At 47.1% G+C, this 56,786-nt stretch carries 63 protein-coding genes (2 of these 63 cut by a window edge); 17 read left to right on the top strand and 46 right to left on the bottom strand.

Features of this window, described 5'->3' with window-relative positions; translation table 11 throughout:
- The 11 genes from M1E86_RS21075 to M1E86_RS21025 form a co-directional block, all read right to left on the bottom strand.
- On the bottom strand, positions 1-380 hold the 5' portion of the coding sequence (locus M1E86_RS21075) for a hypothetical protein (protein ID WP_042847230.1). Its footprint begins 106 nt before the window's first position; only the first 380 of its 486 coding nucleotides appear in the window; its start codon is at positions 378-380; the stop codon falls past the left edge of the window.
- Between the two features lie 98 nt (positions 381-478).
- On the bottom strand, positions 479-2,257 hold the full coding sequence (locus M1E86_RS21070; protein ID WP_166267788.1) for a VWA domain-containing protein: 1,779 nt from the start codon (positions 2,255-2,257) through the stop codon (positions 479-481).
- A 51-nt stretch (positions 2,258-2,308) separates the two neighbouring features.
- Positions 2,309-2,590 (bottom strand): hypothetical protein, encoded by a 282-nt coding sequence (locus M1E86_RS21065; protein ID WP_042847232.1) that lies wholly within the window; start codon positions 2,588-2,590, stop codon positions 2,309-2,311.
- Positions 2,591-2,642: 52 nt separating this feature from the next.
- The gene (locus tag M1E86_RS21060; RefSeq protein WP_052219376.1) at positions 2,643-3,908 is read right to left on the bottom strand and encodes a DUF3150 domain-containing protein; all 1,266 of its coding nucleotides are present in this window, start codon (positions 3,906-3,908) and stop codon (positions 2,643-2,645) included.
- A 99-nt stretch (positions 3,909-4,007) separates the two neighbouring features.
- A complete protein-coding gene (locus tag M1E86_RS21055) occupies positions 4,008-5,069 on the bottom strand; it encodes an AAA family ATPase (RefSeq protein WP_042847233.1) in 1,062 nt (353 codons plus the stop codon).
- A 66-nt stretch (positions 5,070-5,135) separates the two neighbouring features.
- The gene (locus M1E86_RS21050) at positions 5,136-5,510 is read right to left on the bottom strand and encodes a hypothetical protein (protein ID WP_042847234.1); all 375 of its coding nucleotides are present in this window, start codon (positions 5,508-5,510) and stop codon (positions 5,136-5,138) included.
- A gap of 367 nt (positions 5,511-5,877) precedes the next feature.
- Positions 5,878-6,993, bottom strand: coding sequence for a lambda-exonuclease family protein (locus M1E86_RS21045; RefSeq protein ID WP_052219377.1), 1,116 nt, complete (start codon positions 6,991-6,993; stop codon positions 5,878-5,880).
- 59 nt (positions 6,994-7,052) lie between these two features.
- Complete coding sequence (locus M1E86_RS21040; RefSeq protein ID WP_042847235.1) at positions 7,053-8,597, bottom strand: recombinase RecT; 1,545 nt, start codon at positions 8,595-8,597, stop codon at positions 7,053-7,055.
- Positions 8,598-8,682: 85 nt separating this feature from the next.
- Positions 8,683-9,372, bottom strand: coding sequence for a single-stranded DNA-binding protein (locus M1E86_RS21035; protein ID WP_052219378.1), 690 nt, complete (start codon positions 9,370-9,372; stop codon positions 8,683-8,685).
- Positions 9,373-9,839: 467 nt separating this feature from the next.
- Positions 9,840-10,277 (bottom strand): hypothetical protein, encoded by a 438-nt coding sequence (locus M1E86_RS21030; RefSeq protein ID WP_042847236.1) that lies wholly within the window; start codon positions 10,275-10,277, stop codon positions 9,840-9,842.
- A 78-nt stretch (positions 10,278-10,355) separates the two neighbouring features.
- Positions 10,356-10,826, bottom strand: coding sequence for a hypothetical protein (locus tag M1E86_RS21025; protein WP_162762202.1), 471 nt, complete (start codon positions 10,824-10,826; stop codon positions 10,356-10,358).
- A gap of 647 nt (positions 10,827-11,473) precedes the next feature.
- Between M1E86_RS21025 and M1E86_RS21020 the strand changes: the two genes are divergently transcribed.
- Both M1E86_RS21020 and M1E86_RS21015 read left to right on the top strand, forming a co-directional pair.
- Positions 11,474-12,223 (top strand): AcaB family transcriptional regulator, encoded by a 750-nt coding sequence (locus tag M1E86_RS21020; protein WP_052219379.1) that lies wholly within the window; start codon positions 11,474-11,476, stop codon positions 12,221-12,223.
- A 143-nt stretch (positions 12,224-12,366) separates the two neighbouring features.
- Entirely contained in the window at positions 12,367-12,897 is a 531-nt protein-coding gene (locus M1E86_RS21015) for a tetratricopeptide repeat protein (protein WP_042847238.1), read from the top strand.
- A 50-nt stretch (positions 12,898-12,947) separates the two neighbouring features.
- On the opposite strand, the gene M1E86_RS21010 is transcribed toward M1E86_RS21015, so the two are convergent.
- From M1E86_RS21010 to mobH, 17 genes are all read right to left on the bottom strand, one after another.
- Positions 12,948-14,033 carry a TraU family protein gene (locus M1E86_RS21010; protein ID WP_226617178.1) on the bottom strand — a complete coding sequence of 362 codons (1,086 nt, stop codon included), beginning with the start codon at positions 14,031-14,033 and terminating at the stop codon, positions 12,948-12,950.
- Positions 14,030-15,289: a TrbC family F-type conjugative pilus assembly protein gene (locus M1E86_RS21005; protein ID WP_191901260.1), complete on the bottom strand. Its 1,260-nt coding sequence runs from the start codon at positions 15,287-15,289 to the stop codon at positions 14,030-14,032. Before M1E86_RS21005 ends, M1E86_RS21010 begins: the two co-directional genes overlap by 4 nt.
- Entirely contained in the window at positions 15,283-15,693 is a 411-nt protein-coding gene (gene lepB / locus M1E86_RS21000) for a signal peptidase I (RefSeq protein ID WP_239955657.1), read from the bottom strand. The genes M1E86_RS21005 and lepB (M1E86_RS21000) overlap by 7 nt, the downstream gene beginning before the upstream one ends.
- A gap of 131 nt (positions 15,694-15,824) precedes the next feature.
- On the bottom strand, positions 15,825-16,100 hold the full coding sequence (locus tag M1E86_RS20995; RefSeq protein ID WP_042847240.1) for a hypothetical protein: 276 nt from the start codon (positions 16,098-16,100) through the stop codon (positions 15,825-15,827).
- Positions 16,097-18,586, bottom strand: coding sequence for a type IV secretion system protein TraC (gene traC, locus M1E86_RS20990; protein WP_042847241.1), 2,490 nt, complete (start codon positions 18,584-18,586; stop codon positions 16,097-16,099). Before traC ends, M1E86_RS20995 begins: the two co-directional genes overlap by 4 nt.
- A gap of 23 nt (positions 18,587-18,609) precedes the next feature.
- Positions 18,610-19,353: a DsbC family protein gene (locus M1E86_RS20985; protein ID WP_042847243.1), complete on the bottom strand. Its 744-nt coding sequence runs from the start codon at positions 19,351-19,353 to the stop codon at positions 18,610-18,612.
- A 407-nt stretch (positions 19,354-19,760) separates the two neighbouring features.
- Positions 19,761-20,294: a type IV conjugative transfer system lipoprotein TraV gene (gene traV / locus M1E86_RS20980; protein WP_042847246.1), complete on the bottom strand. Its 534-nt coding sequence runs from the start codon at positions 20,292-20,294 to the stop codon at positions 19,761-19,763.
- Positions 20,295-20,296: 2 nt separating this feature from the next.
- On the bottom strand, positions 20,297-21,685 hold the full coding sequence (locus M1E86_RS20975; protein ID WP_052219380.1) for a TrbI/VirB10 family protein: 1,389 nt from the start codon (positions 21,683-21,685) through the stop codon (positions 20,297-20,299).
- 7 nt (positions 21,686-21,692) lie between these two features.
- On the bottom strand, positions 21,693-22,820 hold the full coding sequence (locus tag M1E86_RS20970; RefSeq protein WP_426099534.1) for a TraK protein: 1,128 nt from the start codon (positions 22,818-22,820) through the stop codon (positions 21,693-21,695).
- A 135-nt stretch (positions 22,821-22,955) separates the two neighbouring features.
- The gene (locus M1E86_RS20965) at positions 22,956-23,546 is read right to left on the bottom strand and encodes a TraE/TraK family type IV conjugative transfer system protein (RefSeq protein ID WP_052219381.1); all 591 of its coding nucleotides are present in this window, start codon (positions 23,544-23,546) and stop codon (positions 22,956-22,958) included.
- A complete protein-coding gene (traL, locus tag M1E86_RS20960) occupies positions 23,543-23,830 on the bottom strand; it encodes a type IV conjugative transfer system protein TraL (RefSeq protein WP_042847251.1) in 288 nt (95 codons plus the stop codon). The genes M1E86_RS20965 and traL overlap by 4 nt, the downstream gene beginning before the upstream one ends.
- Before the next feature lie 69 nt (positions 23,831-23,899).
- Positions 23,900-24,727, bottom strand: coding sequence for a DsbA family protein (locus M1E86_RS20955; RefSeq protein WP_042847254.1), 828 nt, complete (start codon positions 24,725-24,727; stop codon positions 23,900-23,902).
- On the bottom strand, positions 24,727-25,017 hold the full coding sequence (locus M1E86_RS20950; RefSeq protein ID WP_191901258.1) for a hypothetical protein: 291 nt from the start codon (positions 25,015-25,017) through the stop codon (positions 24,727-24,729). The genes M1E86_RS20955 and M1E86_RS20950 overlap by 1 nt, the downstream gene beginning before the upstream one ends.
- An 88-nt stretch (positions 25,018-25,105) precedes the next feature.
- Positions 25,106-25,756 (bottom strand): DUF4400 domain-containing protein, encoded by a 651-nt coding sequence (locus M1E86_RS20945; RefSeq protein ID WP_042847258.1) that lies wholly within the window; start codon positions 25,754-25,756, stop codon positions 25,106-25,108.
- Positions 25,749-26,126, bottom strand: coding sequence for a hypothetical protein (locus M1E86_RS20940; protein ID WP_052219382.1), 378 nt, complete (start codon positions 26,124-26,126; stop codon positions 25,749-25,751). The genes M1E86_RS20945 and M1E86_RS20940 overlap by 8 nt, the downstream gene beginning before the upstream one ends.
- Positions 26,123-28,096, bottom strand: coding sequence for a conjugative transfer system coupling protein TraD (gene traD, locus M1E86_RS20935; protein WP_042847261.1), 1,974 nt, complete (start codon positions 28,094-28,096; stop codon positions 26,123-26,125). Before traD ends, M1E86_RS20940 begins: the two co-directional genes overlap by 4 nt.
- On the bottom strand, positions 28,089-30,749 hold the full coding sequence (mobH, locus tag M1E86_RS20930) for a MobH family relaxase (RefSeq protein WP_191901256.1): 2,661 nt from the start codon (positions 30,747-30,749) through the stop codon (positions 28,089-28,091). The genes traD and mobH overlap by 8 nt, the downstream gene beginning before the upstream one ends.
- Positions 30,750-30,896: 147 nt before the next feature.
- Between mobH and M1E86_RS20925 the strand changes: the two genes are divergently transcribed.
- From M1E86_RS20925 to M1E86_RS20915, 3 genes are all read left to right on the top strand, one after another.
- Positions 30,897-31,472, top strand: coding sequence for a hypothetical protein (locus tag M1E86_RS20925; RefSeq protein ID WP_042847265.1), 576 nt, complete (start codon positions 30,897-30,899; stop codon positions 31,470-31,472).
- A 35-nt stretch (positions 31,473-31,507) separates the two neighbouring features.
- Complete coding sequence (locus M1E86_RS20920) at positions 31,508-32,434, top strand: thioredoxin domain-containing protein (RefSeq protein ID WP_052219383.1); 927 nt, start codon at positions 31,508-31,510, stop codon at positions 32,432-32,434.
- Between the two features lie 156 nt (positions 32,435-32,590).
- Positions 32,591-33,598 (top strand): hypothetical protein, encoded by a 1,008-nt coding sequence (locus tag M1E86_RS20915; protein ID WP_052219384.1) that lies wholly within the window; start codon positions 32,591-32,593, stop codon positions 33,596-33,598.
- A 35-nt stretch (positions 33,599-33,633) separates the two neighbouring features.
- Here M1E86_RS20915 and M1E86_RS20910 read toward each other — a convergent pair whose 3' ends face one another.
- Complete coding sequence (locus M1E86_RS20910) at positions 33,634-35,109, bottom strand: 3'-5' exonuclease (RefSeq protein WP_042847267.1); 1,476 nt, start codon at positions 35,107-35,109, stop codon at positions 33,634-33,636.
- A 208-nt stretch (positions 35,110-35,317) separates the two neighbouring features.
- Here M1E86_RS20910 and M1E86_RS20905 point away from each other — a divergent pair, with 208 nt between their 5' ends.
- The 3 genes from M1E86_RS20905 to M1E86_RS20895 all read left to right on the top strand — a co-directional run bounded on the left by M1E86_RS20905 (position 35,318) and on the right by M1E86_RS20895 (position 37,025).
- A complete protein-coding gene (locus M1E86_RS20905) occupies positions 35,318-35,698 on the top strand; it encodes a hypothetical protein (protein WP_042847269.1) in 381 nt (126 codons plus the stop codon).
- Complete coding sequence (locus M1E86_RS20900) at positions 35,695-35,985, top strand: DUF1294 domain-containing protein (RefSeq protein WP_226617172.1); 291 nt, start codon at positions 35,695-35,697, stop codon at positions 35,983-35,985. Before M1E86_RS20905 ends, M1E86_RS20900 begins: the two co-directional genes overlap by 4 nt.
- A gap of 122 nt (positions 35,986-36,107) precedes the next feature.
- Positions 36,108-37,025, top strand: a complete 918-nt coding sequence (locus tag M1E86_RS20895; protein ID WP_042847272.1) for a LysR family transcriptional regulator — start codon at positions 36,108-36,110, stop codon at positions 37,023-37,025.
- 65 nt (positions 37,026-37,090) lie between these two features.
- Here the strand turns inward: M1E86_RS20895 and traA are convergent, their stop codons facing one another.
- Positions 37,091-37,426, bottom strand: coding sequence for a TraA family conjugative transfer protein (traA, locus tag M1E86_RS20890; protein ID WP_042847274.1), 336 nt, complete (start codon positions 37,424-37,426; stop codon positions 37,091-37,093).
- Positions 37,427-37,754: 328 nt separating this feature from the next.
- On the opposite strand from traA, the gene M1E86_RS20885 reads away from it, so the two are divergent.
- On the top strand, positions 37,755-38,390 hold the full coding sequence (locus tag M1E86_RS20885) for a phospholipase D family protein (protein WP_080750914.1): 636 nt from the start codon (positions 37,755-37,757) through the stop codon (positions 38,388-38,390).
- Between the two features lie 59 nt (positions 38,391-38,449).
- On the opposite strand, the gene M1E86_RS20880 is transcribed toward M1E86_RS20885, so the two are convergent.
- The 8 genes from M1E86_RS20880 to M1E86_RS20845 all read right to left on the bottom strand — a co-directional run bounded on the left by M1E86_RS20880 (position 38,450) and on the right by M1E86_RS20845 (position 44,322).
- Positions 38,450-39,142, bottom strand: a complete 693-nt coding sequence (locus tag M1E86_RS20880) for a hypothetical protein (RefSeq protein WP_052219385.1) — start codon at positions 39,140-39,142, stop codon at positions 38,450-38,452.
- A gap of 50 nt (positions 39,143-39,192) precedes the next feature.
- Positions 39,193-40,335 carry a hypothetical protein gene (locus M1E86_RS20875; protein WP_042847275.1) on the bottom strand — a complete coding sequence of 381 codons (1,143 nt, stop codon included), beginning with the start codon at positions 40,333-40,335 and terminating at the stop codon, positions 39,193-39,195.
- A gap of 287 nt (positions 40,336-40,622) precedes the next feature.
- Positions 40,623-41,693 (bottom strand): restriction endonuclease, encoded by a 1,071-nt coding sequence (locus M1E86_RS20870; protein WP_052219386.1) that lies wholly within the window; start codon positions 41,691-41,693, stop codon positions 40,623-40,625.
- A gap of 9 nt (positions 41,694-41,702) precedes the next feature.
- Positions 41,703-42,074 carry a hypothetical protein gene (locus M1E86_RS20865; protein WP_042847277.1) on the bottom strand — a complete coding sequence of 124 codons (372 nt, stop codon included), beginning with the start codon at positions 42,072-42,074 and terminating at the stop codon, positions 41,703-41,705.
- A 20-nt stretch (positions 42,075-42,094) separates the two neighbouring features.
- Positions 42,095-42,532, bottom strand: coding sequence for a hypothetical protein (locus M1E86_RS20860; RefSeq protein WP_042847279.1), 438 nt, complete (start codon positions 42,530-42,532; stop codon positions 42,095-42,097).
- Positions 42,533-42,536: 4 nt separating this feature from the next.
- On the bottom strand, positions 42,537-43,133 hold the full coding sequence (locus M1E86_RS20855; RefSeq protein WP_162762204.1) for a hypothetical protein: 597 nt from the start codon (positions 43,131-43,133) through the stop codon (positions 42,537-42,539).
- A 35-nt stretch (positions 43,134-43,168) separates the two neighbouring features.
- Positions 43,169-43,906, bottom strand: coding sequence for a signal peptidase I (gene lepB / locus M1E86_RS20850; protein ID WP_052219387.1), 738 nt, complete (start codon positions 43,904-43,906; stop codon positions 43,169-43,171).
- On the bottom strand, positions 43,903-44,322 hold the full coding sequence (locus tag M1E86_RS20845) for a hypothetical protein (protein ID WP_042847283.1): 420 nt from the start codon (positions 44,320-44,322) through the stop codon (positions 43,903-43,905). The genes lepB (M1E86_RS20850) and M1E86_RS20845 overlap by 4 nt, the downstream gene beginning before the upstream one ends.
- 186 nt (positions 44,323-44,508) lie before the next feature.
- On the opposite strand from M1E86_RS20845, the gene M1E86_RS20840 reads away from it, so the two are divergent.
- The 3 genes from M1E86_RS20840 to M1E86_RS20830 all read left to right on the top strand — a co-directional run bounded on the left by M1E86_RS20840 (position 44,509) and on the right by M1E86_RS20830 (position 47,457).
- Positions 44,509-45,294 carry a hypothetical protein gene (locus M1E86_RS20840; protein ID WP_042847286.1) on the top strand — a complete coding sequence of 262 codons (786 nt, stop codon included), beginning with the start codon at positions 44,509-44,511 and terminating at the stop codon, positions 45,292-45,294.
- A 1-nt stretch (position 45,295) separates the two neighbouring features.
- Positions 45,296-46,405: a toxic anion resistance protein gene (locus M1E86_RS20835; RefSeq protein WP_042847288.1), complete on the top strand. Its 1,110-nt coding sequence runs from the start codon at positions 45,296-45,298 to the stop codon at positions 46,403-46,405.
- Between the two features lie 68 nt (positions 46,406-46,473).
- Entirely contained in the window at positions 46,474-47,457 is a 984-nt protein-coding gene (locus M1E86_RS20830; protein WP_042847290.1) for a hypothetical protein, read from the top strand.
- A 48-nt stretch (positions 47,458-47,505) separates the two neighbouring features.
- Here the strand turns inward: M1E86_RS20830 and M1E86_RS20825 are convergent, their stop codons facing one another.
- Positions 47,506-47,697, bottom strand: a complete 192-nt coding sequence (locus tag M1E86_RS20825; RefSeq protein ID WP_042847293.1) for a hypothetical protein — start codon at positions 47,695-47,697, stop codon at positions 47,506-47,508.
- A 192-nt stretch (positions 47,698-47,889) separates the two neighbouring features.
- Between M1E86_RS20825 and M1E86_RS20820 the strand changes: the two genes are divergently transcribed.
- Complete coding sequence (locus tag M1E86_RS20820) at positions 47,890-48,195, top strand: hypothetical protein (RefSeq protein ID WP_042847295.1); 306 nt, start codon at positions 47,890-47,892, stop codon at positions 48,193-48,195.
- A gap of 48 nt (positions 48,196-48,243) precedes the next feature.
- Here the strand turns inward: M1E86_RS20820 and M1E86_RS20815 are convergent, their stop codons facing one another.
- The 3 genes from M1E86_RS20815 to M1E86_RS20805 form a co-directional block, all read right to left on the bottom strand.
- Positions 48,244-49,350, bottom strand: a complete 1,107-nt coding sequence (locus M1E86_RS20815) for a hypothetical protein (RefSeq protein ID WP_196053750.1) — start codon at positions 49,348-49,350, stop codon at positions 48,244-48,246.
- Between the two features lie 351 nt (positions 49,351-49,701).
- A complete protein-coding gene (locus tag M1E86_RS20810; RefSeq protein WP_226617171.1) occupies positions 49,702-50,121 on the bottom strand; it encodes a hypothetical protein in 420 nt (139 codons plus the stop codon).
- A gap of 3 nt (positions 50,122-50,124) precedes the next feature.
- Entirely contained in the window at positions 50,125-51,018 is an 894-nt protein-coding gene (locus M1E86_RS20805; RefSeq protein ID WP_052219389.1) for a hypothetical protein, read from the bottom strand.
- 727 nt (positions 51,019-51,745) lie between these two features.
- Here M1E86_RS20805 and M1E86_RS20800 point away from each other — a divergent pair.
- From M1E86_RS20800 to M1E86_RS20785, 4 genes are all read left to right on the top strand, one after another.
- Positions 51,746-52,267 (top strand): hypothetical protein, encoded by a 522-nt coding sequence (locus M1E86_RS20800; protein WP_042847299.1) that lies wholly within the window; start codon positions 51,746-51,748, stop codon positions 52,265-52,267.
- 363 nt (positions 52,268-52,630) lie between these two features.
- Positions 52,631-52,876 (top strand): DNA polymerase III subunit theta, encoded by a 246-nt coding sequence (locus M1E86_RS20795; protein ID WP_166267796.1) that lies wholly within the window; start codon positions 52,631-52,633, stop codon positions 52,874-52,876.
- A 36-nt stretch (positions 52,877-52,912) separates the two neighbouring features.
- On the top strand, positions 52,913-53,728 hold the full coding sequence (locus M1E86_RS20790) for a hypothetical protein (protein WP_042847303.1): 816 nt from the start codon (positions 52,913-52,915) through the stop codon (positions 53,726-53,728).
- Positions 53,729-53,914: 186 nt separating this feature from the next.
- The gene (locus M1E86_RS20785) at positions 53,915-54,058 is read left to right on the top strand and encodes a Hok/Gef family protein (protein ID WP_072035187.1); all 144 of its coding nucleotides are present in this window, start codon (positions 53,915-53,917) and stop codon (positions 54,056-54,058) included.
- 87 nt (positions 54,059-54,145) lie between these two features.
- Here M1E86_RS20785 and umuC read toward each other — a convergent pair whose 3' ends face one another.
- From umuC to M1E86_RS20765, 4 genes are all read right to left on the bottom strand, one after another.
- The gene (gene umuC, locus M1E86_RS20780; RefSeq protein WP_042847494.1) at positions 54,146-55,411 is read right to left on the bottom strand and encodes a translesion error-prone DNA polymerase V subunit UmuC; all 1,266 of its coding nucleotides are present in this window, start codon (positions 55,409-55,411) and stop codon (positions 54,146-54,148) included.
- Positions 55,411-55,827, bottom strand: a complete 417-nt coding sequence (gene umuD, locus M1E86_RS20775) for a translesion error-prone DNA polymerase V autoproteolytic subunit (protein WP_042847304.1) — start codon at positions 55,825-55,827, stop codon at positions 55,411-55,413. The genes umuC and umuD overlap by 1 nt, the downstream gene beginning before the upstream one ends.
- A 69-nt stretch (positions 55,828-55,896) precedes the next feature.
- Positions 55,897-56,247, bottom strand: a complete 351-nt coding sequence (locus M1E86_RS20770) for a hypothetical protein (RefSeq protein WP_042847307.1) — start codon at positions 56,245-56,247, stop codon at positions 55,897-55,899.
- A 4-nt stretch (positions 56,248-56,251) separates the two neighbouring features.
- Positions 56,252-56,786, bottom strand: the 3' portion of a protein-coding gene (locus M1E86_RS20765; RefSeq protein WP_166267798.1) for a GntR family transcriptional regulator. Its footprint extends 176 nt past the window's final position; only the last 535 of its 711 coding nucleotides appear in the window; the start codon falls outside the window, past its right edge — the gene reads right to left on this strand; its stop codon occupies positions 56,252-56,254.

Raw genomic sequence — 56,786 nt, 5'->3', positions numbered from 1 at the left:
GCATCGTAGTGGTTCGACTGAATTAAACGATCTTGTTCAGCCAGGTCATGCTTCCAGCGATGCAGAACACTCATACGAGTCTCTTCTGGGTCCAGTTTGGCGAAGAAGCAGCAGCTAGTGAAAGAGCACAGATCCGACTGATTTTTATCAGAGAAGATCCAGAGAATTTCATCAACACGCTGTTCAACGTTGCTTCTGGGGGCCGTCATGATGTACAGAGAGTCACGAATAATTTCGTAAGCCATCTGTTGCGAATAACGCAATTCATAACGATCATCTTTGGCAGCGCAAATTGCTTCATAAGTCCGGTCGTCAGCTTCAAACAGTTCGTTGAAGGACAGCTGATTTTCATGAGCAAATGCATTTTTGGACATAGTCATTTTGATCACCTTTAATAGATTTAAAATAAATTTAGGAATTAAAAACCCGGCCTCATGCAAAGCAGGAGGCTAAGGATTTGTTTAGGAAGGTTTTAAAATTAACGAGTTAAAGCTTTGCGGGAGACTTCGAGAAGCTTTCCGCGAAGGGCAGAGACAGAACCTACAGCAACACCAGTATCATCGAATAGAGAAGTCATAATGTTTGAATTAGCACCGCCGAAGCCAATACCAATAACAATCACACCTTCTTTTTTCGCGTCATTAACCATCTGAATAACAGGCCCGGAGTTATCGGGCTTACCATCAGTGACCACGACCATGACATGGCGATCAGCGCGCGCATTTAGCAAGTCACTGAACGCAGGCCATAAAGCTTGTTCCAGTGGCGTACAACCATTTGCGCTAATACCAAATTGCTTAGCGTTAACCGCAGCCCGGAAGCTTTGTTCACGCGCTTTTAGCAAGCCAACGTTATTTGCGGTGGCATGTGGGAAATGATAGGCCGAAGTCGAAACACCTTTGATGCCGTCCAACGCAAAGAGCAAGGAGACAACAGCGGCTTCAGCTTCAACCATGTCAGAACCCAATGAACTGCTTGAATCAAGCAGAACAGTAAAGGCAGAGTTGAACTCAACAGCTTTAGATTTGTGTCGGAATAACTTGGTTTCTCCTAAAAGAGCCGAAGTCAGCCGACGCGTATCCATAACACGACCCGTTTCTTTGTGTGTACGACGAGTTTGTTGCATACCTTGTAGTAGCCCGTGCATTGACTGACGAAGGCCAGACGCAGCCTGAACACCTCGGAGAACCGAAGCTTCTCTGGTTGCGTGACGCTTAGCCGGAGCAATACCGAACGGGGTAGCAGCAGGTGTGCGTTCACTTGGAGAAACGTTGTCTTTAATACAGTCATTCAAGCGTTCACCAGCACCTTTAATAACCTCGTTGAGATTATCATCAGTGACATTGGCAAAAGGGTCTGAATGGTCTGATTTAGACGGTGTTGAGCTGGTAGAAACGCTGGTGGAAACATCACTGCCAGAAGCAGGGCTGTCACCATTTTCAGGTTCATTACCAGGCTGAGCGGAAGTACCTTGAGACGATTGACCGTCAGAAGAGCCATCGCCAGCATCTACATTAGAGTCAGCACTATCATTATCTTCGCCAGGCTGTGAGTTATCACTGCTTGGTTCGGATTGTGAATCGTCACCGGTCTCAGGAGGCAGATCATGTTGGTCTTGTTGATTATCGTTAAAAGCATCTACTGCAAGATCGTAAAGACGACAGGAAATATCCAGACAGTCGGCAATGGAAGGCGCGTTAATCGCCAAACCGAGAATGTCCATCGCTGTATCAAACATGTTTTGTCCGAATAAGCGAATGAAGTCTGATTGGGCTTGATCAACAGGAATGTTAAGTGCGTGATACCGTTTGAAACCACACAAGAGTAAACCGTTGATAAATGCTACAGCAGGATCATCAGTTGGTTTCGTGTCCTCATTAAAAACAAAGTGATTTAACGCTTTGAGAAATGAAGGCACTCCGGGAAAGCGACGACCTATCGCACGTTCAATACGAAGATCTTCGGTTATGTTTACCAACTTACCAAGAACACTTGGGTTGTAGCCTTGTTTGGCACGAGCAGGAATGTCTTCTTTCAGAATCGGAAATTCTGTGTATTTGACATGCGCAGCTTCGTGAACCAAATAACCCAGAAGGACGTCAGACAATTTTTCAGCATCCTTATAGAAAGGAATGTTGATAGTGAATGAAGAACCTTGCTGAGAAGCACAAGCCGTAGAACCACCAACAGTTACATTCACTCCGAGCTGATCGCTCAGGGCGCGTGCAACGACGGGCAGAGAGTTATAAATACCCATACTTACCTCACAATAGATTTAATATAAATTTAAAAGGACGAAAACGAGTCGTTAAGGACGTTTCAAACAGGTGCGAAGGTCACCGTTGTCAGCCAAACGTAAAAAAAACGTTTTGCTATCCAAAGTCACCGAGGCGTTTTGCAGTACCTGTTGCCAGGTAAAGCGGTAGAGAGAGTGAGACGGGCCTAAACGGAGGATGTCGAAATCAGTTTCAGAAACACCAAGCCAGGGCAGGGTATTACCAAACAACACAGCAAAAGCCATAGGAAGCTGCTCACCGTATTTACTAAACTCAACAAGTAACTCGTTGTTGCACAAAAGATACTTTTGCATAACCAAGTCCATATTTAGGAAATTAAAAAAGGCCCGTAAAGGGGCCTTAGATTTAGAACATCATGATCCCATCGTCTGAATCGGTATCAGCAAAATCCAGATTAACTGGAGTAGCAGAAGCCGGGGCATTCAAATCGACAGCGGCAGCAGGAACGACGAAAGAACTCAGCAGCGCGCTATCATCAACAACTTCAACAGAACCAGCAGGCTGATTAACTTCAACAGTGCTTGACGTATCAGCCACTGTAACAACCGGGTCTGCAACAGGACCGGCCGGAGGCAAGTCGAGTGGCAGGTCGGCCAAGAAGCTATCATCAATCGTTTCAGCAACAGCGAATGCGTTCGTGTGTGGAACCACGTCAGCAGGAGTGGCTGGTGTTGTTTCCAAAGCAGGTTGTGCTGGTGGAGAAACCAAATCGGTAGTCGGCAACTCAAAAGAGGCGTCGAGAACCAAAGAGGCATCCAAACCAGAATCAGCTTGCGGATTTGAAAGCAACGATACAAACGACTTAGCAGCTTGTGGATCGCGGAGGTTGTTTAGAAGGGATAATGCATTGTTGTAGTCTTGACCGGTAACTTTGCCTGTCAAAGGTAAGTTATCAAGCACTTGAGACATGTACTCGCACAGACCTTCAACACTGGGGTCAATAAACGCCAGAGTACGAAGTTTTTCAGCAGAACGACGTAGCGGATTCAGTGTGTGTTGACTGATTGCATCTTTGCTATTCAGGTTCTTTAAGAACTTGTCAGCAACGGAGGCAACGTCTTCATAGACTTCATCTGCCAGACTTTTTACCTGACTTGCAAAACCATCTTGAATGATGGCATTGCCATAAGGAGTGATATGAATCGCAGTAAACCCAAATTGAATTTGGGAATCCATATAGCCGATATCAATCGCGGCATCGCGCACAAGGATTGCACGATACTTTTCCTCAAATGAATTAATCCAGCCATTAAAATCAGCCTTCAAAAATTCTTTTTTGTAGTCATAAAACTCTTGCTTCACATCCTTCAGTTCATCGATGAGTGCATTGACCTTATCCGTTGGGACAGCATAGCCGCCCATGAAAGCAACACCGTAGGACAAACAAGCTTTCTTAGCCTTGTTCTTAAAGCGTTCAAACGGGTTAATCAACTGCGGGTCAATCACTTTCTTAGAACCAAGAGACACCATGACTTCTGGTGGCAGTTCGGCATTTTCACCTAAGTCTTGACGTTGCAGCTTTTTACGGCCGCTAATGCAGGAAATCTCAGAAAGAGAAACCAGGATTAATTGGTCTAAAACTTGAGTGTGAGTTTGGTTATTCGTAGACATATTAGTTACCTTTTATTTATAAATTTAAAATATTAAAAAGGCCCAGAAATGGGCCATTATTTATTTAGAGAATTGCATTTAGAGAGGTGTTAACAAGGTTTAACCGAATACCGCTTTGAGGATGGCATGCAGAGCACGCTTATCATCAGCACCGGCACGGTTACCGATTTGTAAGTCGAAGGAAACTTGCAGAGCTTCAGGCATTTTGGCCTTATTCATCAGCGAGAAACGTTCAACCCAGGCAATCAGCGAGCGAGTAGAGCACGTAACAGACAATCGCGTGTCTGGCGAAACAGCGGATACCTTGACAGAAGAACTGTCATTGGACTGATTAAAATCACCAGCGATATCACTGCCGACAAACAACTTACGAATGATGTTAGCGATTTCAACAAACTTACCTGCGAGCACTTCATCTGAAATGAACTTCTTGATTAACGAGGTTTCAACGTCTTTTGGCATGTAATTCGCGTTGATGAACATATAGCGATCGAGGTTCGCGACGTTCAGCACTTTTACACCACCATAGACACCCGTTAAATCACCTTGGCCGATCGAGTTGGCTGTAGCGACAAAACGGAAGTTAGGATGCTTTTTGATCACTTCGTTGGTTTCAGGAATAACAAGATTCCCACCTTCTAAGATCGCGTTAAAAGCGTTAGCACAGCTTGGGTCAAGTTGGTCGTATTCATCCAAAAGGAAAATGAGGCCAAATTTGTAAGCAAGTGCCAGAGGACCATAAAGGAAGTCTGTACGGGTATCACCGGTCATTGTGTCGCAAACGAGACGAAGACCACCGACAAGACTATTAATGTCCAAATCCTGAGAAGCTGTTGTTTTCATCAAAGGCCAGTTCAGTCGAGCGGCAACTTGCTCAACAATACTGGTTTTACCGCAGCCTGTAGGGCCGGAGATCCACAGCGACTGACCCTGAGGGTAGTTAATCCACATCAGGACAGACGCACGCAGAGACGGCTCAAACACGTAATGATCATTTCGGCTAGGGATGGCAGCACTGAATGCATTATCCGCAGCGAAACCAGCATACGGTTTAACCTGCGCTTTCATGTGTTCTGGAATGACAACGCCGAATAATTCCGGAGAGATTGCGACGTTACGAACCAGGGTATCAGCAGCTAGAGTAGTGTTAAAAGTAGACATGTATTACCTCAATAATTTAGATAGATTTAAAAGAGTTAGGGAATTTAAAAGTGAAGAGTCGTCGAATTAAGCAGCAGGAGAACAGCAAACCAGATTGGAATGTGTATACCGGCTACTCATTTGTCCTTGTTCACAGACAATCGACTTAGGTGCATAAGTGGCAAACGCCGTAATACCACGCTCGGAAAGCGCGGTGATCAGGGTTGGCATAAAGTAGGTTTTGGCATAAACCAAAACACCTTCAGCCTGGTGACGGGAACACAGCAGCAAAGCGATATCTGCTAGTTCGTCGGCACGTTGCTGCATTAACGAAACGGTGGGGCAGTCATTGAACGAGAGTTTTTCACGAATGATTTGTGAAATGTCACGTTCAACATCAATCACACCCATTTCGCGTTGTGCGTCGGATGCTTTATATGCAGTCAGATTAACGATGGACATGGAGAGACTCCTAAAATTAATAGATTTAAAAGGTTTAAGGCCTCAGAAAAGAGGCGAGATTTAAGGTATTGCAAAGTTCCAGTAGAGTGACTGGAGGCACTTGTTGTTCTCAGCTTGAGAACGAAACACCGTTTTCGACGCATAAAAAAACCCGCTGCTTAAAAAGCAACGGGCTATCGAATTTGGTACAGATATGCGTGTGCCGTGTGAATGAGAGTAAACGCATTCAGAATGGCGATATGGCCGAAATTAGGTGTTTAGGGGCAGGTTGCCAGAAGTTAGGCGGTGTGTACCGCACCGCTACAATAATCAATTCTTACAGCTGGGTCAACAAGAAAAAACCCGACCGAAGTCGGGTGTGAGAGAGTTAAAACAACAACAAGGCATTGTCTTCAACACCGGTGAGTGCATCTCCTTCTGCCACAACAGGTTTGATGGCTTCAGGTGGAATATAAACGCTGTCCTCTGGGGAAGCTTCATACTCATAGACAGACAGGCTGGAGCGAAGAGACTCCTGAGTCACACAGTCCGGATATTGCTCAGCAGTCACATTAAGACGCTCAGCGATCATTTTCCAGTTAGTGCGACCTTTGACTTTACTTTCCAGATAGCGAAAACCAAACCCATCAATACGGACAGGGTCTGTGCTTTTGAAACCAAGACCTGTTGCAAGACCTTGAATCGACGCCTTAAGCGTTTCTTCAAGATTAGACAACTGGGCTTTCACGGCTTCAAACTCGGCTTCTTTGGCGCGGACATTCGCAACTTGACGGCGGATGTCAGCGATACGAGCAGAGAGATCATCTGGAGCAGTAAATTCACTGGTTTGGGCCAGAATATCGGCATCAGAAACCAGCAGGATGTCTTGCTGTTTATCAAAAGCCGGAGCTACCTTTTGATTTAAACGTTCCCAGAACTCTTTGCATGCAGCAAACAAACGTGTGAAAGCGCCCTGGTTAGGTTTGATAAGGAAAATCTTCGGCTGATCTTTAGCGGACCAGAAAACAAGATAAGCTTGCGGGGCACCTGTTACGAATAACTGATGCTGCACCTGCCAGAAGTAATATTTAAATTCCGGCGAGGCTGAACCTTGTTCGAGGATAGCTAAATGTTTTTTCTCTGAGAGATTCTTGATCTCCAGTACAGAACGGTCATCGAGCTGTCCATCAAGCGAAGCTATCATGAACGGGTACTTGGCATGTCGAACGCAAAAGGGTGAGGCTATTTGCCCCAATTCACTTTCGCAGTAAGACCGCGCAAGCGCTTCGAGTTTGTTACCGGCATCCACCTGCTTAATCGCAGATAGATCTTCAGAAGCAAGCAAGCCTGCATACTGAAGGTATAACTGATAAGGCGTTTTCATAGCTCCAGGCGCACCCAAGAGAATTGGGGAGCATGTTGCCGTAACACCTGTTCTACGCCATTTGTGCCACTCTGGAGTTCCTTGTTCAATATCGACAATTTCACAGATTGAATCAGACATACGATCACCATTAATAAATTTATAAAATTAAAAAACCGGCAATAAATGCCGGTTATGTTTTATGCTGCTTTAGCTGTTGAAATCAGGTTGCACAACATCTCTTTGAGACCTTTGTGTTTGACTGAATTCAAGGCAGATTCAAGTTCGTCGAATTGACCGGACTGAAGAGCTTGAGAGTAGAGCACTTGCATGGAGTTAGTTTCAGCTTCAACAGAAGAAACCCACTGGGCTGCACTGGCTTTAAACTCCCCGTCAGCAAGACGATTAACAAAGTCATTTGCGATCCCAAAATCACACATGTGAACTGACTCAGAAACTTTCGTACTGAGCAGGTCACGGCGCGATTGTTCCAATTGACGTTTTGCGTAAGCCAATTCGCTGTCGTTGAAAGAAAATGCGTCTTTCAGTTCGGCGATCATGGTTTCGTAAGCCAGCGTTTTTTCTGCGCGGGTAACGAGTTTCGCAATTCGTTTGAAACTGCTTTGACGAACACCTGGAATTTCAGACATCGGAACTTGAAGTTCTTCTGGCTGAGATCCACCCGCATCAGACTTGGGTTGAACATCAACTGGAGCTGACTGAGCTTCCTGTGACGCAGGCTGAGATGCCTTCTCAACGGGTTGGGCCGATTGCGCAGGGGGAGCGACGTCATCATGAGCAACAATTTCACCCTCAATAACACTGTCGTCAGCAACAATAGGCTGAGATGAAGCAACATCATTGTTAGCAGCCTGAGCAGCTTGACGTTGAGCCATTTCAGCAGCAGCAGCTTCAACAGGGACATGAGCGGAAGACTTGAACCCTTCTTCACCGTAGGTATTGAGATAATCAATCACTGCGCTGATTCGAGTTCGGTTGCCTGGGATTAAATGAACGGTTTGTTTAAGGGCGGATTTCAGAACCATTTTCCACGGGAATGTTGTCCACGGAGATAATGCTCTTTTATCAACTTTTTTCCAAGATTCAGAAACTGCGCGAGCAGCGGCTAAATCTTCAACAGTTACAAAGTAAACGAGGTTGCGGCCATCTCGCATGAGAAAGTCCACATAGACACCACGGAAGTTACCGCGAGCGCCTAAGGTACCTTTATCCGTCACCGTCAGAATCAAATCCCCTTTGCTAGCAAATGGGTCAAACTCATGGATCGGACTATTACGACGACCTTGTGGCTTAAATACTGCATCATTCTCAAACACCAATTCAGCAACAATGTCTTGGCAGAGTCCTTCATCTGTAGCCATTTTGATCAGGCCGAGATAAGAGACATCCAAGATCACCCGATTATTGCGTGGAACCAGATATGCCTGTTTCTGTGCAGGGTCGAGTGTCAAACCGGAACTCGCTAACTGTAAAAACGCAGTCTCGAAAGAACGCGGGTTAGTTAACGCAATACCAGTGAGATAGTCACTGTTGTTAATGATGTGCTTGGCAAACACACACTCTCTCTGGAAAGAGATATGTGGGTGCATTGCAGCCTTTTCAAACTGACTACCTAGAGTCATCATGTGACGGGTCACTGTGTCAACTCTGACCGTGATGTCAGTGTTGGCTCTTTTCGCGTTATTGTTGTCATAAGCGCGACGGGCATTGTTCGAATAAGACATGGTAGTACCTCATATTTAATAGATTTAAAAATTGACCAAACAGATATGAAAACGCCACTCAACGAGTGGCGTTTACTGCGGAGTATTAACCGCGCATATCGGAATAACTGCCATTACTAACCATTGCACGAGCTGCAATGAGTTGGTCTGTGACGGTAGGCTTTGTAGAAGGTACGAAGATCGCACTGCTACGAGCTGTCACAGTTTGCTTAACGGTAGGTTGTTGAGCGGGCGGCTGTTGTTTGGCTTCTCTCTTGGCTGCGGCACTTTTCTGTGCTTGCTGGAGTGCTGCACGGAACTTGTTACCGATCGTTTTCACTTCGTCATAACTCATCTTCTGAACAACTAACTCAGCATCCAGACGCGCCTGTAATTCAGGCGAACGCAGTGGTTGTTGAGTTGGTGTCGAAGCAGTGATTGGAGCAACGTAAGACTGAGGATTAGCATCATTAATTCGCGTATCAACGACCAGGTTGGTCGCAATATCGTGAACGGAGAATGCATGGAACTCAGTACGCTGAACATCGGAACCATCTTTCACATAGCGAGCTGTGCGAGCGATAGCTTCGATAGAGATCTCAGAGTCTTTCTTGATGGTATTGTGGAGAAAATCAGCAACTTTACCGAAAGCCTTGATAGGGAAAAACTCAATCACTTTTTGCGAGTTGATCTTCATTTCACAACCCAAACGGAAAAAAATGACAGAGTCATTACCGTTTTTAGCGGGAGTATAACGAGGGTCGATCGCTACTTTACCTTTAGCTTTGGAGAACATAGTTAATACCTCAATTAATAGATTTAAAATATTTAGAAAGTTTATGCCTGGAAAGGCCTGACTAGCCTGAGGTTAAATCTCAGGTACAGTCTGTTTAGGAAGGGAAGTTAAGGGTATTGCAATGCCCAGTAGAGTGACTGGACGCACTGATATTCCTCAGCGTGAGGAAAAACACCGGTTCGACGAGCAGCAAAAAGCCCGGAGCCTTATAGGGCACCGGGCTGTCGAATTCTGTTTTGTAGGCATGAAAAAGCCGTGAGAATGAATGCGGGATTCATTCGTAGAGGCGCTGGTGGCCGAAATTAGGTGTTTTGGTTAAGGGCTATTGCCGGAAGTTATGCGATGTAATCGCCAGAACAGAGTAAGCGATAGGAGCGTAAGGGTCAATCGAAAGGCAAAAAAAAACCCAGCATAGGCTGGGTTTCTTGGGAGGTTAAGATGAAAAATGATAGAAGAACATTCGAAACTCAATGATACGCAGCAGCTAATTGAAGGTATCGACGATGAATGAAGTCCAGGGTGGCGCGATAGGTAAAGCTATTGGAGTAGCTCGTTCCATCCAGATGGACAAAGATCATGAATGCGTCTTCTAGACGTGAACGATCTTTTTTTCTCAATCGATTCTTACCAATATTGCATGCTACTGAAGCCAACATGAATTTAACTTTGGCCATCAACTTGATAGCTTCAGTCCGGTTTTTAACGCCGCATTCACGAAGTGCAATATCATCATTTTGACTGATACAAAGAGGGCAATCATCAGCACCTTCATGGTGACAGCAATGCCATCCACAATCATTACAATTGAGGGTATAGGTATTGCGGGAAGCATCAAAGCCTTCCAACTGACAAGGACTACCACAACGAATACAGTTTTCGAACGTGGAAGCATTAATGATAATCATAAATCACCTTGAAATTAATAGATTTAAAATAGTTAAAAGCCCAGGAATCTGGGCTTGTTTAAGAGAGATTAGTGAATATCAGCTAACAACTTCCATGATCCAGAGACCACGACGTTTGTCAGTTTCAAGGTCGCGATAACCAGTCACATTACCCTTGCGATCAAGAACCTGAGCTTTACTGGTGCGCACTTCGGAGTCTTTCCAGAAAACAACAGTGTCACCAATTTTAGCACCAGAATTCTCGACAGCTTTTTTAAGACCAATAGCCCAAACTTTATTTTGCCCTTCGATTTCAACATAGAAGGACATATCGTTTGAACGGTCATTTTTCCAATGAGCCATACCAAAAGAAACCAACTTACCTTCGTGCTCAGTGATAACAGTGCGAGAAGGACGCTTGGCGCTTGAAGTGGTGGAATCATCAGAATCGTCAGACTCATCAAGTTCGTCATCTTCAGTAGAGAAACGAGACATGATTTGAACAGCCAGAACAACAGCTGACAGAGTCAGACAGCCACAGGCAATGATTAAAGGAATAGTGGATTGCACAAATCCAGCCGTGAAAATATAAAAAGCAATGCCAGCTGGCACTACGAACGAAGCGTTCTTAGGACGCCAGAACAACGAGAGGAACATGCCAATATAAACAAAGCCTTGCAATTCGAAAGAAGACATAATATTCACCATAAATTTATATGCGAAGTCCGGCCACAGAGAAACACCCTGAAATGTGAGGATTCAATGGATGTAAACAAAGCGACAGACATCGTAAAAACGAAGTCCGGACACAGACAAAACGCAGGAGTTGAGATAAGAGGAAGTTAACAATTTTTTTGGTTTGGATTGAGATCCAAAAATACCCTTTGCTAGGGCGGCAAGGTGACATGTTTTGTTCAAAGAACAAGAACACGTCAGAGATGCTCTGGCCTGATTTAGGCGTGCGAAACCCGTGAGGAAAGCCAGTTAGGCTACCAGGGGGCGGTGGTATATTCACACCGAAGTTACGGGTTCGCGTTTGAAGTTATGCTGAGAAGAGAGTAGGCCATCAGCTAGGCTGTTACAAAAGCCTACTTCAGATAACCAGTCAAATCAAGAACTGTTTTTCTTCCGCGAAATGCTGGCCTTTTCCCATGACTTGACCGTTTTCGTATGACTAAATAGTCAGGCTTAAATGCGACTAAATGTGAGGATAAATCATGGCAACTACAGAGAAGGCTAAAGTGACTGATAACGCAAAGCAGGGTCAAATCAAACGTAACAACCGTGGCAACCGTACACGTTCGCCGGAGCCTACGCAAAACAAAGGGCAGGCACCTACACGCGAACGCCGCGAATACTCTAACCCGGAGATCACCGTACCGTTCCAGCTGCAAACGCAAGAAGGTATTCGCATGCAGCAACGCCACTACAATTTGATGTCAAAGGCGCTGTTTAATCTGACCATTAACAGCACCGGACTGGAACGCCTCGGTGTAAAAGGGGCGATTGACCGCACCAAAAAAGCCGTGAGTGAAATCCTGGCGGGACCAGAAAAAGAAATTAGCTTCGGCATTTCAACGCTGACTAAAGTTCTTGAAGAGGCCGAGGCTTCTGGAACGAGTCGTATTGAAGAGGTTTCGTATACGGCCCCGCGCGACTACAGCATTCGAGTACGTACTCCTGATGCCATGCGTGTAGTGCGTTTGTTCCGTAGCTTCGATGAGCTGATAACGCTGCTTGATCGCTTGTGGTTGAACAACCTGTTTAATCAGGATGAAGTGGATGACTATAAAACCCGCTTGCGCGACAGTATTCGCAACATGGTTAACACCCTTGACCGGCACGCATCGGCCACTGTCGAAGAACTGAACGACAATAATGGCAAGAATGCAGATGTTGCGAGCCCAGCGAACAAAGAGCAAAGCGAAGCTGAAGCCACGCAAACCGAAAGCCATACCGAAGCGTAATTACCCTCTCATCAAGCCCCCTCACCAAGGCAGGCCACCCACCTGCCTTTTCTGTATGCGCTTGCTTGCAATTAGTGAAATATTTGTTAACGTTCTTCGCATCCTCTGTTTGATTTAATTAATAAAATAACAAATAGGTTTCTATGAAGAAGACAGCCATTGCTCTGCTAACTTTCTCCTTGTGCCTTCCTGCCCTAGGTGCAAATACACAGCAACAAAATACAAATCCCCCCCACACGCAAATCACGAACGATCTTGAAAATCTGTATCAAGAAGGTTGGCGGTATTCGAACGAGGGTAAGTTCGACCTCGCAGAACAATCATTTCTTAAAGCTGCCAAACAAAACCATCTTAAATCCCAGGAATCCCTTGCGTTACATTATTACTTCGGAAAAAACGGTAAGGTTAACTATCGGTTAGCAGGATATTGGTTTCACCAGGCCGCAGGTCAAGGCTCTGCCAGGGCGGAATTTACATTAGGAACAATGTATATAGATGGTGCTGGATTTCCCAAAGATGTTGATTTCGGTATTTTTCTGATTAATAAAGCAAAGGTTAAAGGGTATAAGCCAGCTGAAGAATACATAATCGCTTTTGAAAAATTGAAAGATTCATGCAGACAAAGTTCTTCAAAAGAATGTGATATTACGGTAACTCCACAAATAGGGTGGTAATAAAAAACCCTTGTAGATATACAAGGGTCTGATTCAATCAAAACTGCGAGTTAAATAGTTCGGCAGCAATCCATCCATTGATAGATCATGTATGTTGAGTCTTGGCCTTTTCCTGTGGGGTAGCGATACATTCCACCTTGCCACTGATATGGGGATTCACCGACTTCATGGCCTTCTTTGGTTTCAGGTGTCGGACTGAACATATTCAGTTTGTATTGCTGCTTAGGTAAGGTCGGGTAGATCTTTGACCGGCAGACTGTATCATTCCCCATAGTCCGGTAAGCCAAACCACGACGGTGTTCAACAGCAAGCTCGCGAATACCGGCCAAGCTGGTTGTTCGAGTCGTGTCCATACTGCGCACCGATCCCGTCAATGGGTATTGCCCTCCCCAAGAGCCCGCACACCACCAAAGCGAGTCCATTGGTTGTTTCCCCGCGAATTGAGCCGCTGCCTCTAATGCACAAGCTTGCTGTGCCACGACGTTTGCAACCGCAGCCGATTCCGGGTTCTGGAAGAAAGCCAAAGCTGTGTTGTTCCAGGTTGGGTCAATCTCAGAGAAACTAACCACATCAAAGTCACTGTACGGGTCAGCAGTACATTGCCCCGGCAAATACAGGTCAAGCATACGCAACAGAGGAAGAGCGTACATGTGGGCGTTATAGAAGCTGATTGAAAACTTATTACGTCGCTCTTCATCACCGCCGTCGGTTTGGATGCCGTACTGAAGGTTATTGCCGAGGTTAAGGTTAACCCCTCCCAGCGAAGACATGCAGCCTGGCGTGCGTGTTAGTTCGATGATTTTGCGGGGCTCCCACATAGCTGTCAGCACGCCTGGGTGATACACCCCAAGACCGTCTTGGCAAGCACACGCCATACCACTAGCGGCATTGTCTGGCACTTTACCGGAGGGGCCCATTGTAATTCCTGCAACCTTGATTGGGAAAATACACCCCCAGCATACGTCGGTAAAAAGCTTGAAGGAAAGAAGTTGATTATCACGGCATACCTCATTCACCGCAGGCGCAGTCTCGGCTGTTTTATCAGCCATTGCATTGCCTGCAAAGCATAAGGAAACAGCCGTGGCAGCGATTAGGTGCAAACTGAATGATTTTAATTTTTTGTGTAAGGATTTCATTTTGCCACCTTATTAGCATAGTTGGCTTCAGGGTACTCATTGATGATGAATACTTTTCTGTCAGCAGTGACGATACTGGGTACCGCTTCAATACCAAAGCGCTCAGACATACCTGGCAGGATCATGTAGAGTCGGGCTTTCTCACCGTAATGCTGCGCTGCATCTTTGAACGTATCCCAGCCATCACCGTATACGTTCGTTGTGATCAGAATGGGATTGATGCCTGGCTCCGTGTTTTCGTACTCATGGCGCGCAAAGTCACGCTGCCACGGCACGCTGGCATCAAACACTATCAGCTTCTGGCCGAACGGAATCACATCTAACGGATTCACCTTTCCTTTTTTAGCGACGACAACCCCTTCAGGCGTGACAATATCTTGGGGAATGATTACCGTAGGATCGATGGTGTGGGTTGCGCGCTTCTTAACTGTCGGGAACACTTCAAATTCCTGGCGCTGGCGAGGCCAATAGTTGTTCAAAGCGTCTTTTTTCATTTGCTCAAAGTCGAGATTTTTAACCCCTTCTTCAATCATGTCCAGCAGGCTGCGCTCCACGACTTCTTTCGTAGGGCCTGCGGTACCCAGCTTACCGGTTTTACCCTTCAGGAAGTCGATATTCGAGATGCCAGATACGCTGGCTACAAACTCACCATCTTTCTCATGGATGATGGTTGGAACTGCGGTAACGGCATTATCTTTGAAGATGACCGGATCCAGATTAACTGTCACTTCTGCACCGGAGTCGAGCACCAGCTGTTGCCAGCGAGTGAGTTCGTCCATTAATTTTGCTTTATCAGTAACGCCACGAATAACCAACGAGACATCCCTGCGGCCATCGTAGTCGGTCATCATGTCTTTAATTTCCTTATCAGACAGTGATGCAGAAACTAGCACATAGTAAAAATCACCGGCCATTTTGTTTTGTTTACCGTCCGCAACGTCAGCATCTGCAATTGCGCCAGTGACAGTGTCACTTATCATTTCATTGTCAGTACGCGTTTCTGGCATTTTTCGAAGCATTTCGCGGTTATTTTCACGCGCTGACTTTGCATTAGCTTCTTCATTTTTTTGTTGCTCTCTTGCTACACGGATGAGGCTATCAATATCGGCCTTCTCATTATCCGTTACCTCAGCAGGGCGAGAGGGTAAATCCGTCAAAGGCAGTGATGCCGCACTGACAGAATAGGCCATGCTACTAAACACGGCCAATGCGATGAGAGCTTTGCGAAACTTCGTGACTTTTAGTTGGATTACCATATCGGGTAGGCCCTTCCTATGATTTGTGTTTCCGGCACCGATCCCCAGTAGCGAGAGTCGAAGCTGAGTTTTGTTCGGCCCATAAGCCAGATCCGACCCTCAGGGATAACTCCATTGCGAGTAAGTTCTTGAGGGGTGTGACCTGATTCTGTGGCAAGCGCTAGGCCTTCACCGACCATCGAACCATTTACTGTGGTCTCTTCATCATTCACAGAGATGGCATCCCCACCGACCCCGTCCACCATTTTGATGCCTTTCCCTGACTCACCCATGTATTTCGAACTGAAAGCAAAGGTAGTGCCTTTAACGGGGGTAGTGTCGTGCTTATCTACCAGATAAATACGGTAAGGGGGTAAGCACTGGTTATTTTGAGGGTCAATACCAATTTCGAAACGATGCAACACGTAATAACTTGATGGCGCAGAGATCGCCCCCACCAGCAACATCAGCAAAGCATGTTTTTTCCACGGTCGCTTTTGCTTATAAATCTTCTTCCAAAGTGAGTTCGCTGCGGCCATGACCACGATACCCCCGGTTAGTTGCCTGACGAAGAAACTGTTTGCGGGATCTGCATATAGGCAGGATATTTGTATAGAGCGGACTCATTGAGGACCATGTAGCCAGCTTTCGCCATTGCCTCGGCGCGCGCATGAACCAGTTTGATTTGAGGGTCGCTGAGAACCTTTCCATTTGCCCCGGTATAACTAACCACAGCAATGTAGTCAGTTGGTGCAGCGGGAGGGACGAACCGCCCATAAAGGGCGGCTCCCAGAAACCCGCAGAGTAATGAAACAGCTGCGGTCTTAATCATGCGGCTATACCTCGTTGTCGTTCTTCAAGAATTGAATTGATGGCATCCTGGGTGGACATGCCCTGTGCTTTACGTTTTCTGATAGCTGCCACGTCATCCGGCGCTGTCGAGTACAGCAGCATGGAGAACGGATCCACAATCAACCGGCTAATCCCCTGACCGGATTTGGAGATAACGTAAATTTCGGAGTAAACCCCTCGGCTTGAACGCACCGTTTTCAAGAAACGGTACCCTGCATCATCCAGTGCTAAGCGCTGGTGGTGCTGAGCTTCGTTGATCGCAGATTCACTCTGACCCAGTAACAGCATAAACGCAGAGTTGTCGGCGATAGATTTTCCGACGCTATCTTTGTAAATATCGTTAATGGATTGCGTGATCGTAATGGCAGCGCCGTTGTATTTACGGAAGCGGCGGTAACCTTTTTCAATGAACGCGCCGATGTTTCCTTTGAGTAAAGCCCAGGCTTCATCGATAACCACGATTTTCATCTGGCCGCGATCGCCCATAAACATGTCTTGCTGGATTTGGTAAATCAGCTGTAACAGCACAACCTGCTTCAGGTGCTCAGAGCTTTCCAGGCGCGACAGTTCCAGAACCGTAAACGGGTTACGGAAGTCAATGTTGTTTTTGCCTACGAAGAACTTGCCGTACTGACCCCGGCTGGTGAATGGGTACAATTGGTGCCCCAAACGTTTAATGTCGTTCTCTTCATCCGCCAGAAGTGATTCCGCAACCATATCAACGGTAGTCTCTTTACCGTGCTTGCGAACGAGATTGGCAACGTGTTCTTTCATACGAGCTTCTTCGAAGTCGTTCAGACCAGCCTTAGGCGCAGCCATCACAGATAGGAGACCGATAATCAGGTCTTCTTCACCGCCGTCTTCGTTATCCGGGTTTTCACCGAAGTAGTCTTCAATCAGTTCAAAGAAGTTGAGACATGGCTTCTTATCCGGATGGAAGTCCAGGTAGTCCCCGTTGTAGGTCTCACAAATGTTTTTGTACGAGTCCCCTACGTCGATACACCACACCTTCGCTCCCAGACTGCGATAAGCGGTAATAATGTAGTTGGTTAAGAACGACTTACCAGAACCGGACTCTGCCGCAATACAGGCGTTGTAGTTTGTATCAGAGTCGAACAGGTCGAGCATCTGCACCTGCCCCGATCGGGAAGTCAGCATTAACGCCGGGTTACTGGTACCTTGCCAGTCAGCGTAAAGTGGTGAGATAACCAAAGCTTCACTCAGTGCCAGCGTGCGGTAACGGCCCATTGATTTCTCAGCACCAGCCTCGTTGAACATAGGCAGGGACGAGAGGAAAATAGGCGCAACAAAGTAGCTATCCGGGATCATTTTGAATTGATAGGTGTTGAGGTAGCTGGCCGCTTCCTGGCTAGCACGGAATACACCGTCTTTGGAGTTTGAGAAGATAGTCACTGTGAATTTGGCTTTACAAATTGGCTCGCCGTTGTCCAGCTTGTCACTCAGCAGGTCGTAACCTTCTCGGATAGTTTTCAACGATGGGATCCATTTCACCATTGGCCCATCGGTTTGCTGCACGATCCAGTTACGCTTTTGCGTGAACTTGGTCTTCGCGTTTTGCTGGTCGAAGAAGATCATGCTCATGGAGATAATGCAGGACGATTTAATACCAGTAGCGCCGCTCATCATATCGCCGAGGAAATATTGAGCTTGCCCAGGGAAAAACCGCTTAGGTAGTTTTTTGGCGCTTAATGTGCGCACAAATGTTGTGCCTGTGTGACGCTCACCTCGCTGGTCTTCGTCTTCTGGATTGCCGAAGGCACAGTATTTATTGCGAATGAAGAACTCTCGGTCAGGGTCAACCAGTTGCTCAGAGATCATCAAATCGTCTTGCACTTGTAGCGGATTACGGTCACGCCACGAAGCAGTTTCCCCCTGATTTAAAATGGAAGAAAGCACATCGATGTAACGGTCGCGCGTCAGTGTAGCAGGGCACAAGCCCATGATCCCCAGCGTGGTGTCAAACGTGTTGCGGAATTCAGAAATCAGGTTGAATTCTTCTTCTCGCATGTCGTATTCGTTTTTCACCGGCACCTTCACCGTGATCAGCAACAAACAGTTGCGGACACGGGTACCCGTACCCTTCATAGGATAGTCGGTGCTGTGAAGCAGAAATTTAGAACGGTTGTAGATTGCATCGCGCAATACTTCGTCATCACAGTCCATGCGCAGAACGTCCATCTGGTTAATTTTGCCAACGATATTCGGGCTGGCAATCAGGTCGAACTGCACAATGGTTTTCGCCGGGAAATTTGAGGACAGCAATGTTTGTAATTGCTGCATCTCTTTACCGCTGGTACCGGATAAGGGACGGCAAAGGAAGCCGAAACCGATATATTTATTGTCACATAGGAAAATGTGGTTTTTCTCATCGTATGCCCGAACCGGGCACACATCTGAGAAGCGTTTGATAGACTTCAAACGCTGTATGATGATTGATTCGCTCATTCTAACCCCACAGAAAGAAGAACTTATTGACCAGCCAGGAAGGCTTTCAGACCTTGTTTTGGTGCGCCGATGCTGAAAGCACCGTCGTCTCGAATGATGAATGGCACCATACTGACGCCTAACACCTGAGCGGTGATTGTGCGGCGTGCCAATGCCTGCATATCACAGTCTTTAACCTGGTCAAATTTGGTTTTTTCATGCGCGATAATAGCGCGGTCGGCACGGTAGCGATCTGAAGCACAGTACAGCTCTTTGTTACGGATTTGGCTTGGCTCGCCGAGGGCACCCAGGGACAGAACGTTAACGGTGTATTCGTGCGGGTCTAGGTCAGCCAGCTGATTAAGGGCTGCGGCACAATGCACGCAGTTCGGGTCAGTGAATAGAATGACTTTTTTAGGTCCGTCGCCCCAAACGGCAGGTTGAAGATCAGCGATGTTCAGTTTCAGCTCTTTGATCGGAATGATGCTGGCATACTTGGTGATCTCATCAAGTGTGGTCAGGTCTTTCTTGGCCCAAGTGTCGTACATGGTGCCTTTGAACAGGTACCGGCCATTTGACGACAGCAGGTTGACTTTGCCGTCAACTTCCAGCGCGATAATGCCGTTGGTTGGCACAACGAAGCGCTTGACGTCTTTGCTTTCCTTCGGCGCGTTCATGAAGGCTTTGTTGTTAAACACAGTATCAGCGTTCACATCTGCACCGGCAAAAGCGGAAGCGGCGAAGCTGGCGGACAGAATCAGGGATAATACTTTCTTGCGTAGCGTCATTGGAGTGCTCCTGTGAATGAGGCTACATTTTCAATGGTGAAAAGGCGGATTAACAGCGAAAAGGCCAGCAAAACGAGGTCAAAAAACAGCGTTCTCTTTAAGGGGGATTTTTGCAGGATTAGAAAAAGGTAAGGCCGTTCGAGGGGGAACGGCCTTGCGCATGAATCCATTTACCAATATGTCTGAGTGGGGTTTATCCAATGCGAGGGGTAAGTCACACATCGAATGTCAGCATTGGCAAAATGCGGTATGGTTACCATGCGTCTGTAATTTTAATCACAATCCTTATAAATAGCAATGAGACCCTAAATGAAAGAAAGCCGCACTAGGCGGCTTTTATAACACAACTGACTGTATTTGAGGGGGAATATCAAATCATTCAGTTTGCATTAATTTCAATTGGAGCATTATTTGCTCGGTGTTTGAGGGGCTTGTGCCGCCACTGGAGGCGTGCTCATTGGTCGAATAACAGCACTCCGGGTCGATGCATGTGACGCGCCAACTTCCCAGCGGCGAGGTTCAATTTCGGTGTACACATAGCCAGGGACGTTCAGATCACCGTCTGCGGATTCATAAGGGTCAACCAACACACGCATTACCTGTGCCTGAGTACGGATTGGCTGAGGGTTTGCGGTAGCAGCAGGGACAGGTACATAACGACCACCAGTTGCCACACCACCAGCCCCGGCGGTACCTGCAACACTGTTTCGCTTCAGATCTACTGGTTTACCAGACAGCTGTTGTTCCGACACCGCATCAATGCGATCTTGGTAGTCATCACCATCGGTCAGCTGGTGGATGTCGCGGATGTTCATACAAGTGACAGCATTGGGCATACCTTTACAGCCGTATTCTGAATTCCCATCCACCAGCGAACAACCAGACAATGCGGCCAGACCAGTTACTGCGACACAGATTGCTAAAAGACGTTTTTTCCACATAATTAGTGAGTCCCGTTAGAATTGAAAGTGGTAGGCGTTGCTTTGCCATTAGGCTTGACGCGGGTAAATTTCAGCGTTACACCTTTTTGAACGATAAAATCGACACTGCGACCCGGATCGATTTCGATAACAGGGAACAGATCACCGGCCATGTTCATGTAGAAATCGGCCAAGCGTTCTAATGCTCCACCAACACCAGCGATAGCAGCACCTTGAAGGGCTTCGCTGCTCATCACTTGCTCATAAGGCGTGTTGTTTTTCTTACCGCTGTTGTTATCGCGGGTAACGTTGATAGTCGGAATGTTCTGGACGCTAAACAACGATGACGCAGCCTGTAAAAAGCCTGCGGTCAAGGCTTTCGCCAGGTATTGACCTTGCTTGGTAACCAGACGACCACGTACACCAGCCTTACCATCTTCCCCCACTGCATACGCATCGAGTGGAGATTCAAATACAGCACCATCATCACGAATGCAGGTGATCACCTCAGAGCGGAAGTAGCCGCGTTCGGACGACAGCTCGCCAAATCCAGCGGCCAACATGCCACACTCACGCACGTCCGCACGGAAGCGGTTCGGCAGGATGGCGTCTTTCTTGATGCGGATAAGCGCTGGGTAGGGGTCTTTGCGAGCGTTCTGTGACGTCGGTGCATCCATACCTGAAATGAAGACACCACTCAGGATTGAGGTCGCTGGGAGGTAGGTTTGGAATGCTGGATCATCATCAGGATCAGCGGCAGCGACCTCTTTTATGTCCTCATGCACAGAGATAATATCCGGCGTTGCTTGTGGTGCCGCCTTACCGTCTTTACCTTTGGCGTCTTTATCCGCAGCAAAATCAGCGGGGTTCGGCTGCTGGGTGTTTTCGTACACTCGTTGGAGCGTGCCGTCGTTATTCAGGTTTTCGTGAACACTGTCCGACGTTAACTTCTCTACACCTTGCTTAGCATTATTATCGCCGCTGTAGACGTCTTTTGACCGAACTGATTTGGAGTAAGGCAATACGGTAGAGCCTTCAGCAACACGTTTTTTCAGCTTTTCTTGTTCAATACGGTCGGTGCGTTGTTGTTGCTCAATGGCGATCAGGCGCTTGTTGATTTCGTCAACGTTAATGGATTTTTTCAAATCCGTGATGTTTGAGTTTTGCTTTTCAATCGCTTCCCCTAAAGCGCGCAGGCGAGCAGCGATCGCGTTCTGGCTAACCCCCTGGGTGTCAGTGTCAGTCAATACACTGGAAATAACTTGCTCTGATGGCCCGCGCGCCGCAGGTGTGCGCGATTCAGGCATCAGCAGGAGGATAGCTGGGATCAGTACAACAAACGTACCCCCCAACACAAAAAGACGTTTTTTCTTGGCGTCCAGCGTGTCCCAGCGTTCTTTCAATTTACTCATCTTTTTATTACTCCGCTAATTTAGGACGTACATAATCATCAACCTGTGCCTGCTGTGACTGATTGCGAATGACAAAGTAGGCTTCAGTCTTTTGGCCCGGCTGGAGCGTGTTCCGGCTCCAGAGTGCGCGCGCGGCGAGGTTAGGGTGAGTGCAAAGTGACTCGTCTACCGTGATGGTAGAAGCGCCGGTATTCTGCGCAACGCCCACGATGACACTGAACTGACTGCCCTGAATATATTGGCCGCCAGCAAAGCTGTATTTGATATTGTCCTGCGCTGTACCTGTGCTGAAGTTACAGTTTGGAATGCTATGACCAGAGCCTAAATTGCCCATTGCATAGCCAGGAGGAATATCGCCCAACGCAACAGCCCGAAGAATGTTTCGGATCGTTTCGACGTAGTTGTCTTTCTGCTCCCATTTACGAGCTTTGGCTTCGTTACCGCCGTACATCACCCCTGCTGACTGCGCATGCCCCGCTCCGGCCGGAGCATTACCGACTTTACGCGAAAGCATTAACGAAGCTTGTACTGGTGCAATCTTTTGCGGAACCAGAGACAAAGACAGCGCGACACTTTCGTCACCTTTTTCGCTGATATACAGTGCGACCGGATTGGTTGAGGTCGTTGAAACATAGATCACATTGCCTTGTACGCTGACTTTTACGTCAGTCAGTTGCAAGCGCTGCACTGTTGGTCTCTCGAACGGCGTCACGATACGGTTAAGCTGGCCGAGAGAAATCGGGATCAGGGTATTTACGCCGGGCTCTACAATCAGATCCTGGCGAGAAGGGATGACATCATCAGTTAATCGGACAGGCTGAACAATGGCGTTAGGGACCGGTTGGACGTTAATGCCGTCTACGGCAGGATTATCACTGGAACTGGCATTGGTTGATGCGCCCGCAGTTGCTGTGTGATTACCTTTTTTCGATGCAACGACAACAGGCTCTTCAGATGCAGAGTCCCCAGAACGCTGGAGTACGACGCCGTTATCGACTGACAGTGTATTGCTATTAACGTCAAGGCCATTCGCAATGGATGGCCCGGCGGTGATTGACGCAATCATCAGCGCCAATATTTTAACGTGTTTACTATTCAACATTTGTTCCCCCGAACAGTGACAGACGCAATACACAGGAAGTTACCGCGACGGTTTTGTTAATGCTGCTCACTTTGTTTACCTAGCTTTTACGTCATCGTAAAAGCGCTCAATGTGGTTATAACCCGCACGAGGCGGGTGACGAAATTTACGGGACAGTGTTCCCTGGATTTATTTGTCGCCTTTTTTGTCGCTCGGCAATTCGGCTTTACCTTGCTTGATGTTGATAAAGGTCAGCACAGGTCGGTAACCTTTCACATCAATTGTCATTTGGAACGTAACGGGCTTCACGATAGGGTTACCGGCGATCCCTTCAAGACCTTGACTGCCTTCTACGAAGTAGGTGCCAGGGGCTTTGGGGTCGTGGTATACGCGAGTCGGTGTAAAGCTCAGACTGATACGATCACGCTTAATCTGGTCAATCTGGTCATCAATGCGCTTCATGACTTGCGTGTAAATACCCGCATCCAGGAATGGGCCGATAGATTTCTTCAGCATGTCCACTGACTCAGGTGTTGCGTTACCCATAGAGTTAGCCAAATAGATAGCCCATGCCTGCATGTAAGGCTGTCCGGCCGTCTTTTCATCTAACCAAGTGGTTTCGGTCAGGTTGGGTGGAACAATGGTCACGATCTGTGAACGGTTCATTAATGTGCTGGAGAGAATGCCGATGCAGATAATCGAAACAACCAACACCAGTTTCAGCGTGGTGTTTTCGCCTTTCATGTTCAGCAAACCCTTTTTAAAATCTTTGCTCTTCATACAATAAATTCCCGGTCGAATGCGTTAGGTACAATGGTGCTTTTCCCGAAAGAAACACCGAACTTCCAGTAACACAGATGCAGAAAGTATTTTTCTGACGCCTTTTGCAGAAAGCTGCCATAGAACCGAGTGATCACGATGCCGATGAGTGACATCGTAAAGATACGGCCCGTAAAGACCCCGATACCCAGGAAAACGAAAAATGGCATCGCTTCATCAACGCTCCAGAAGAAGAACTTCGGCGGATCATCGACAGAATGCGAGATGTGGACTGGCTCACTCATTCTTACCCCCAATTATGAATCGAAATACCCGAACCCCTTCGGGTGCTTTAACACAATGCCCGGACTCTTTTACTTCTCACCCCCTTGGGCCAATTGCGCCATCATTTGCATCAGGCCTGTCCCGTTGACCGAGCCTTGCACCATTGCCGATTTATCGCCGTACACCACGATGTTTGCAGGCGTTTGTTGAATATTGAGTCGCGCGGCCTCTTTCACATCTTCCGCAATTTTTGCGCTTGGGCGAGCGGCGTTAACGCACTCAATAATGCGCTGCCCATCCAGCCCATTGTTTTCAGCCAATTTGTCCAATGGCGTTGCCATACCGTGACCGTCGGAGCGGGTATCCGCAAAAATAGCCCGTGCCATCTTATAAAATGCCGGATTTCCACCTTGCTCTGCGGCACATTCAGAGGCGAGAGATTCGGTGCGTGATGCCTGGCCGTGTACCGGAACGTGCTTGAACACCATCGCGATATTGCCGGACGAGGAATCCACCAGATCCATCATTTGCGGGAAATGGGTTTTGCAGTACGGGCATTCAAAATCGGAATACTCAATGACGTAAAACTGTGCGTCAGGATTGCCGTAAATACGCTCACTATCTGTAGACGGCGCGTAAGACTCAGACGGTTTTTTACCGGTACTGAAGCCAATCGAATTTGCCCCTTTAGACTGTTCGTTGACTTTTAGCCCAGAGGCCGCAATATAACGGTCGAACGCTGCTTCCAAATCCCCCCGATTACTGATGACATTGCGCTGCATATCAGCGACAACGGCCAAGTCGTTAAGCAGGCGCGTTTGTTTATCCAACGTGTAGGCGACGAACCCCGAAGTGGCGATCATGACAGCCAATGGAATGCCATAAATGACGCTTTTCAAACCTGTACGCTTAGCCATTAATAACCTCGGGATTGCTGTAATTGTTCAGGGACGTAAACCATGTCAGGTTTCTTTATTGCCCCGCGTTTTTTCATTTCTTCCTGCTGGGCTTGTAGCCGTGGCAACAATACTTCAGCCATTTCACGGTCCATCTTGTCCCGGTCGGTTAAGTAGCTGGACTTGTGGAGGACCGCATTCAACTCGTGGATCTGCTCAGACTTATCAGTAAGCAGAACACCCGCGCCCAGACAGACTGAAAAGGCAATACACAAGAGTCCGGACAGATAGACGTGCTTCAGTTCATTCATAGTTCACCTCGGGGGATAATTTACCATTCCGGTTTTGGCGCTGATAATGAAAAGCACCGCAAAACGCGGTGCTTTTCGGGGGAGGAATTTAGATGCGTTTTGGAAGGTTACTGATGAGCAACGAACTGCCTATTGGGATCATCACAATCATGATGAGGGCACCAATCATCGGCGGTACTGGCAGAGGGACAAACAGTGACAGCAAAATACTGTAAATCCCCCAACCAATCAGCACCATGCTGCGGCGGTTAAGAAACGGTGACGAATAGGCAAACGTGTATCGCTTAGCGTTCCAGCGCATGATCCCAGCAAAGAGAGAGGGAAGTGTGACCACAAGCATGTACGGAAGCCAGTATATATTCAGGGTCAATCGATACACGATCATATAAAACCAGTAATTCAGGTTTTCGGCCATGTTTCGGAAGATGGAAGCGAAAAGGAAAAGTGGACCACCTTGATTTGCCATATCGGATGAATCGAGCTCATAGAAGTCACGCAAGAAGCCATCCACTCCAGTATTTACAAAGAATGAACGGTAGTTTTTGTTGACGTCCGAGATCACTGGTGTGAAATCCGTATCGCCGATCAATCGCTGGCCCCAGGCAACTTCTTTTTTCACGTTCTCGTAAAAATACGAGGCCGGGAAAAACATGGAAATGACGAACAGTATTGCCGTACTGAAGATGATAATCATCTTTATCGTCTGGGGCCATTTCTCTTCGGTTAATTGGTCAAGCATGTAAGATCCTTAATGCGAGTTTATCCGCCACCGCATTAATGAGCTCGCTATTCAGCCTGCGGGGTAACTGACTTGTAGTTGCCAGCTCGTTGAACCCTATTTTTCCGCCAAGGTGCTCGGTGACGAAATTAGCCAACGTAATGAAATAAACCGCCAGGCGTTCCCAGTCATTTAGAGGGCAATCAACCTGTTGGTTATATGCCATCACCGAGGACTGCACCGCATCGGCCACCAGCCCCTTAGTCAGGGTGCTAGGCAGTAAGGAGATGAGTGATTGCGTAATAGGCTCAACACACGGCCACACCAGCGTTAAGCTGTCATACGCGTTGCAATCTTCTTTACGTAAAAAATAGGTTTTCATTTTGATCATGACTTTTTACCCCCAACACGAATACGCGACTTCTCACCCCGAACTTTCTTCTCGTACAGTTTGAGGAACTTCAGGGCTTTCTTACTGGCCTGGTTGAAGGCCTTATCTCCCTTCGGTGACATAATGATGGGCACTTTACCTTTGACGATTTTGTTCGCCTGGTTAATTGCCATAAATTCAAGGTTTGGTAACCAGCCCAGCAACGGAGAAGGGAACAACTCGCCTTCTTCTTCCATAATGCGTTCACTGACCGAACCAGAGATCATTTCAGGGTCAGCACCAGCACTGGAGCCATGCCCGCGCATGACATACTTGAACTTGGTCATTGGTACACGCTTCATGACGGCCTCTTGCGCATCAGGATCGGGGGTACGCAACGCAGTAAAGTGGTTGGTGTTGGTGACGATTTGTTTCATCTTGGCTTCAGACCCCAGGCGCGCCTCAAAGTCGCTGGTGGACTGAGATGAAATAAATAGGCGGAAGCCCGCGCCACGGGTTTTGTTCAACATCTTGATCACTTGATCGTTAATGACCTCAGCAGCTTCGTCGATAAGAACCATCACTGGGGCCAGGTCATCCCCGCGTGGTTTCATAAAGTTGTACACGTCCGCTGACACACTGGTGATGTCTGACAAGAAGATAGAGCCCACCGCCGAACCAGTTTCTGCATCCGCTAAGGAGTCTAGCCCCATGTACAGCATGCCTCCGGTTGTGATGATGTCGCGCACGTTGGAGATAGGGCGGAAGTCATTCAACTGGGATTCATCGTCACTGTCCGGGGATAGTAATTCAGCCATGAAACCCTGAGTCAGCTGGCTGAGGATAGGCATCACGTTGAGGATCATCTTCTGGAAGTGCTCACGCTGGTGGCCGAGCATATCCAGCCCTGCTTCAATGCTTGGGAAGCTGCGGTTTGCTTTGATGTCGTTGCGGTAAATTTCGGCGCAAATATCAGCGATTTCCTTTGGCCCCTTCGCTTTGTTTGCATAACGATCCATGCGCATGGCGAAAATACGGTCAAAGTCATCTTCACCGAGCACCTGACGGCCAATTTTGGTCACTGATTTGATGATGAGATCAGCCAGAGATGATACATCCGACCCCAACTGGGTTTTCACGTTCTTGAGCGTGGGTTTCAATTCGCAGATTTTCATCAGTTCTACGACTGTGGTTAAGGACATGATACCGAACGATACGAACGGGTCACTGGTGCCATCGGCACGCTGGATAACGGATGTAATACGGTTAGCTACTTCACCTGCACGAGTGTAGTTGGTGATCGGAGAAATGCGCGCGGATTTCTCCGGGTGCGCCAGCGACATGTAGTTGAATTTATCTTCGCGGTTCACCAAACGCAGACACATTTCCATCCAGTCAGCCAACTCTTCATCGTTTTTCGGGTCGATGAGAATGAGCGGTTGTTTCTTCAGTGCTGCCTGAAGGATGAGTAACTTATAGTATGTTGTTTTACCTGAACCGGTTGTACCGGTCACCAGGGTATGCAATGACAGCAGATCTTCAGCGACTCGTATCCATTGTTGCTTTTCACCAAGCGCATGGATCCAACCCAAACCCATGAAGTTTTCTGGCACCTTGCTAACGAACTTTTTGATGTCGCGCTTGATGAGTTCGGAGGCTAACTGACCTTCAGGTTGACCCCATTCAAAACCATACCCCAGCAGGTAGCTGTCGGGGAATTTCATCATGACATCAATAACGGATTCCAACTCCATTTTCAGAACGTTAGGCTTTCGCTTTAACCGGCTCTTATGCTTGTAAATATCCCATGCGGAAGGTACGGAACGAGCCGCATAGGCCGCTTGTACCGCAACAGCCAAATAACAAGGAACCGCAGGCATATTGAATGCGGCATTGACCGCCAGTGAGGCAGCAATCCCCACACCCCAGCCTGCAATTTCCAGCGCCTCAAAGTTGGGACGCCAGCGCATGTTATAACTCCACTCACTCATTATCATTCACCATGAAATTTTGAATATTGCTGTTAACGAGGATGTAATCGACACCAGTACGGGTCACGTAGTCGAAATTATCGATCAGTACCTGTTGGAACTGATTTGCGTTGATGTTCAGATCTTGTGCAATACGGCGTTTTTGCAGCGAGGACAAGGCGATCACTGGGTCGCCATTGAACGCAGTTTTATTTGCCCCTTTGGTGGCAATGGCGCGATAGACTTCGGTCATATCCACACTGATGTCGGTCAGGTCAAACGGACTTAGGCTGGCACGATAACGGTGACCTGAAAGCTGGTCGATGTCAGTATTGAGCTCTTTACGCAAGTAGAAACACATTTGCGAACGATGGGTGTAATACTCGCAAGGAGCCTCCATAAACGGATACCAGATCCAATCTGCATCCCGCATCGGTTCGAAGAGTGAGTCCTCAACCCCGTTCTCCAGGATGATGCAGCAGTGGCCGCTTTCATGGAAAAGGGCAGACTGATTCGCGGCCACGTAGGACGCGAGTTTGTCCTTGGCAAGATCTGAGGCATTGCGGAACAATGGGCTTTGGTCTTGGTGCAGTGCAGTCAGTTGTTCGGTACCAAATGCCACCTCGTTATTCTTGTTGTAGCCAAAATCATTTTCCGGGGTCACTGGCGTAAAATTCCCATTGTCCACTTCGTCCTGTACGCGTTGGATTTTTGCTCTTGCATCAGACATAGGGTCGATAGCCGGTTTTTTCTCAACCAGATTCTGTTCGTCATTTTGATACCCATCAGCGACAGCGTGGTTTTTGAGAGTCTCCCACAAAGATAAGGTTTCACGGTCAAACTCTGGCTCCTGATAATGCTCTGGCTCCGACATGATTGGAGGGGGCATTTCGGCAGAGGTATCTTGCTTGCTCAAAACGTCTTTCAGGCTCCGTTGTTGTGGCCCAACTTTGGCTATTTTTGCTTCGGGCGAAGAGGTTTTAACAGGCTGACTTTGTTCAATTGGAGTCTGGAATGCTACCCCTGGTTTTTGATTAGCCAATTCCGCTTGTGCTTTGGCTTTCGCGTCCTGACGGGCATTCACTTTTTCGTAGTCAGCATCAGACAGAAGATTCAAGTGATGCAGTAGCTCGTGGGCGTTATCAGAGGTCACCGGATTCGAGGCTCCAAACATATTATCCAGCGGATTGTCATTCTCATCCGGCAGCAGAGTGCCACCTTTCAGGATTTCAGGATCGACGTCAGCCGGAATGCTGTTTTCACGCGGCTCTTTATTCCCCACGAAAGGACGACTTTCTTTCAGCACAGGGATGTTTTTCCCTTTACTGGTCTGGAATTCACGCCATTCGCTCTCAATTCGGATACGGGAGGAAATAGGCAGCGGCTCCATTGTGTCCACAAACAGAACGTCCGGAGAGATTAGACGCAGGCAACTCAGCGCTACTTTCGGCTCTTTACTGTTACGCGAATCGCGGTCATTCATGATGTGTGGGGCAATTCGCCAATATGCGGTATCTTCGTTTTTATTTACGTTCGGAATGCACAATTTGTAGCTCATCATCAGATCAGCCAGACTGTTGGCCGACTGCGGGATCACTGCACCGGACTTCTTCACGGTGTTGGTGATGTCTTTGACCGCAGTACCCCAAACGATAAACACGCCATAGGTGGTGACCCAAATCGGGTTGCCGGGTTTGTTGGGTTGCCACACTCCTTTCTTAAGTAGGTGGCGCATGGCATCTACGATGCGTTGGACCGCAGGCACACCCGATTGCGTTGCACGTACCGCATCACCGCCGTAGCGTTGCAGGTCGTGGCGGACAGAAATAACGTCAGATTCCTTCACAATTTTAAGGATCTTGTTTTTCATTTCAGGGGCGTTTTCTTCAGTGGCATCCAGGCGAACGGTACTCACGGCCATTGCCCGAGTCAGCTCGTTATAGATGTCGTTGCCTTCGCTCAGCAGGAACTCATGCAGGATTTGCGGCATGATCATCATCATCATGGCGGTGGTGCTGGAGTGGTGCTGCTGGTGGCGCGAGCTCTTCCAAACGAGGAAGTAACGTTCAATTTTATTGGCTTTTGCCCATTCATGGATCGGGGTGCGCCCCGGAGGCCAGTGATAGGTGCCGGATTTGTCCCAGACTTCGTAATCGGTAAACGGCTTGCCAATGTCATGCAGAAGGCCCGCTGTCGCAATCGCAAGACGCCAGGCCAACATGCGGCTGGATTTCACCACGGGCATTTCCATCGAATCGAATTCAATGTTTTTGGCTTTACGGATGCTCTGGAAACATACTTCAAGAGAATGGCGCATCAGTCCACTCTGCGCTCGGTGGTGGTGGTGTTCCGATGCAGGGAACAGCTGCACGAAGTTCGCAAAGCTATCAAGCATCGGCATCATCAGCTGCTCAAATTCGCTATCTCGGATATTCAGTTCGCGTTTAATGGCCTGGATCATATCGGTCTGCTTTTCACGCAGAATGTAGCTTCCCGGTATCAGTGCTGGAAAACCAATTTCGGCAGGCGGGTAGCGCAAAATGTCACCCCGTACAACCATTGAATCCACACCGTCGCGCATAGAGTCGATTTCTTCGAGGGTCTCCAGGGGGATGTTAATCTCGCTCTGTTCCTCATTTTTTTTGCCAAACAGCGTTTTGATGATCTTCAGCATTTAAAGCTCTCCGTTGTAGTGCAAGTACGATAACCCATGACTGGGGGTGTGCAGGAACGAAAAGGCCATCGTTTTGTCGGCTAAAACGGTAACTGGCAATTTTAAAAAAAAGGATAATGTCTGTGCTTTCTAACCGGAGAAGAAGTGATGAAAACCCGTAAACGTTTCGCATTGCCATTGTTGGCAACCTTAGTCATAGCCACCTTGACCGGGTGTGCAGCGGATGAACCAAAGGCCCCTGAACGCACCTATGTTGATGAAACGCAGGTGACGGTGGTCAAGGCGACTTACCCTGAAGGCTATGAGTTTTCAGAGTCTTACTACAGCACTGAACGTGGCGGTGCTGCACTGCGCCACCCAGGCTATGAGCATACGCTTGTGAGCCCATATGCCGTTCATGACCAAACGGGTAAGCGGTATGTTGCACACGATCTGGACACCCAGATTTTACTGACCAGTGTATCCAGCAGTGCCTATGCTAACGGCCCGCGCGGGACATTTACTCAGTCACCCAGGTTCTGCGATGAAAATTCGTTCATGCTGCCGAACAATAAGCAAACTGCCAAACGTGGCGAGTACCTGCAAATTAAAGAGCGTTATTGCTCTACACCAGGTTACCGTCTGAGCCAGCATGAAATTGACGTGCTGACCCGTGGCGAACCGGAAGAACTGCGTCAGTATCGACTCAAGATGTATGTCGATAACCAGTTCACCAAATTTTAAGTGACTAATTAATTCTTAAGTGGGGTAAGAAAATAATGTCCAAGCAAGTCAATAAAATTCAAGTCGTTGGGCCAATTGCAATTGGCGTGATGATTGCTGTGTCAATGGGCGCAAGTCTTTACACTGCCGTGCAAACGAGCGCCATCAAGACCAAACTTAACGCGCTTCAATCGCAGGTGGTTGAAGTCGAAAACTTTAGCAAAAGCATATCCGCAAGTGTTGAGGGGCACTTTGCGCAGTTGGCTAAATCCGGTGGTGGTGGCGTTGGTGCTAACGGTGATGTTAAGTCGGCGGTACAAGCTGCGTTAGCCGGTTTGGAGGAAGATAAGCTGGCAGAGAAACGCGCTGAACTATACAAAGGCTGGGAACAGGTCAGTGTCAACAAAGACGGGCGCTACATCTACGGTAATCCGGACGCACGATTCACGCTGGTGAATTATGAAGACCTGGAATGTCCGTTCTGTAAGCAGTTCCATAAGACGCCGAAATATCTGGTCGATACGGCCAATAATGGCGCGGTGAACTGGGAATGGCGTCACTTCAACCTGGCTTTTCATGAGCCAATGGCAACCAAAGCGGCAATGACAGCAGAGTGCGTGGCAGAGCAAAAAGGACCGAAAGGCTTCTGGGGTGCGACCAACTACTGGTTTGAGCACACGCAGGGCAATGGCAAAGGCTTTGAAGACAGCGCAGGCATCCCTGCATTGTTTGAGCTGGATAAAGCAGCGTTTGACACCTGTATGCAGGATCCGAAAATCATCCAGCGCATCAAGCGTGATATGGATGCCGGTACCAAAGACGGCGTAAACGGGACGCCAACTACCATCGTGATCGACAACAAAACCGGTGAACGTGAAAGCATTGTCGGCGCGAGACCATTCGCAGGCTTCGTTGACGTCATTGAGCGAATGGTGAAAGGTGGTTTAGAGAAAGCTCCCGCACCGGCACAGGCCAAAAAATAAATGTTGATGCCCGGTTTCGCCGGGCATTTTTTAATGTTCATTGAGTATCCCAGAAAAGCCATTGATTTATTCTAAAGGTTATTAAAATCTTCCGTCTCAAATCGTCTTAAATGTTGATATAATTAGTCATTAAAACATTAATTATAAGTGGAATGAATGGAAGGCGAAAAGGAAAAAGTCAAGATTTTCTATTCTTGGCAATCAAGCTATGACGAACGCAAAAATAGGTTCTATATTCGTGATGCTTTAACAAAAGCAGTGACGCATCTGAATGAAAAACAATCAACATTCATATATGAATGGGATCAAGCCACGGATTACTCATCAGGAAGTCCTGACATTTTAGCAACTATATTGGCTAAAATATCGGCATCACAAATCGTGATTAGCGATGTGACAGTGATACCTCAAAATGGGACACCTAAAAATGAATTTCCAAATCCTAACGTTATGTTTGAACTGGGTTTTGCAGTTGCAAAAATAGGTTGGGGGCGAATAATTACTTTGTTGAATAGTAGCGAAGGGCATGGCCCCAAAGACCTACCATTTGACATCAATAAGCAGAGGGTTTCACTATATAATTCGAATAGAGATGACGGAAAGAAAAACCTAGAAAAGTTACTTATATTCGCCATTGAATTGATCACCTCTAATAACCCTGCATACCCTAATGAATCTGACCCAGCCATAACAGAAAAAATCAAGCGCCAGAGTGATATTAATACCCTGACCGGTTTAATGAATTATCTCGATACAAATATACTTGATTATTATTTTGAGGCATTGCCTAACATAATGTATTTTGATGGCTCAACCTGCTGGGAATCATTTAGAGCGATATTCAAGTCAAGTGCATTTTATTTGTATGACACTACAACTTTCAAAATACTGAACAATATTTATGAAAACTGGAGTCAATTAGTTGAAGCTGGTCAGTTTTTTTATGATCATCACCAGAATGGACTTGATTATATATTTCCAGGGAGAAAAAGGTACGAAAGCAGCGATGCTCAGATGGCTTGGGATGTTATTGGCTCGCTTTCAATGTCATTGCAAATGGAATTGGCTTCTTTAATAGAGAATTTAAAAAATAAATTCCCAGAGATAGATATTAATAAAACCAATAGTGAAGGCAGAAAAGATATCATCCGATCAAGACCTTAGTCTTATTGAATAAAGGCCCATTACGGGCCTTTTCTTTACACGATAATGATGGATTCGTTTCGTTCTCGCCTATGGTTATATTGTTCCAGCAGCTCCATCATTGAGCCATTAATGTTGATGCGGCTCTGTGTGCGGGTAATCGCGACATAAAGCAGGTTCATCTCATCAATAATGCTTTGTTTCGATTTCTTCATCATCAAAGCTTCAATAATGCTTGGGTAATCATCATTGAGGATAACGTTATCCCATTCCATGCCCTTGGATGTGTGAGCCGTGGTGATAATAAGATCAGCATCTTTGTGGGTACGAGCCTCATTCAGGCGCATCGTATCGACCATGCCGGGGATATCAACGTAGTTTTCCATCAACCTGATAGCCCGCATCATGTTCGTGTCTTTGGTCGTTTCGGCAATCTCCTGGAAGTTGGCCCAGTTACCGTAATCTGTCAGCACCCGAGGGTTTTTAATAGCTTCATAGTTACTTGTTTTCATGGCGTGAAGATCAAGCAACTCCCCCAGATTGTACTTACCGATACCACCATTCCACATGACACGCTTCCCCATCAGGATAGCCTCATAGGCAGAAGAAATGACTCCCATGTACGTTCGTGAGATAACAGCATGGAAGCCATGTTCGGCGATTTCATGAGGCTGACAAACTTCATCCAGCTTACCCAACCCTACAAGTGGGTGGGTTTCGCCAATCATGGATAAGACCACATTGGCAAGAGCTGCAACCATTGGGCCAAAGCGGAAAGACTTTGTCAGCCTGAGGACTGACGCGCCTTTTTCTTCAACAACGTCCAGCGCATTCTCTGCACCACGCCAGCGGTTAATCATTTGATGCTTATCGCCGACAAATAACTTCGCACACTTGTTATTGAGCACAATATCGAGTGTCACGGGGTTGGCGTCCTGAGCTTCATCGAACAGGATAATGTCATAGACCGAATCCAATGCAGGGTTAGACATCTGATAAAGCTTCAGTAACGTGTTATTCGTGCAAGGCACGTCAGATTCCTGATCGATTTGTTGCTTCCAGATCCGACGCGCTGCGCGCAATGCCGAATCCACGCGTGAAGGTGGGATTTTGTCAATGTTGCCGAGATCTTTTAATACGTGGGTCGTGTTAATTTCATAGTCAGCTGAGTTCATAAAGTGTGAAAGGCCATTGATAGCCAGTTTGACCACGCGCCAATCCTCTTCCTCCATCAGATCGCGGTACTCTTTAACCTGAATATTCAACTTTGTTTTATGGCGATAATGCTTAAAGCGTGCAGCGGCCAGCGCATGAGAGGTTTTGCACTCCACGTTTTTAGGGAATTTTTTCTCCGCCTCTTCACGGATAGACTTATTGAAGACCAAGTAAAGCATCTTCTTGTCTTTATGCGTGTCGGCATAGACCTTTAGTGTGAATGTTTTGCCCGAGCCTGCATAGGCCTGCACGCAAACCATCGATCCGGGCTCAGCCTTGTAGTCGATAATCCTCTGTTGCTCGTCAGTTGCTGCCATGAGCCTTCCTGTCGGTTGAAATGGACATAAATGGTACGATTTATACAACCGAGTTGGCACAAAAAAGGAGAGCGGATCGGGGACAAAAAAGGCTGACTAGTGGATTCATTCGGTGTCTCATAGAGACGATAAATTTGGGGAGGTATTATCGTAAAACTCGGTAGTGGTTACCGGTTTAGAAATCCCCACAACAACAGGCCATAAGTGCATGAAGAATCCCGATGAAGAACCCTTAAATAGCGAGCCCATTAGCCCAGATAGCCTTGTTAAAACGTTACGCACGCTGTATATGAAGAGCACGCGCGCCCTTCGTGAGTCTGACCGGCAGGCACAAAAGAAAAAGCAACTGCAAAAGGCCGTGCAGGATGCCACAATGCAGTTAAACGAACTAACCATTCAAAGTCTGGATGAGCAGCGCAGTGAGGCGTTTCTGGTGCAGCAGGATATAGCAACAAAAGCACTAAGAAAGGCCAATCGTAAACTGGCGAAGTTCTTTGATACAGCTGAGGAAGTGGAAGATCGCACTACGCTTGCGATGACAAACCTTCGGGATTATCTCTCCACGAATATTGATGAGAGGAATAAATGATGTTTTACGCATACTCGGTGCTGTGGATGATTGCCTGGAGCCTCATTTCGATTTACGTGTATCGTAAGGACAAGCAACAGGCTATCGAGAGAGGCCCGCGAGTAGAGGAATTAACGCTTGATGCGCTGGCCTTTCTCGGTGGTTGGCCGGGTTGCATCATCGCCCAGCAGATGTTCAAGCATAAAACACGTAGTGCATATCAGCGCCGATTTCGTGCTTTAGTAGGGGCCTGGGTGCTTGGCTATGCTTCTTTGTGGTATTTTTTGTGGGTTGGTCAAATTATCTAATCACCAGCATTTCAGACCAAAAAGGGAGGTTGCATTTTTAATGCGCCTCCCTTTTTGTTTACTTCAAAAAAGTAAATTGCAAAAATACAATCCTAGGCTGCAATTTTGCATGGGGAGGATGCATGTATTTATCGGGATGGGACGACGTCAAAGTTTTCCTTGCTGCTTTTCGAACCAATTCCTTGAGGGGGGCATCGATTCGTTTGTCGATGGATCAGACCACGGTAAGTCGAAGGCTAACAAATTTAGAAAAACAACTCGGTGCTAAACTGTTTTACCGCACGCCAGATGGATTAGTTCCTACTGAAGTGGCAGAAAGAGTGTTAGGTATCGCCCAGGAAATGGAGCGTAACTCTGTTTCCTTTCTGCGCTTGAGTGAAGGATCTAATGGTGAATTCTCCGGTGACGTATCAATAGCTACTACAGACAGGCTTGCAGTCGAATTCCTAATGTCAGCAGTTAAGATATTGAGAGATCGCTACCCCAATATTAATGTCACCATGAAACTTGGCGCACAGATGGCAGATATGTCGCGTGGTGAAGCTGAAATTGCCGTGCGAATCCAAAGACCTGCGGCACCAGATCTAATTGCTAAAAGGCTAGGGAGCTGGGATGTCGGCCTATACGCAACCCAGACATACCTTGATAAGTTTGGCCCACCAGAACTCGGCCAGCACCTTGCTAACCATGATATCGCTTTATACGACAATAAATTCAGCAGCCCTGTACCTGATACGATGGTAGGTGAATCTCGCCGAGATGCGCGGGTTGTAGCCAGGCTGACATCAAGCTTCTTACTCACAACCTTTGTGCGTTCGGGAATGGCTTTAGGGGAACTGCCATGCTACCAAGAGCAACGGTATCCTGAGTTAATTCGAATATGGCCGGATAAGGCCAGAAAGAAAAAATATGAAGTGTGGAAAGTCGTACATAAAGATGCCGCTGAACTCGCTAGGGTAAAAGCAGTATCAGAAGTCATTTCTGAAGTGTTTGAACGTGATATTAAGCCATTTGTCGCAGACCTACAAAGCTCGCTGTAATTTGCGCTACAAAGCAAAAACCCGACCGAAGTCGGGTTTTCTTGATGCTGGCCGTAGCCGCTGAATTAGATGCCAGCTGGCAGGGCGGTCGTTACGGCGCTGGTGGAAGTCATCATGCCGTTGATGATATCCGGCGCGTAGTACAGGCCGATGGCCGCACCAACAGCGACCGCGAAGGTCATCAGGGACTGGCGAACAACCGCAGCAGCAACGCCGACGATGACGATCAGACCCACCAGCACGCGGCCCAGAGAACCCTGCATGTAGGAAGTGATTGTGGCCCACACTTCGCTAAAACCAGTTTGCTCGGTACCTTTCGCGTAAACGGCGGTCACGCCCAGAGCCAGAACAGCGGAAGCAGCCAGAACAGATTTCAGGTTACGGGCGGAGATAGTTTTCATCGTTAACATCCTTTCTTGAGTTAAATTTCAGTTTTTGGATGTTCACCTGACTATTTAACGGGTTTCAGCAGGGAACGCAGATAAATATACAGATACCGAATACCTGATTCATTAAAAAAGCCTGACAGAAATACCTTGAAACATGAGAAATAAGGTGACTTTTTGATGCAAAAAGGGAAATGGTTAGATGTAATGGATAAAAATCTGATTTATTGAGTTTTCTGCATGTAGAAAAAAGGTGAACAAATCGCATGGCTAAACGTTTTGTTGCTTGTTTTCCCTGTGTTGTAATGGTTAGTGCAATTACAAACTTCTAAAATGGTGACTCATGGATCTCAAGAAAAAGCTTTTGGTCAGTTCCTTGGCTTTCACTCTCTCGTTATCAGCCCAAAACGCATTCGCGTTTAAATTTGACGATCTGCTTAACGGTCTGGGTAGTAGCCAAGAACAAAGCGAACAAATCCCTCCACGCGCACAGAAAGGCGCGCAGATAAACCACCAAACGCAAATCGTAATTGGCTTCTCGCCAGAAGGGTCAGCCCAGAAGGCGATCATCAATGCTATCCGCTCGGCAAAGTCAGAGCTCCGCCTGGCCGCATATTCCTTTACATCGAGAGATATCGTGAAAGAGCTGGTGGCAGCAAAGAAGCGTGGTATTGATGTCAAGATTGTGGTGGATGAGAAAGGCAATAAGAGCAAGCACTCTATATCAGCGATGAATACGGTAAGACTGGCTAAGATCCCAATCCGAACCAACGGGCGATATGCCATCATGCACGACAAGTTCATCGTGGTTGACCGGCAAACGGTGGAAACTGGATCTTTCAACTACAGCGATAGTGCGAATAAGCGAAACAGTGAAAATGCGATCGTGTTGTATAATTTACCAGAAGTGGCTGAGGTTTATCTGGAGCATTGGGAACGCCGTTGGGCAGGCGGGACCGAGCCGGAGATGAGCTATTAAGTTGGAAGTGTCAAGTTAGCGAACTGAAAACCACTCTATATATCGAGTGGTTTTTTTGTTCAACGCAAAATGGCGGTGAGCTCGCTCTCGTTAGTATCGACAAAGAACACCTCCCATAGCTTTTTCGCCAGGGTAGGGTTGATGACATTCACCTTGGAAATAGGCATCACACGACTCAGACCCAACCCCATAAAGTGCTCATAGAGCATGCGGGAGTGCCCACCAAACACACTTAGCGGCTGATTCAGAAGAAACACCACCTCTGCCATTGTTAAGCCTTCAACCTGCAACGTATAGCCCAGCGCGCGGGAACAAATCTCACGCATTACGCCGCGCTTAACTCGATAAATTTCATCTTCACTGAAGTGCTTTGGTAACTCACTTCGATCGCAGGTCATAGGGTCGATGCCGTCAATATAGCAGGCCGAATCATACTCAATACGGTACTGTGGCTCACCACTGTCATCGGTATTTTGCAGGCAACCAACCGGGTCAAGAATGGTGCCATCCTCCAGGACTAACCAGCCATACTGCGTATGAGATATTGAAAAAACGCCGTGATCACCATCGTTAACCGCCTCTTTATGTCGCGTTAGCCGAGTTCCCAACATTGCCTTACCACCGAAAACACCCCGCTGAAGAAGCGCACGACAAACTAGGTATGAATGTTGTGGTGTCCATTCGGCGTGAGGAATGCTGATACAGTAGCTTGTCGCAATGAGACGGATTCCATCAATAAGAGGGCTTATCATATTTACTCCGATAAAAAAGGCGTATCAAGGATACGCCTGTCCCATTGATCTTACTTTTTTGATTTCGGCTTTTGTTCAGGCTCCGCCGAAATGTAACGAAGGGAGTCAGTCCGCTGGCCCGGCTCACCAACACCTTGGAGAATCAGTGAATAGGTTCGCTTGCCTGCAACGATAAACAGATCCGTTGCTTGCGACCAGGAGGCCTTATTTTCACTGCGCTGGACACGGAGAATACCGCCAGGCAGCAATTTCAGTTGCCAACCTTTCTCGTCTGACAGGTAGGCACTTATGTTCTCACCCTTATCCGTTGGTAGCAGGAAGATTTTGGCAGCAAACGTGCTGTAGAGATAAACGGTATCCTGTTGTTGAGCTTTATACTCAACTTTCAACGCCGAACCTGTGTAGTTCAGATCCGAACCCGTCATCGTCATAGGTTGAGCGAACTGATTAGTAGCGGGGAGCTCAACGCGCTCCGGTCGGATAGGTTCTGGTGAGCCTGCTGGTGCAGGCTCAGCCGCCTGAGTTGGTACAGGAGTTGGTACTGGCTCAGGCGCTGGCAGTTCAGCCTTCGCTTGCTCTTCAGCCACTGGGGCCGCTTTTACGTCACCGCCCAGTGAAGGGGAAACGTCGGCTTCAGGTGAATTTTCCTCAGCGATCCCAAACTTGGCCGGGTCATACTCCCGCTCATTGCTGGCCGCAATTGGAGCAGATTGCTCTGCCTTAACGACATCTTCAGCCGGAAGGATTTCTGCCGTAGGCATAACAGGCTCAACCACTTCGGCTTCAACCGGAGTTTTAGTTTCAGGCAAACTGTTCTTCTTCAGTTCGGCAATTTCCAACGCGGGCGTTTGCGGCTCGTTTTTGCTATCAGTTGTTACGGCTTCGGCATTAGTCAGTTCAGACTCATGAGCTTGAGTGCCGCTGTTCTCAATGTCCTCTTTGACTTTATCAGTCAGCGCAACACCGTCGTTACCGATATTAACCGACATAGCTTCGACTTTCTCAGCCGGAGTTTTATCGCTCGTTAAAATAACAGCCGTCATCGCACCCCCTGCGATAATGGCCGCTACGATCACGGAAAGCACCGTCTTCTTCGATACTTTCTTCGTTGGTTCAGGCGTGTCCGCTTCCGCAGAGCGTTCACGCAAAATTTCCTGACCGTATTCAGCGCCAGTGCCGCGTTTCTCAGTCATCTATTTCCCCTCAAATTCATTCATGCACATTACCGATCACTGCAACGTTCGTTATGTTTACCCCGTCGCAGTTCAGCCTATTTAACAAACCCCGCAGAACGGAGCCCATGACCAACAGTGTTACCCTCACTGCCTGGTTGGATTGCTTGGTGATTATAACGGCATTGCTTCCGCTGCCGAAATTCAGAAGGGCGAAAAGGTCTGCGTTTTGCTTCCCTTTTCAGATGGAGTGGATATAAAAAAAGAACGCCGACTAAACGGCGCTCCATGAAAGAAAAGGTGAACGACTACAGTTCGCGGGTACCACGACAGTCTGGGAATAGGGAGCAACCAAAGAATGCTGACTTGCCAGATTTTCGAAGAACCATCTTTCCGCCGCATACCGGGCACAACGGCTCTTTCGCATCAATGGATTGAGTGGTTGCTTGGGACTTAGGGGGATTCTGTTCTAACTCTCCATTCCCTTTAATCATTTCGATCAGTTGTGTACCGTCGAGTAAAATAACCTTTCCTTTCACATTTTCGCGTTGAGCGAACTTCCATGCTTCATCGGTAAACAGGCCTGACGTAATAATGAATCCACGGTGAAAGCCGTCTGCGAGCACCACACCGTAAATTTCGCGGACAATAGCAACACCGACACGGTTTGTTTTCCAGTGTTTGCATTGCACCATTTCCCGGTGGCCGAAACCCTGAAGCTCAACATCCACACCACCGTCAGCGCCAGCCTGAGTAACACGGGCGCGATAGCCTTTAGTTTCGAAGAACTTGCAAACCACTTTTTCGAACTGATCCCACGTCATTCGCTCTAAGACCTGACGTGCATTGACGACTCCTTTTAGCTTGCCAAGCGCACGCCCTGAAGCCGATAACTGAAGATATTTAACGACCGTCCCAACAAAGAAACACAAGCCGATATAGAAAAGGAAAGCACCCACTAGCAGCGGTAGTTTGGCATGGAGCAGGTTCATGACAGAGACCATTTTGTCTTCAACCTTCTCACCGGGCGGGAACAACACATCGACAATCGCCTGGCTGATGGCACCTTGATACCCATAAGCATAGAGAAGGACCGTGATTGCCGCGATTGGAAGCCCGATATAGACACGAAATAGCAATGTGGTCTGAGGGGCATTTAAAGTGCGCCAATTTTCTTTTCTGAACCACGTTCCGACAACAACCCGCCCAGAGAACGTGAAAAACAGGAAAATGGACAACGTCAGCAGAAAGGAAATCAGCTGAATTTTCGAGCTCCCCGCAAAAATCGTATTGAGCACTATAATCAGGCCCGACATACCATAGAAGCGGATCCGCATTGCCTTTTCGGGTGTAACCTGACGTTTCTTTCCTTTCGACATTTACTGCACCTATTTTCGTTTTTTAGGCCAAGCCCGGCGAGCCTTGGCCCTCACCGACAGCTCATTGGAATTTAGAATCACGATGTCGTAAACGGCAATCAACCCCACTACGGATGGCGTGCCGTAAACGACAATTTCAGGGATGAGAGGTAGGTATGGTGAAATGACAGCATAGTAAACCACTAGTGATAAGACATACGTTGCCCAGATGTAGTAAATTTCTTTGCGGGCCAGCAAAAATACAGCGGCACAGAACAAAGCCATGTTTCCAACACCGATAATGTGGAAGAGCTCGGCCTCATTCTTACTGGCATATACAGCCAGGGCATAAACACCAGCTATCATTAACATTAAAACGTAGTTCACCACACGCAAAACCATATAAACCTCAACAAAGTAGCTTAGTCATTTGAATGTGCCGAGTTTATCATCGGCAGATCCGCTGACGAAATCACTCCAGTTTCGGCCGCAGGCACGTACCCAGCCATAGCATCCTGGTTATCGCATGCGATTTGGTTGGGGATCCAAAAATCCCCGTTCGTTGCTTCAACAAACCGAAAAACCATTTGGCAGGGGACATTTAGGACAGACGCGATAATCATGGTTTGGTTGCTCCCCTCAATAAATCGGGCGCTTTCATACTGAGCATCCTCAGCGAGCCCTTCGTTAAATAAGACTTGTAGTGCATCCAGCTCCGTCACTGGATCCGTCGTCACCTCTTTGCTCGGCGCTTTCTGTTGCGCTGGGGCTGACAGAGGTGTCACAGGCATCGGCTTTCCCGGCCCGACGTTAGCGCACCCCCCAAGGATTAGAACCATCAAAACTGACAGATATTTCATTGCATTACTCCTTCATGACGATGGAATTGTGGTTATTGAATAAGTGGATTACCTGCTGAGCCGATATATCCTCCCAGCCTTCAGGCATATCCGGTAGTTCATAGGTCATGGTATCTTCACGGGCATTCACGGGAATGGAGCAAACGAGAGAGAAGTTTCCTTGCTCGTCAGATATTGCCCATATTTGGGAAAAACCAATGACAGCCCCTGCCGTGACGCGCTGATTAATGCCCAGCATCATGCAGATAGCGCGTTGATATCCCATTGCACCAGGCTCACCGTATAGCGCACAATCAACACCTAGCGCAGTCAAAGCATTTACAGCTAATTGCATTAGCTCACGAGAGACAGCCTCACCAGCAGGGTTGTCATGACGCAAGGCATAGGGAATGTGATCAGTCTCAGCCAAAAGGGAATCATCCCCGGCCAACTTAAAGCCGGTCACTTTTTGGATGTGTTCATAACGTGAGCGGAAAAAATATTCAGGTACGCAGAAGTCTGGTCCTGAAAAGTTGATGAACCCAAGCCGTTCACAGACAGCCAGAGTCTGAGCTCTCCACTCATTGTAGGCTTCTACGGCACGAGCGAATTCAGCCACCATTTCAGGTGATTTTGTCTGGTAGAAGATTTCAATCATCATTTTCGCGCACCATCTGCACCTTGGCGGATCACTGCCATTTGTACGTCGAGCGCATCGTAATTGTTGAACGGATTAAAATTGAACAATGTGTGTATGACACGGGCATGAATCCGGTCATGCGGGACCAATCCTCGCAAAGGCTTTGGTGTGCCAGGTGGGTTTTCCCAGTAACGACTATCCCATGAGTGATCACGGTTGTCCCCGGCCATAAAGTAATAGCCTTCAGGAATAACCCAGCGACCTTTTGTTGGTACATAAGCAGCGTGTGTATCGATCACAAATCTGTACGGTTTACCAGTGCGCTCATCACAGGCCGAGAACACAAGGAAACCACCTTTTTCTTCGGTTTTTTGCCCCAGTACCCTACCATTGACTCGATACGTTTTGTCTGTGTCAAATTCAACCACATCACCGGGAATGCCGATAATGCGCTTTGTATAAAGCGTGCGAGGTACTGAAGGAGCCTTGAACACAGCTACATCGCCGCGCATTAATCGGCCATCGTCCAGCAATCCCCCCAGCCTGACCGCCGTAACATAGTCACCTACTTTATAGGTGGGCTGCATGGAGCCCGTAGGGACGCTGTAGATTGAGCCTATCCACCGATCACTGACAAACAACGTCACGGACAAGGCAAGGGCGATCACAAGCCAGGGTTGCGGTTTTCGGCGTTTGATGACATCTCGGCCCAAAACTGCCACCAGCCCGACAAATAAAATACCGAGCCCATTCATGAATGCACCGCCTTCAAAGAACGCGCGTAACGAGTGAGTGAATCAGCCAGGCGTATGTAAATTGACAACAGGTAGAAGTGATATGCGCTACCTTGCGCCATTTTTACGGCCAATGGATACTCTATTTCTTCGCCTCCTTCCATGATTATGAGGGACAAGTTGACGAATTGGTCATCACGACTAAAGCGTACACGGATTACCCGATTCGTTTTTACCGGCAGGTAATAACAGCGATACCCGATCACCGCAAAAACCAGTAAGAAAAGAGCCAGCAAACCGACTGGGACAATCCAAGTTAATTCCCCCGATAAACAGAACCAAAAGGCAACAGAAACAGCACCGTCAGTCAGTAACGTGAATACGCGGTTGAGCCGTAGGCGGCCAGTCAAGATCATCAATGGTACGAATCGGAGCATAGCTTCCTCCTGTTTATGGATGCGGACAGGATACCGAACACCTAACCGGTGACTGAGTTTTTTCATCGACAAAACGAAGACGAAAAAAAGGGGGCTTATTACTGATAAAAATTGACCTCATTTTCTTTGTCAGCAAATTTGTCGTGATAGCTTGAAGGTAGATTCTATTGTTCTTTAGGAGTGCGCATGTCCACCAGCCTGATTGCTCGGCAATTACCCGCGTTCGTCAATGACGCGATAGGCGTTGTTAGCTTTGGTCCCAAATTACTGTCCCATTCCGATGACATCCTTGATTTCAACGGTAACAAAATGACGCTGGAAGAAGCCATGAAATCGGGATCTGAAGATACGAAAATCAGCGAAACAAGCGCACTCTTGGTAAAGCACCTTGAGGCTTGTGACCCTGCGGTGTACTTCAAGCGCAAGACGGGATTCCTGTCCCGCATCTGGGATGCCCTGACGGGGTCAAAAGAAACACGCATGATTGAGTTCACCATGAATTGTCGTCGTGTCGATCGGCTGGTGGCACAAGCCCCATTGATACTGGAGCAGGCGCAAAAAGGCGTGCATATCTTGTTGGCGCTTGAGCAAATCTATACGCGTGACATTGAAGCTTTGGACGCTTACATCCAAGAAGGCCGGGCATTTATAGCCCAATATCGTGAAAGTGGGGAGGGGCTATCAGATCAGTTGGAGTACGGACTGACCCGCTTAGCTCAACGCATCCTTAATCTGGAAGTCACCAAAGCCTCTTCAGAAATGAATAAGGTTCAGGTAGGGATGTTGCTGCACTCTGCCGCAACAGAGGTAGACCTTCTGGATGCGGTTGTGAAAAGTGCAATCCCTATCTGGCATCACCAAATAAAACAACTGCGAAGTGGAGCGGCCAATATCGAGATAGATCCGCAAGTCGAACAGCGTTTTCGAACGTTGGTAAACAAACTCAACGATAACGTTAAAAAGGGTAGCTGATATGACCAACACAATCACTGTCACCGCTGATCAGATTATTTTGAACAAAGAGTCTGAAAAGTTTGCCGTCACCCCAGCTCAGCGCGATCAGGTCGCTGCCGTCGCAAACACCCTTGTGCTGGGCGATCCAAGGAGCGCACATAACTTTGGCCGCAGCAAATCACCCGATGGTGCCTATCTGGATAAGCTGTTGGAAAACGTTCATGTCTATAACCAAGGCAAGGACGGCAAGCGGCTGAATGAAATCGTTGAACTTGCTCGCGATATCAGTACGTCTGTACAGCCTGGCAAGGTGCAGCAGCTGTTACTGAAAATCCCAGTGCTCGGGTACTACGCGACGCGCGCACTTCGACTCGCTCATCGGGCGAATGACCGTTTTGACAACGTTAAAAACCAAGTCAGCTTACTGACGGAAGACATCACCAGCATCTCGACTGATCTCATTGGTCACAACAATAACCTCGACATTTTGTATGAGGAAGTGCTGGCCGAAGTGCATGAGTCGGGCATTAATATTGTGGCCGCAGGTTTCGCGATAGAGCATATTGAAGCCACCCTGAAACAGCGCCGCAAGGCATTGAAGAGCGACCCAGAAAACAATTTGCTTGCTTTGGAAGTCAGTAATATCGACCACCAGCTGGCCGTACTGAAAAAACGCAAAGTAGATATCATCATGACGCAGCAGAAATGCTTTGAGGATTTGACCATGATCCGAATGATGCAGCGAAATAACCTCAACATGCTTGACCAGTTTGAAACCATCAAGCGTGTAACACTCCCATCTGCCAAACGCGCTCACTTGCTGGTGGATCAGGCCACACAAAGTAACAACCGTTCAAAGCTGGTTCAGGCAGTGGGCGATGTCGTTAATGCGCAGGCGAGACACCAGGCAGACTTGGTCAGCGAGAGCTCCATCCGAATTGCACGGGAAGGACATCGCCCGGTGTATGATGAGTCAACATTGGAGCACATTTCAAACACCATCGGCGGTGCCGCGCGCGAGATTAAACGGATCCAACGTGAAAGCGAAGGCCACTACGCTCGCCTATCTGAACGTACAGACGCCTGGCAGAAGCACCGCCGTGAACTGCTTTTGGAACTGGCGGAATAATTTAGCAGTTACATCATAGGCCGAGTTATTCGGCCATCTCATTTAACGTTTAGTGTCCGGAGGGGGGAATGGTTAAGACAGAACCAGATATTGTCTCGACTGAAAAACGTATTCAACACAAGCGAAATCGATTGTTTTTGACGGGTTGCATCCTGTTGCTGCTTGCGGGTTTCGTCTGGATATTCAGTTGGATGCAACAGTTTGAACTGGATACACTCCATGCTATGGCGATCAATAAACCTGTTAATTTGTCTCTCGGTTCAGGGGCGTCGATAGAAGGGGGATTTGTCACAATCGGCGGGGTTATTGAAAAATACCTTTCGTATAGTATTCCATTTTTAGTTGCATTGGCCGTTGTCGTGGTAGGGATTGCGATAATGCAGTCAGAAGCATCGTACCTCATCATCATTGCGCCTGTCGCCGGTGTCATTTTTTCAACAATAATCCTGACGCATGATGAACCAAAATCGTTACCTAGCGCCACTTCGGTACGGACTGAAATACTTATTCCTGCCGGTGAGGTTAATGAATTACTGAGCGCGATCACGACAGAATACCCAGGGGTTGGCCTTATCCTGAAGGATGCGATGGAAAAGGGGAGCAATGATACAAATGCGGTTACCGCTTTTGAAGGTGAAATACGTTCAGGCTATGCTGCGGGTGACGCTCGTCGTGCGATGTCCATAAGCGTGGCATTGGTTCAGGCTCTGGCTGTGGCCGCGCAGAACACTTCTGACGAGAAGGAAGCTAACAAGCTTCTGGATAAAGCGAGCCGAGTCGCAGCCCTCAGTGTTCGCATTTTGAGGGATAATTATTTTGTGGATAGCGAGTTGGCATATCGATTATATGAATTGGCCCAGCGACTTGAGCCAAGCATTGTTAATGATGCCAAACCAAGCATTGAAGTGAAGTATCAGGAGTCGGCTGAAATCGCAGGAATATCACGAATACTGAACTGTGCTTTACTTGTGATGACAATGATACTCATCACGTTGTCTGGATTCGCAAATAGAAATCTGCGTTTGCTGAAGCAACTGAGAACGCAGCCGTGAACCACAATTCATAGAAACGAAGAGCCCCGGTTTTGCCGGGGCTTTTGATTAATGGTAGTGCTTGTTGTGATCGTTTTCCTCTTCTGCTTGAGAGGCCGCTGACATAATAGCCGGAGGTTCGGCGTAATCCTTTCCCTCATCATCCGGCTTCTTAAAGAATTTTGACCAAATGTAGTGACCAGCCAGTAAGGCAACTCCACCACCAATCATCAGCACATCAAACAAGTCGAGCTTAGGCATTTTTCTTCTCCAGTCAAAATGGGTCCATACCCGGCTGGCGTTTAACGCTTTCGGGCAGCGTAGGCAGTTCCCAATTTAAACACGGGCATTCTGACAAAAACACAGAAAAGGAGAGCGAAACGAGGGGGAAAAAAATCTGGCTCCATACAGTGCCATGAGATAATTAAGGCTCTTACCAACGCAGAGGTTTTAATGGCATTGATTATCCGAGCAGGAACCGGCCAGAGTGATACCACAGTCACCAAGGCTGATGAGCAAGGGCTTCTTGACCCTGTATTCGTTCAAAGCGTTCTGAAAGGGTACCCTGAGTTTTCTCAGCTAAGTCAGGGCATCACGTTGAATGGTGTGGTCTATGATCGTGTTCTCATGAATGAAGACGCGAAACACAGCGAGCTGGGTTTGAATCAACGAGCCACCACTTTGCTGGAGGAACATGTTTGCCTGGAAGGGCCGATCGTCGGTGATGTGTTGTTGCTAACGTCAGGAGAGCTTTACTGACACGTCGGTAATAAAAAGGCAACCATGTGGTTGCCTTTTCTTGTTGGATCATCCCAGCTGGTGGGGGTATTTGAGCCACCAGTCAGGTGAGTATAGGAAGTTTCCTTTCTCTTTCCAGCCAGCACCTATCAGCTGATCTTTAACAAAGTCAGGTTGTTTGCGTAGCGTGTCAATGGAAACTTCATCGACAATACAGACCGTTCCTTTCTCACCTTCAATCTCACTTTTAATGTAACGTGTCAGGCCGATGAGTTGAATGCGTGAGCTGATTGCACCTGCTGTCCGATCCATTTTTTTGGCTATCACGTCTGGCGAATGATGCTCCCCAAGTAAAGTGAATAGGAATTTATAGTTGCCAGCGAACCATAATTTACCGTTGCGCGTTTTTTCACGAGCAGGTGCTGGCTGGCGCTTTTCAGTGGATGTAGGTGGTGTCGAAGCTGCGGGGGTGGCGTTTTTTTCAGCCAGAGGAGGGGGTTGAGGTGCTGCGGTATCAATAGCCTGTCGTTTGGCATTCACTGCTTTCAACAAGGTTGCAGCGGCCATCATGTGCTCATTACACCGAACTGGTGTATCGGCTTCTGTGACTGAAGCTTTCAGCGGCCAGGAGCCTGGAATCAGGTCGGTGATCTGGGTTGCGTCAGACCACCAGGTTGGGGCTGTTAATTGCAAACCATCAATGAGCCAGCCATTGTGCAACATAGGTAGCACGTCAAAATAACGCATTTTCGACAGCACTCGTGGCTGGATAGTTGCGCACATCCAGACCTTGGCCTCCCCTGAGTCTTCAGCAGTTCCGACACGAACCAAACCCATGATAGAGAGCTGTTGAATAATATTAGACATGCTGCGCATCAGTACCTGCGTTAGTGCATCCTTACTGGGGCGCTGAGACAGAGCTGTCAGCATCATGCCCACATCCTCTGGAGTCCAAGGCTTACCGTTATTGAGCAAGTGAACTGTTCGGCGAGCAGGCGCGTCAGCATCGTCGTTATAACGAAACGCAAGAGCAGGGCGTGATGTCCACCACTCAGGCGACCGCAGTGATTGCTCTCCACGCCATACCTGTGGAGCCCATCCCATCTCGGTCAGATTGCGATAAATGCCGGACATAGTTTTACCCAAGCAAGCAATACCGACCTGGTGATTTGGCACCAGGGTTATCTGGCTGAGGTCATCAATGTTTTCACAAGTGGCAATGTACAAATCCATCGCGATACACTTGCGTTGAATTTCTTCCACATCCTTACCGATGACTGACGATAAGGCTGTAAAAGAGTAGTTATCCTTCAGCCCCTTCACAAGCTTGAGTTCGTCAGTAATCGACCACGCGATGTTCTCTTGAGTCATGTTGAGGTCCTATTTGATTACTACAGTGCTGATATTTTAACCGAGGGCAAGTCACTATCGAAATTTTGTGACCTATTTTGCACAGGGTTATGTACAGAATTTGTGGATAAAATGGCGATCAAAAAGCTTGATTTAAATTTCAAAGGCATCATTGGATTAGCCCTCTAGATTTAAGCTAACGTGCAGGTCAACGGTTGCCTGGCAGCCGGGGATGTATCTCGGCCAATCAGTTGCATTTGCTCGCTTTATAACCACGACCTCAAATCCAAACTGATCCGCAGTCAGGTCAACAATAAAGTCAGCATTATCCGCAGTTGCTTCACACCAATAATGGCCGTGCTGAGATGATGATGTGTATAACCCTCCGTCAGCGTACCCATCACCTCCACGGATCCGTGTCGGATAGCCGCCTCGGGTTAACATTGCGGCCAGCATCAAACTGGCATATAGACAGGTTCCCTTGGTTGAGGAAACATTGCAGTGTGCTAGTAACCCGTCGAGTATAATTCTTGCCTTCTGGGCAATCTCGGTTAATGAAGGTCGGGCTGGTGGAATGGTTAGGTGATGTGGGCTCACGGATTAGCCCTCATTCAACAGACGCTGTATAGCCGCTCTGACACGCAGGATTGCCGCACGCTCAGCGATTGTGCTGAATCCCTTAGTGTTATGCTTGCGTTCAAAAATGTCTTTTTCCCAGGCGGAGATATAGCCCTTTTCCCGTGCCTCGGCCAATTTGACTACCAGTTGTTCAGGATCTGAAATGACACAGAAGGGGGTGGCACTAACCTTTGCGAGGGCCTGCGCTTCTGCGGTGGTTTCCGGTAGCGCTTTGGAAATCCCGGCCTGCATCATTTTGGTTTGGATGTTAGCTCGTATCGCGTGCTGTTTGACCGTTAATTTTTTCATAGGAAAGGTCCGCAATGCGAAGTCCTTTTCCCACTGGTTGATGACATTCTGATTGAATGCGGTTTGGATGTGACTTGCACCGTAGACCAGCGCACGACTTTCTTCACCCATGTCTGCTAATTTGGCATTGATAGACTCACGCGTTTTCCGTTGTTTCTGCGTTAGCTTCCGCTTGTCGATGTTGCTCAGGTAAAACTCAAATTCCCAGGGGGTAATCACGGATTGAGCCAATGCCATTTCAAGCAATTTTCGACTGGCTGCTTTCGTACCGTCTTTTGATATCCGATCAATTGCATTGAAAATGCCATCCGAACCCAGAGCCATGAATTTATTGACGCAGCAGTTCCCAACTCTTGCAGCCTTGTTGTTCGTTTTATTTTTGATAACGCAGATTTTTATGATTGGCTGATGGCCGCACAAGCACTGGTCAGCTATCTGCGCCCGAAAAACTTGCTGTAATGACCATTCAGTACGGGCACTTTCCCAATCTTCAGCCGTGGACATTTTCGTAATGCGCTGCATTAATTGTATGTGCTTGTAACTTTTTGCTTCGTTGCTCTCGCTCATTGTTTTTCCAGTCAATCAAATCCTTACCTTTTCCCTGTAGGGTATAGATTTTGCCAAATAAGGGTCAACGGAAAAGCACCCTGTTTTGTTGTCCTTTTCGGTACAATTAACAGCGTGTTAGTAATTGCATATTTATGCATAAAAACTAATGGAATATGAGTGAGGTTTAAGCCGTAAAAAAGGGGGTGACTCGTTAAAAGTCACCCCCCACACTGGATCCCCACCCAGACATACAATGCTTCACATTCGTTTGCATTGATTTAAATCATACATTCTTCAGAATTAGATGGAAGTCTTTTTTTGGTCAAAAAATGCATAAACCACGAATGAACATTTGAAGCGAAAATGCGTGATAAAATTGTCACGATTTTTCCATTGCTTACAGCAAGTATATATTTGCTCAGTATAATTTGCATTTTTACCACCGTGGGTCGCGTTTATGCAGCATGAATGACCTATGTGCAATGTGGGCACAAATTAACCAGAATTTAACAAATCACTCGATGGTGCGCACAACTGAAAAGCGCCGATAAAACTAGCCGTTTCATCCAACCTTTGTGACAAAATTGGTTTATCCTCTTTGGATAAATGCCTTTCTTGGCTAATTGGGCATTTCAAAAGCCAGACATTGTTTCTTGAATTATTACGCATGATCTCGGTTAAGTGATTTCGTCAGGCGACTGGGCGGGCTTACCATTTCTGTATTAACGTACAGAAGGAGCTCAGAATGACTGCAATAATTGATAAACAGATTTCCGCCGCGAACTTAAATGCATTTGGCTGGCAGTTGGGAGACCACATTCACTCAACACCGTTTACCTCCCATGTTTTTTATCTGCGGGACTACCGAGATGATCAGGTGCATTTGGTGACCATTGGACAGCGGGACTTTGATTCAGCGCGCACAAACCTTGATGTGCCCATTGGGGCTCATGTGGAGGCAATAGCTCAGCTCATTAAAAAAAGTAGGAAAAAAGCATTATCGCAAAAGCATGCTGGCGCGCTCAGCTTTGCGTTAGTGAATTACATCAAAAACACTGGCGCTTATCGCCAATGGCTCACTTTGATTTCACCCGGCGAACGCATGCACGCAGTCATGAATATCTATAGCCAGAAAAATGGCCTAGTGAGACTTCGGCCATTTATCGTGCGCCACGATGAGTTAATGCTGACACCGAACGATGTCATGCAGAGCACTGAACAGATTTTTGTGATGGATAAAGCCAGGAATCCAGAGTGGTTTAACTAATCTGATATCTACTCGATAATAAGAAAAGAAGAGAGCGTTTGCTCTCTTTTTTTTGAAGTGACTCAACATTGTGTAATTTTGCATTAACCTGCAAGTAGACGAGTAGGGCAGGAACGCATAAAATTATAATCGCGAAATGCCTTTATAAATCAATGGCTTATTTAACATAATCCTCATTATATGTATCGCGTTAACAATTTTAACAATTGGGTTTCCTGAGGAGATTTCGAACCTCAAAGTGTCAGAAATGGAATTGAAAGATGAAAATGAGAGCCAACGCATCTTGTTATCTTTCAATGTGCATAGACTTATACTTTAACCATATTATGATCGATGGATTAGACGTTAAATTAAAGGCACGACATGGGACACAACTTAGCGGAATTATCTAAAGAAGAAATGGACAAGGTTAATGTTGACCTTGCTGCTTCAGCCGTTGCTTATAAAGAGCGACTAAATAAGCAAGTGCTTGATGTTCAAGTTGAACAGGAGCAGCCAGAGCACCTGAGAGAATATTTCCGTGAGAGATTAGCTCATTACCGCAAGCTTTCCGAGACACTGCCTGGCGCGGGCTATTACGCAACGCTAGACAGCAAAGCACAGCAATGAGCTTACACTTTTAACCTACTTTTATATGGATATTAAATGACGGAATTAAACAAAAACGACTGGATCATTGAAGCTGATAAATCTATTAAGGATGTCTTAGCTAATGCACTACGAACCGATAAAAATGGTTCTTGGGATGAAAATCAGATAACAACGAACGCATTGAATGCCATTGGTAGCTTAGGGAAGCAATTGAAATGGAAATCGCAAAACCAATCTACTGTTTGGGAGTCATATAAGCAAAAAGGCAAGGCTGAGACAGCTTCAGGGGACGTACTTTTTTTTATTAAAGTAATCTTATCTAATGAGGTGACCATCGAGGGGGTAATTTACTACGAAGCAAAAAAAATGTATTTAAATGAAAGACAAGAACCTACAGGATACTCAGCTTTTGACTTCAATCAATTGGGCAGGATAGTACACCACTCATGGGGAAGCAACATATTACTATACGACGTAAGCCTTACTTCAAGTGCTAATGGAGGAGACCCGGAACACTCAGTTGGTTCGTTTGCTTTACCAGCTGCTTTTGTTTATTCCCTCCTAAAAGGCACTAGCAGATTTACTTCCAATCAATCCAAAGAATTACCAGGCTTAGGCAAGCCGTGGGCAAATTTTTTGGCTGATAATTTCTCTGGATTTGGTTTAGATTACCATCCCGCAGTCGTCGGTTACGCAAAGGAATACATATCTCAAAAGCATCCATTGTTACCTGCAAATATAGTCATTGCAACCACAAGTAAAGCGCCAGAGATAGAGCCAGAACTGGACCGCCGTTTTATTATTCCAAATTTATATATCCCGTCTGGTGAAGATGCAGATGGTGAGGTCATTCGTCATACTGATGATTAATGAGATCAGATGTTTGTGGGAAGTAAAAGTCTGTTATTATGGATTTGGGTGCTTGAATCATTTTGGTTCGAGCATTTGCAAGTTCCAAAAAGACGAAAGCCCCGAATTATATATGACAATAATTCGAGGCAGTCTCCAAACGTAGCAATTTGATTCTGCCTCCTTTAACAAAAGGAGTCAAGAGGAATGACCAAGTTTGCCCTTATTAGGCTGATTGCCGTATGTATTACGGTTTTGTGTTTCTCTCTGCTAATGCGAGATAGGCTTTGCTCTTTGAGTGTAAGCAGCGGAAATACAGTGGTTCAAGCTACTCTTTCCTGTAACGAGTAGTCTTGTGGGGGAGTTATCTCCCCCACATTTCTCTTTCTTTTGCCATGTTCGGTGATGCAAGCACCCTTTTCAATGCCTTCCTGACGATCAACGCACCTTCGCAATCGGGAGGTCATTGACGTTTGTTGTATATTCCGGAGACAGCATGCCGCGCGTCATTCCCCAGGATGGGTCACATCCTTTTCCAGCAAAGCCAATATTGAATTTTCCAGATCGATTCATGTTATCCAATAGAGCCATCAACTCTTCACTTCTTTTAAAAGGTTTGGCGGTGGAAAAAAGGTCGAACTGAGTAACATTTGAACCGGAAAAATCAGACAGCATCACGCCTGCTCGGTGGTATTGATACCCTTCCCTCCAAATTGCCCCCAGAGCTTTAACTGCGGCATTAATGATATCTCTTGTGTCTGCGCTAGCGTACACCAGACGCTCAGTAGCCCGATTGCTATACAAAGGGCCTGGCGAATAATGGCTTGTGCCAAGGAATACACTGACGACGCCACACAGTTGCTTTTCAGCCCTCAATTTCTCACTCGCTCTCTCTGCATAGGAACAAATTGCCTGGTGCATTTCGTCATAGCATTGAACTTTTTTGCCAAAAGATTTCGAGGAAATAATTTGCTCTTTAACTTTTCGCACTTCTTCTATTTCAATACAGGACTCACCGTTGAGCTCACGAACCGTCCTTTCAACGACAACGCCGAAGGTTTTTCGGATCGTAGCGATATTAGCATCAGCCAACTCTAACGCGGTATTAATGCCCATCATACGCAGCTTGGCAGAAATGCGACGACCCACCCCCCAAATCTCATCAACCGGTAATAATGACATCAATTTTCTTTGTCTGGTTTTTTGGCTTAATTCGACTACGCCCCCGGTTTTGCTCCAGCGCTTTGCCGCATGATTAGCCAGCTTGGCGAGTGTTTTTGTCGGACCAAAACCAACGCCAATAGGAACATGTGCAATTTGCAAAATGTCTTTTTGGATGGCCCGGCCAAATTCCTCGTACCCCCCTAACCTTTTACTTTCTGGCACGATCAGAAAGGCCTCGTCTATTGAGTATACTTCCATGACATCTGCAAAAGTGGATAACACAGACATAGTTCTGTCTGATACATCCTGGTACAAGGTGTAATTTGAAGAGAAGACTTGAACATTGTTTTTTTTAAAGAAATTTGCATTTTCAAAGTACAGAGCCCCCATTTTAATACCCAGCGCCTTTGCCTCCTTTGAACGTGAGATTACGATATGGTCATTATTTGCCAGAACAACAATAGGTAAGCCCTGGAGGCGCGGGTTAAAAGCAGACTCGCACGAACAATAAAAACTGTTAATGTCGCAGTGAGCAAACATCATAACGTTTTGTGAATAACGTAGGTCACAACCCCAAAGACGGTGAACTCAGCCCAATCAGCTATAGGAATTGGAGAAAAACTTGGGTTCATCGGGATAAGTGCTGGATACGGCGTTTTTTGGAGTTTTTTGATAGTAAATTCGCCATCTATGGAAGCGATGATAATGTTTCCGTCATGCGCCTGTAGGCTACTGTCTACGATAACAATGTCACCATCGCTAATATTGGCGTCGATCATTGATGTACCTGATACCCTCAAAAAATAGGTTCCCGCCGGGTGTGTTATTAATAATTCGTTTAAGTCTATGTTTTTTTTGGCGTAATCAGCGGCTGGGGAGGGAAAGCCTGCGGGAATGAGCGCCTCGAAAAAAGGCAGTTTTATCCCCGCTGGTAATTCACATAATGAAAATTGCATAACGCCACCTTTTGAATAACTGTAAATATATACAGTATTATTATTCAGGTGCGAATGATTGTCTAGTTGCTATTTTGTGATGGTATTCCGGTAAAGAATATACTCGCGATACAGAAGCATGATAAACCCACCCGCGACAAAGCCTGAAATGCTGCTCTGATATCCTTCTGGGGGGTGATAGCCTGCGATGGTAGCGAGTAAAATACAAGGCATACCAACCAATATAACGATTGTCCTTACGGCCTTTTGCCTGCCCATTAACATTAAAAAGGCAAGGCCAAGTATGAAGCCAAGCAATGTCGTAGCATCAACACCCAGACTAACAAGTCGGACTATGATTAAGGCGATTATAAATATTGCGATGAGCAGCTTATTTTTTTGGTTGCGGTACATGTAATGAATGAATTCAAGTAACCGCATCACCTCAACCTTCCCCGTGAATATCCATATACAATTTCATACCACTGTCGATGGAGTTCGTAAATATCTTAATTATAAGATCTGCATTTCTGTTGATAAGAGCATCGCGCAAAGGATAATAATATTTAGGCCATTCCTCTAAGGAAGTTGTTTCATAGAGGAAGTGGAAGCTAGGCCCCACACTTACCCAAAGCTGTGTAATCAACGCCATAAGCTCAGGGGAATCAGAAAGCGTAAACATCCGCAGTCTCAACGCCCAATGCAATAGAACGGCGGTTTTAATGTCCCCCGACAAGTGTGCCGCTTCGAGTTCGAGCGTCAATTCCACCAGTGAATTAAGCGCTTCGTCAGACATGATATTTATTGAACGAGTGATGGCGGGTAGTTCTAGCATCTTCCGTATGCCCATCAATTCAATAAGTCGATCAGGATGAATATCCGGAACCAAAAAAGCGTGGGAAGGTGAAACATGTAACGCTCCATACGAAGAAAGCCTTACCAGTGCTTCTCTTACAGGAGTAATGCTCATGTTTAAAGAT

Source organism: Providencia sp. PROV200, from assembly GCF_049901995.1.
Classification (GTDB): domain Bacteria; phylum Pseudomonadota; class Gammaproteobacteria; order Enterobacterales; family Enterobacteriaceae; genus Providencia; species Providencia rettgeri_E.
This window is presented reverse-complemented; position numbering and strand designations above follow the sequence as displayed.

Coding starts and splice junctions, on each gene's coding strand:
- M1E86_RS21070 (WP_166267788.1), bottom strand. CDS start 2,257: ATGGGTATTTATAACTCTCTGCCCGTCGTTGCACGCGCCCTGAGCGAT.
- M1E86_RS21065 (WP_042847232.1), bottom strand. CDS start 2,590: ATGCAAAAGTATCTTTTGTGCAACAACGAGTTACTTGTTGAGTTTAGT.
- M1E86_RS21060 (WP_052219376.1), bottom strand. CDS start 3,908: ATGTCTACGAATAACCAAACTCACACTCAAGTTTTAGACCAATTAATC.
- M1E86_RS21055 (WP_042847233.1), bottom strand. CDS start 5,069: ATGTCTACTTTTAACACTACTCTAGCTGCTGATACCCTGGTTCGTAAC.
- M1E86_RS21050 (WP_042847234.1), bottom strand. CDS start 5,510: ATGTCCATCGTTAATCTGACTGCATATAAAGCATCCGACGCACAACGC.
- M1E86_RS21045 (WP_052219377.1), bottom strand. CDS start 6,993: ATGTCTGATTCAATCTGTGAAATTGTCGATATTGAACAAGGAACTCCA.
- M1E86_RS21040 (WP_042847235.1), bottom strand. CDS start 8,597: ATGTCTTATTCGAACAATGCCCGTCGCGCTTATGACAACAATAACGCG.
- M1E86_RS21035 (WP_052219378.1), bottom strand. CDS start 9,372: ATGTTCTCCAAAGCTAAAGGTAAAGTAGCGATCGACCCTCGTTATACT.
- M1E86_RS21030 (WP_042847236.1), bottom strand. CDS start 10,277: ATGATTATCATTAATGCTTCCACGTTCGAAAACTGTATTCGTTGTGGT.
- M1E86_RS21020 (WP_052219379.1), top strand. CDS start 11,474: ATGGCAACTACAGAGAAGGCTAAAGTGACTGATAACGCAAAGCAGGGT.
- M1E86_RS21015 (WP_042847238.1), top strand. CDS start 12,367: ATGAAGAAGACAGCCATTGCTCTGCTAACTTTCTCCTTGTGCCTTCCT.
- M1E86_RS21010 (WP_226617178.1), bottom strand. CDS start 14,033: ATGAAATCCTTACACAAAAAATTAAAATCATTCAGTTTGCACCTAATC.
- M1E86_RS21005 (WP_191901260.1), bottom strand. CDS start 15,289: ATGGTAATCCAACTAAAAGTCACGAAGTTTCGCAAAGCTCTCATCGCA.
- M1E86_RS20995 (WP_042847240.1), bottom strand. CDS start 16,100: ATGATTAAGACCGCAGCTGTTTCATTACTCTGCGGGTTTCTGGGAGCC.
- traC (WP_042847241.1), bottom strand. CDS start 18,586: ATGAGCGAATCAATCATCATACAGCGTTTGAAGTCTATCAAACGCTTC.
- M1E86_RS20985 (WP_042847243.1), bottom strand. CDS start 19,353: ATGACGCTACGCAAGAAAGTATTATCCCTGATTCTGTCCGCCAGCTTC.
- traV (WP_042847246.1), bottom strand. CDS start 20,294: ATGTGGAAAAAACGTCTTTTAGCAATCTGTGTCGCAGTAACTGGTCTG.
- M1E86_RS20975 (WP_052219380.1), bottom strand. CDS start 21,685: ATGAGTAAATTGAAAGAACGCTGGGACACGCTGGACGCCAAGAAAAAA.
- M1E86_RS20965 (WP_052219381.1), bottom strand. CDS start 23,546: ATGAAGAGCAAAGATTTTAAAAAGGGTTTGCTGAACATGAAAGGCGAA.
- traL (WP_042847251.1), bottom strand. CDS start 23,830: ATGAGTGAGCCAGTCCACATCTCGCATTCTGTCGATGATCCGCCGAAG.
- M1E86_RS20955 (WP_042847254.1), bottom strand. CDS start 24,727: ATGGCTAAGCGTACAGGTTTGAAAAGCGTCATTTATGGCATTCCATTG.
- M1E86_RS20950 (WP_191901258.1), bottom strand. CDS start 25,017: ATGAATGAACTGAAGCACGTCTATCTGTCCGGACTCTTGTGTATTGCC.
- M1E86_RS20945 (WP_042847258.1), bottom strand. CDS start 25,756: ATGCTTGACCAATTAACCGAAGAGAAATGGCCCCAGACGATAAAGATG.
- M1E86_RS20940 (WP_052219382.1), bottom strand. CDS start 26,126: ATGATCAAAATGAAAACCTATTTTTTACGTAAAGAAGATTGCAACGCG.
- traD (WP_042847261.1), bottom strand. CDS start 28,096: ATGAGTGAGTGGAGTTATAACATGCGCTGGCGTCCCAACTTTGAGGCG.
- mobH (WP_191901256.1), bottom strand. CDS start 30,749: ATGCTGAAGATCATCAAAACGCTGTTTGGCAAAAAAAATGAGGAACAG.
- M1E86_RS20925 (WP_042847265.1), top strand. CDS start 30,897: ATGAAAACCCGTAAACGTTTCGCATTGCCATTGTTGGCAACCTTAGTC.
- M1E86_RS20920 (WP_052219383.1), top strand. CDS start 31,508: ATGTCCAAGCAAGTCAATAAAATTCAAGTCGTTGGGCCAATTGCAATT.
- M1E86_RS20915 (WP_052219384.1), top strand. CDS start 32,591: ATGGAAGGCGAAAAGGAAAAAGTCAAGATTTTCTATTCTTGGCAATCA.
- M1E86_RS20910 (WP_042847267.1), bottom strand. CDS start 35,109: ATGGCAGCAACTGACGAGCAACAGAGGATTATCGACTACAAGGCTGAG.
- M1E86_RS20905 (WP_042847269.1), top strand. CDS start 35,318: ATGAAGAATCCCGATGAAGAACCCTTAAATAGCGAGCCCATTAGCCCA.
- M1E86_RS20900 (WP_226617172.1), top strand. CDS start 35,695: ATGATGTTTTACGCATACTCGGTGCTGTGGATGATTGCCTGGAGCCTC.
- M1E86_RS20895 (WP_042847272.1), top strand. CDS start 36,108: ATGTATTTATCGGGATGGGACGACGTCAAAGTTTTCCTTGCTGCTTTT.
- traA (WP_042847274.1), bottom strand. CDS start 37,426: ATGAAAACTATCTCCGCCCGTAACCTGAAATCTGTTCTGGCTGCTTCC.
- M1E86_RS20885 (WP_080750914.1), top strand. CDS start 37,755: ATGGATCTCAAGAAAAAGCTTTTGGTCAGTTCCTTGGCTTTCACTCTC.
- M1E86_RS20880 (WP_052219385.1), bottom strand. CDS start 39,142: ATGATAAGCCCTCTTATTGATGGAATCCGTCTCATTGCGACAAGCTAC.
- M1E86_RS20875 (WP_042847275.1), bottom strand. CDS start 40,335: ATGACTGAGAAACGCGGCACTGGCGCTGAATACGGTCAGGAAATTTTG.
- M1E86_RS20870 (WP_052219386.1), bottom strand. CDS start 41,693: ATGTCGAAAGGAAAGAAACGTCAGGTTACACCCGAAAAGGCAATGCGG.
- M1E86_RS20865 (WP_042847277.1), bottom strand. CDS start 42,074: ATGGTTTTGCGTGTGGTGAACTACGTTTTAATGTTAATGATAGCTGGT.
- M1E86_RS20860 (WP_042847279.1), bottom strand. CDS start 42,532: ATGAAATATCTGTCAGTTTTGATGGTTCTAATCCTTGGGGGGTGCGCT.
- M1E86_RS20855 (WP_162762204.1), bottom strand. CDS start 43,133: ATGGTGGCTGAATTCGCTCGTGCCGTAGAAGCCTACAATGAGTGGAGA.
- lepB (WP_052219387.1), bottom strand. CDS start 43,906: ATGAATGGGCTCGGTATTTTATTTGTCGGGCTGGTGGCAGTTTTGGGC.
- M1E86_RS20845 (WP_042847283.1), bottom strand. CDS start 44,322: ATGCTCCGATTCGTACCATTGATGATCTTGACTGGCCGCCTACGGCTC.
- M1E86_RS20840 (WP_042847286.1), top strand. CDS start 44,509: ATGTCCACCAGCCTGATTGCTCGGCAATTACCCGCGTTCGTCAATGAC.
- M1E86_RS20835 (WP_042847288.1), top strand. CDS start 45,296: ATGACCAACACAATCACTGTCACCGCTGATCAGATTATTTTGAACAAA.
- M1E86_RS20830 (WP_042847290.1), top strand. CDS start 46,474: ATGGTTAAGACAGAACCAGATATTGTCTCGACTGAAAAACGTATTCAA.
- M1E86_RS20825 (WP_042847293.1), bottom strand. CDS start 47,697: ATGCCTAAGCTCGACTTGTTTGATGTGCTGATGATTGGTGGTGGAGTT.
- M1E86_RS20820 (WP_042847295.1), top strand. CDS start 47,890: ATGGCATTGATTATCCGAGCAGGAACCGGCCAGAGTGATACCACAGTC.
- M1E86_RS20805 (WP_052219389.1), bottom strand. CDS start 51,018: ATGAGCGAGAGCAACGAAGCAAAAAGTTACAAGCACATACAATTAATG.
- M1E86_RS20800 (WP_042847299.1), top strand. CDS start 51,746: ATGACTGCAATAATTGATAAACAGATTTCCGCCGCGAACTTAAATGCA.
- M1E86_RS20795 (WP_166267796.1), top strand. CDS start 52,631: ATGGGACACAACTTAGCGGAATTATCTAAAGAAGAAATGGACAAGGTT.
- M1E86_RS20790 (WP_042847303.1), top strand. CDS start 52,913: ATGACGGAATTAAACAAAAACGACTGGATCATTGAAGCTGATAAATCT.
- M1E86_RS20785 (WP_072035187.1), top strand. CDS start 53,915: ATGACCAAGTTTGCCCTTATTAGGCTGATTGCCGTATGTATTACGGTT.
- umuC (WP_042847494.1), bottom strand. CDS start 55,411: ATGTTTGCTCACTGCGACATTAACAGTTTTTATTGTTCGTGCGAGTCT.
- umuD (WP_042847304.1), bottom strand. CDS start 55,827: ATGCAATTTTCATTATGTGAATTACCAGCGGGGATAAAACTGCCTTTT.
- M1E86_RS20770 (WP_042847307.1), bottom strand. CDS start 56,247: ATGCGGTTACTTGAATTCATTCATTACATGTACCGCAACCAAAAAAAT.